Consider the following 57,237-nt stretch of genomic DNA (forward strand, 5'->3'; position numbering starts at 1 on the left):
CACGGGCGCGTGTGGCGTCCAGTTCGGCCTCGGTGATCAGTTCCCCCAGCCGTACGCCCAGCGGCCCTTCCAGGGCGTCCCTGAGCCGTTCCAGGGCCTCGACGGCCTCGGGGGTGAGCTTCTCCCCCGCCCAGCCCCACAGCAGCGTCCGCAGCTTGTTCTCGGCGTTGAAGGTGACGCCGTGATCGATTCCGTACAGCCGTCCCCCGGAGGTGGGCAGCAGGTGCCCGCCCTTGCGGTCCGCGTTGTTGATCACCGCGTCGAGGACGGCGAGCCGGCGCAGCCGTTCGTCGTCGGCGTGCACGAGCAGGGCGGTGCGCCCCTCGCCGACCTCGGCCAGGCCGACGGCCTTCCAGCCCTCGCCCGGCTCCTCGGCGTCGACGAGCGCGAGCAGCCCGGCGCCTCCGCCGATGCCTTCGTCGCTGTCGTCGCCGTCGGCGTCGTGGCCGCCGCCCGGTTCATCGTCCGGCGGCTCGATCCACAGCTGGCACATGCCCCGGCCGTACGGGCCGTCGCGCAGCACGGTGGTCGGGACGAGCCCCCAGCCGGTGGCCTCGGACACCTCGTAGGCCGCGACCTCCCGCTGGGCGAGGGTGCCGTCGGGGAAGTCCCACAGCGGCCGCTCGCCGGCGACCGGTTTGTAGACGCAGGACGCCTCGCGCCCCTCGTACGACACGTCGCAGAGCAGTACCGCGTTCGAGGCCTCACGGATGCGGCCGCGGACGGTCAGCTCACCCCGGGTGAGCAGGTCGGCCGTGGTCACGCCTCGCGGCGGTATCCGTTCTGGCGCGGACATACGTGTCCTTCCGGGTCGAGCGGGAGACTGCACAGCGGGCAGGGCGGCCGGCCGGCGTTGACGACTTCGAGGGCGCGTTTGGCGAAGGCGCGGGCCTGCGCGCCGGTGAGGCGGACGCGCAGCATCGGCGGCCCGTTCTCCTCGTCCTGGAGAAGCTCCTCCTCGGCGGCGGCGAGGTCCTCCTCGGAGTCGGCGTCCAGTTCCACGAGCGCCTGCGCCTCGACGATCATGCGCTGCTCGTCGCCGTCCCAGGCGAGGGCCATGGTGCCGACCCGGAACTCCTCCTCGACGGGCGTTTCGAGCGGGGCGGTGTCGGAGACCACCGTCGGGGCCATCACGGGGACGGGGGCGATGCCGCCGGTGCGCCGTACGACCTCGTCGAGAAGCTCGTCCATCCGTTCGGCGAGCGCCGCGACCTGCGTCTTCTCCAGGGCAACGCTGGTCACCCGGGGGCCGGAGGAGGCCTGCAGGAAGAAGGTACGGCGCCCTGGCAGCCCGACCGTACCGGCTACGAAACGGTCCGGCGGGTCGTAGAGGAACACCTGACGGGACACGTCCTGTCTCCATTGGATCGATCGACTGCTTCTGCGGTCACTTGCGTCTGCCGCTGACAACTGCTGCGCTGCTTCGACCGCATCACCCTACTGCGGCCGACGATCACGGTGCGCCCGCACCGCCCCCGACCGCGGCGTCGCCGCCGGACGGCTCCTCGCGTGGCGCCAGGGAGGCGAGATCACCGGTGTCCCCGAGGCGTACGAGAAATGGCCGCAGTCGTGTGTAACGGATCGCGGTGATGGAACACGGTTCTACGGAGATCCGCTGGAAGAGGTCCAGATGAAGACCGAGTGCGTCGGCCACGAGCGACTTGATGATGTCGCCGTGCGAGCACATGAGATAGACGGCGTCGCTGCCGTGATCGCGCTCCACGCGCGCGTTCCACTCCCGTACCGCCTCGGCGGCCCGGGTCTGCATCGCGCGCATGGACTCACCGCCCGGGAACGCGGCGGCGGAGGGGTGCGCCTGCACGACCTCCATCAGCGGCTCGCCCGACAGCTCGGCGAGCTTGCGCCCGGACCAGTCTCCGTAGTGGCACTCCCCGATGCGCTCGTCGGAGTGGGCCGTCAGGGCGGGACGGGCGTCGAGGAGCGGCTGAATCGTTTCCTGGCAGCGCTGGAGGGGGCTGCTGACTATTTCGGCGAGCGGCACTTCCGCGAGGCGTCCGGGCAGCGCCGCCGCCTGCGCGTTGCCGCGCTCGTCGAGGGCGACGCCGGGTGTCCATCCGGCGAGGAGTCCCGCGGTGTTGGCGGTGGAGCGTCCGTGCCGGACGAGGATCAAGGTGGGCATGCGGCCCAGCGTAGGCGCCCCATCAAGTGCGCCGGAGAATCAGTGACAGGAGAATTCGCTCTGTGATCGTGGACTGTGCCATCTACCGGGACGGGCACCGGACCGAGGGCCCGGAGGACCTGTCCGACTCGCTGGCCGCGGCACGTGCGTACGGGAACGCCTTCGTATGGATAGGGCTGCACGAGCCGACGGAGCAGGAGTTCGATCTCGTCACGGACGAGTTCGGGCTGCACGAGCTGGCCGTCGAGGACGCCCTCAAGGCGCATCAGCGCCCCAAGCTGGAGGTCTACGACGACTCGCTGTTCGCGGTCCTCAAGCCGGTGACGTACGAGCCGGACAGCGACACCGTGTCGTCCGGCGAGCTCATGATCTTCCTGGGCGACTCCTTCGTGGTGACCGTGCGGCACGGCGAGGGCTCGCCCCTGAAGTCGGTGCGCGGCCGGCTGGAGAAGGACCCGGAGATGATGCGTCTCGGTCCCACGGCGGTGCTCTACGCGATCGCCGACGCCACCGTCGACCACTACCTGGAGGTGGCGACCGAGCTGCAGACCGACCTGGAGGAGCTGGAGGCGGAGGTGTTCTCGCCGAACGACGGCGGCTCCCGGCACACCGCGTCCCGGATCTACACCTTCAAGCGGCAGATCCAGGAGTTCCGCAGGGCCACCGGGCCCCTGTCGGTCCCGTTGAACCGCCTGGCGGGCGCCGGTGTGGTCGGCCCCGCGGTGCCGTTCGTCGACGACAAGGCCCATCCGTTCTTCCGGGACGTCAACGACCATCTGACCCGCGTCAACGAGTCGGTGGAGTCCCTGGACCGGCTGGTCTCGGACGTCCTGTCGGCGCACCTGGCGCAGATGAGCGTGCGGCAGAACGACGACATGCGGAAGATCTCCTCGTGGGCGGCCATGGCCGCGGTCCCCACGATGATCGCGGGGATCTACGGCATGAACTTCGAGCACATGCCGGAGCTGCGCTGGCTCTGGGCCTACCCGGCGGTCATTTTGATCATGGTGGTCCTGGAGGTGCTGCTGTTCCGGCTCTTCAAGCGGCGGGGGTGGCTGTAGCGGGTCGCGGCCGGGGGCGCGGCCGGGCCTTCGACGGGCTCCACGCGCGCGTGACGCGTACGAGGCGCCACGCGCGCGTGGTGGACGGTCTCGGTGGGCGACGGTGGGCGGTGGCTGGTGGGCCGTCAGGCGTATCCGGGTGCCGCCGTCGCCGGTCCGCCCAGGGCGTCGCGCCGCTCCGGCATGGTCAGGGAGACCATCCGCCGCCAGCCGACCGTCCGCTCGTACGCGTACATGGCGCGGATGCCCGTGGCGAGCAGCGCCGCCTTGGGCCGGGACCAGCCGAGGACGCGTCCCATGTGGGCCATCACCGCGAGACTGACGTCCCGGTACACGCCGGCCTCGGCCAGCGCGCACTCGCGCAGTGTCCGCTGGATGGTCCGGCCGTGGCCCGCCCGGGCGAAGCGCAGCAGTTCCTCGTGGCAGTACGCGAGGTGGTTGTCCTCGTCGTCGGAGATCATCCGTACGGCCCTGCCGATCTCCGGATGGTCCCCGAAGTCCTTGCGGAGCATCACCATCTGGTCCGCGGCACGCTGCTCCGTGACCCTGCTGTGGGACAGGTAGGTGACGATGTCCCGCACGGTGAGCGGTTCGTCACGCTTGAGCTTGTCGTGCGTGAGGCCGATGCCGTTCTTCTCCAGGAGCATCGTGTAGTCGGTCTCGGGCGGGATCCCGACCGGCGTGAGACCTCGCTTCTTCATGAGGGCGTTGAAGATCCGGCCGTGCTTGTCCTCGTCCGCGCCGTGCCGGGTGATCTTGGGTGCGAGCGCGCGCTCGGCCTCCGGTACGAGGGCCGCGATCCGCGCGTTCTCCCAGCCTCCCTGTGTCTCCCCGCTGGCGGCGATGGAGCAGAAGAGCCGGAAGGACTCGTCGTTGTCGATGATCTCCTGGAAAAGACTCTTGGCCGAAAGCATGACTGCCACCTCCACGCGCGACTCCCACCTCCTGCGGGAGTCCGCAAAGAACGAGTCAAATGGGCAGCCAGAGGTGCGGCAACATCTGTGTCGGACAAATCCGCTGAACGGTGGACGCGAAGGCAATGCCGGGCGCGTAACCGAGCGGGCCGTCGCGCGTTGTTCTCCGTGACGGCCGTGGCGGGGAAGACCCCCCGAGCCCCCACCACGGCCGTAGAACTCTCCCGTCCCGCGGAACTCCCCGGTCCCGTCGAGCGTGGCTACGCGACTCCGGCCCGCTCCGCGGCGTCGGTACCGGCCCGCAGCGCGGCGATCCGCTCGTCCAGGGTGAAGCCCGCCGGGGCCAGCGTGAGCGTGGTGACACCCGCGGCCGCGTAGGCCTTCATACGGTCCGCGATGCGCTCCACGGAACCGAGCAGCGTGGTCTGGTCGATGAGCTGGTGCGGGATGGCCGCCGCCGCGCCCTCCTTGTCGCCGGCCAGGTACTTGTCCTGGATCTCGGCGGCCTCCTGCTCGTAGCCCATGCGCTGGGCGAGCTGGTTGTAGAAGTTCTGCTTGCGGCTGCCCATGCCGCCCACGTAGAGCGCGGTGTACGGGCGGAACATGTCGGCCAGCGCGGGCACGTCCTTGTCCTCGCCGAGCGCGAGCGGCACCGTCGGACAGACGTCGAAGCCGTCCATGGTCAGGCCGGCCTTCTCGCGGCCCGCGCGCAGGTGCCTGATCGCGGTGTCCTCCAGGTGGTCCGCGGACGGGAAGATCAGCAGGGCGCCGTCGGCGATCTCGCCGGTCTGCTCCAGGTTCTTCGGGCCGATCGCGGCGATGTAGAGCGGGATGTGCTCGCGCTCCGGGTGCACGGTCAGCTTGAGCGGCTTGCCCGGGCCGCCCGGCAGCGGCAGTGTCCAGTGCGCGCCCTCGTACGACAGGCGTTCGCGGGTCATCGCCTTGCGCACGATCTCGACGTACTCGCGGGTGCGGGCCAGCGGTTTGTCGAACTTGACGCCGTACCAGCCCTCGGAGACCTGCGGTCCCGAGACGCCGAGGCCGAGGCGGAAACGGCCGCCGGAGAGCGAGTCCAGGGTGGCCGCGGTCATCGCGGTCATCGTGGGCTGGCGTGCCGGGATCTGGAAGATGGCCGACCCGACGTCCATGCGCTCGGTCTGGGCGGCGACCCAGCTCAGCACGGTGGCCGCGTCCGATCCGTACGCCTCGGCGGCCCAGCAGACCGCGTACCCGAGGCGGTCGGCCTCCTTGGCCACGGCGAGGTTGTCCGCGTCCATTCCGGCACCCCAGTAGCCGAGGTTGATCCCGAGCTGCATGGCCGATTCCCCTTACTGATCAGTAACGTCCCTTGTCCGGCACCCTAGCGCGCTGCCGGGCCGAACGGCAGGGACAGCGTTGCGGATCATGTGACGAAGGTTGTCCACAGGCTTCCCACGCGTCGACCCGTGGCCAGTAATCTCAGCCCCCATGGAGCAGAGGCATCTCGGCCGTACCGGCCTGCGCGTGTCCCGCATCGGGCTCGGCACCCTCACCTGGGGCAGGGACACCGACGAACACGACGCCGCGGACCTGTTGAAGGCGTTCTGGGAGGCGGGCGGCACCCTCGTCGACACGGCCGACGTGTACGGGGACGGGGAGGCCGAGTATCTGCTCGGACAGCTCATGGACGCGCTGGTGCCCCGCCGGGACCTCGTCATATCCACCAAGGCGGGCAGCGTGCCCGACCCGGAACGGCGTTTTGACGGCTCGCGGGGACACCTGCTGTCCGCCCTCGACGCCTCGCTGGCCCGGCTCGGCACGGACCATGTGGACCTGTGGCAGGTCCACGCCTACGATCCGGGCGCGCCGCTGGAGGAGACCCTGCAGGCCCTCGACATCGCTGTCAGCAGCGGCCGGGCCCGGTACGCCGGGGTGTCCAACTTCTGCGGCTGGCAGCTCGCGAAGGCGGCGACCTGGCAGCTCGCGGCCCCCGGGACACGCACACGCCTGGCCAGTACGCAGATGGAGTACTCGCTGCTGCAGCGCGGTGTCGAGCGCGAGGTGCTGCCCGCCGCCCTGGACCTGGGCATCGGGCTCCTGCCGTCCTCCCCGCTGGGCCGGGGAGTCCTGACGGGCAAGTACCGGCACGCGACGCCCTCGGACTCACGGGGTGCCTCGGAGCAGCTGGCGGCGTTCGTCGCGCCGTATCTGGACGACGCGGCGAGCCGCGTCGTGGACGCGGTGGCGACGGCGGCGGACGGCCTGGCGGTGACGCCGCTGCAGGTGGCGCTCGCCTGGGTCCGTGACCGGCCCGGGGTGGCCGCCCCGATCATCGGCGCGCGCAACGCGCTGCAGCTCACGGCCGCGTTGTCAGTGGAGACCCTTAGTCTTCCTGACGAGATCTGCCGGGCGCTCGACGACGTGTCGGCGCCCGTGCACCACTATCCCGATCACAACTGGAGCACGCTGTGACCACGGAGCCGTCCGCCGCCGCGGAGAAGGACGAGCCGGGGACGCCGGACGCCGGTCCCGAGTCCGGGATGCCCGGCGCAGGGGATCAGCCCGGCACCGAGGGCCGCGGGGGCGCCTCGCCGGACACGGGTGAGGGGGGCGCGGCGGACGCGGCCGAGGGCTCCCCGGCGGACACCGCGGAGGGCTCTCCGGGCGGAGCCGGCCCTCTCGACGGGGACGCCGGCGCGGACGGTGGGGCCGCCGACAGCACCGCCGAGGGCACCGGTGGTCCCGGCGAGGGCGCCGCCGAGGGTGCGGTCCAGTTGTCCGAGGCCGAGGCCGAGCTGGCCGCGCAGCGGGAGCTGCGGGAGCGGATCGAGCGGCGGAAGGCGGAGAAGGAAGGGCCGGTCCTGGCCGGCACGGCACTGAGCGGAAAGGCCGCCGATCTCCTCGCGGCCGTCCGGGCGGTGGAGAGCGGCGAGAAGCCCTCGGCGAGCGTGTTCAGCGGGCCGGAGCCCACCCCGCGCAGGGTCGCGCAGGAGCCGGCGCGCCGCCCGCAACCCGTATCGTCCGGCGTCCCGGCGTCGATGGCCTCCGAGTCCGTCGAGGCGGTCCGTACCGTGCTCGCCCGGGGCGGCGCCCCGGAGGCGCTGGCGCCGCAGACCGCCGCCACCCTCGGCGAGGGAGCGGACGGGCAGCTGCGCGAGGACCCCTGGCAGCTGCTCCGTGTGGCGGGCGTGCGTCCCGAGCAGGCCGACGGGTTCGCCAGGGCCCTGCTCGGCGCGGAATGCGGTCCGGACGACGAACGGCGGGGCCGCGCGGTCACCGTGTGGCTCCTCGAACAGGCCGCGCTGGTGGGGCACACCGCCCTGGAGGCCGCGGCCCTGCACGCCGCGCTCGCGCAGCGCTCGGTGCCCGACCCGGACGCGGCCGTGCAGAGCGCGCTGGCCGAGGGCGACGCCCTGGTCTTCCAGGACGCGCTGGACGAGCCCGGCAGCACGCCACCGGCTCCCCGGCGGTCCGAGGAGGACGCCCAGGACGGTGCGGCGGGCGAGGACGGTGAGGAGGCCGAGGAGGCACGTCCGGTGCGCGTCCTCATCGGCCTGGAGCGGTACGCGCTCGCCGAGGAGAGCCTCGCCGACGGGCTGGCCCGGGTGGTCAACTCCCTGCCCAAGGAGGACGGCGCGGCCGCGGCCTGGGAGCCGGTCGCGACCGGCTCGGCCGCCGGGCTGATCCGGGCGGTCGCGGGCCACGGCCTGGTCCTGCACACCGGCGGCGAGGCGTCCCGCGCGGAGCCCGCGTCCCTGGTGGCGGCGGCCCTGTCCCTCGGCCTCAGGGTGTGCGCCGCCGCCCACCACCCGGACGGCCGCCGCCGCTTCGCCGCACTGCTCGCCGGCGCGGGCGCGCGGGAGACGCGGGACGCGGCCCCGGCCACGGAGCCGTCGCCCGCGGAGCCGTCGCCCACCGTGGTGGCCACCGTCGCCGGTCTGCTCTCCGGCGAGGAGGGCCCGGGGCGCGACCGCGACGGCATGCTCCGTACCGACCTCCTGGTGGTGCTGGACGCGCCGCAGCTCGACGTCGAGAGCGCGGCGATGCTCGCCGAGTCGCTGCCCGACGGGTCCCGGCTCGTGCTGAGCGGGGACCCCGGGGTGCTGTGGTCGGCGGGGCCCGGGCGGGTGTTCGCGGATCTGCTCGCCGCGCGGGTGTGCCCGCAGATCGCCTCGCGGACCCCGGATCCGGGTCCCGTCGGTGAACTGGTCTCGGGCATCGGCATCGGCGAGCTGAACCAGGTCGAGGCCCCCGGCAAGGAAGTGGTGATCATCCCGGTGCGTGACGCCGGGGAGGCGGTCCACCGCACCGTGCAGCTGGTCGCCGACTCGGTGCCGCGCGCGATCGGCATCCCCGCCGAGCAGACCCAGGTGATCACTCCGGGCCACGGCGGCGCGGCGGGCACGCGTGTCCTCAACGCGGCACTGAAGGAGCGGCTCAACCCGGGCCCCGGCCGCTTCGGCGGTTTCGACCCGGGCGACCGGGTCGCGTACTCCGCGACGCCGGGCCGTGCCGTCCTGGGCCAGGTGGTGACGGCCGACGCCGCCGGGCTGCACCTGGAGTGCGCGGGCGTCCCCGTCGTCGTACCGAAGGAGCGGGTGGAGCAGACCGTGCGGCACGGATGGGCGCTCACCGCCCATCAGGCCGTCGGGGTCCGCTGGCCCGCCGCGGTGGTGGTGCTGCCGGGCGACGCGGCGCAGGCGCTCTCCAGGCCCTGGGTCTACACGGCCTTCGGCCGCGCCGACCGACACCTCTCCGTGGTCCACGGCGTGGACCAGGCGCTGCCGCGCGCGGTGGCGGAGATCCCCGCGAAGCCCCGCACGACGAGGCTGCCGACCCTGATCACGGCCCAGATCCCCCCGTCGGCCTGAGCCCGCCCAGCTCCCCGAACGCGATGGTGGCGGTCACCGGGCCCTTGCGGGGCCGGTGACCGCCACCATCGGAGTGGAGCGGGCTGCCGGAGTGCGGCCGGGCCGTCAGCGATCCGCGTTGCGCGACCGCAGGTCCTCCGCCTCCGCCTCGTCGAGGGTGCCCTCCAGTTCCGGCTCGACGGTGTCCGTCACCTCGTCCTCGATGTCGTCGAGGTCGTCGATGCCGTCATCGGCGTCGTCGTCGAAGACCGCGCTGACGTCGAAACGGCACACCACCTGGTGGGTCTCGGCCTGCTCGAACGGGGCTTCCAGCCACTCACCCGCCTCGGCCGGCTCGTCCGAGGCGGTCACCCACAGCGTCGAGTCGCCCTCCTCCAGGCCGAACTCCTTGTGCCGGGAGGCGATCTCGTCGGGCTCGAACTCCCCGAAGAGGACACCGAGCGCGCCGTGCACGGTCCCGGACGCGGCGTCGAAGCCCGCCGTCACCGCCCCGGACTCCTCCACCGCCTCGACCCGCTGGGCCTGCGCCAGCAGCCGCTGCGGCTCCACCACCGCGTAGTCCCGGCGGATCAGCACGCTCAGCGCGTTGGGCTCCTCCGGCCCGGTGTACGGCGGCAGGGCGTCGTCGGAGCCAGGGATCTCGAAAGGGGTGACCTCGTCGTAGCGGTCGTAGAGAAGCTCGTCGTACTCCTCGGCGGCCGCCGCCAACTCGTTGAACGCCTCGTAGACGGCCGGGTCGTCCTCACCCGACCTGCGCTCGACCGCCGCCAGGTGGCGGTCGAGCGCGGTCTTGACCGCCTCGGCGGCGGCGCGTACCTCGGCAGCGGTGGGCTGCGCAGCATCAGACATAGTGCAGACGCTATCCGTACCGGGCCTCCGCACGCACAATAGATGCGATGCCGGAATACGAATTTGTCAACGTGTATGTGCCGCGCGGGGTCTCCCGCAAGGAAGCGGCACGCCTGCTGACGGACCACGCGGAGTACGGACACTGGGAGCTGGACCGCCTCAGCCTGCATACCGACGGCAGCCGCAGAGTGCGGCTGCGCCGACGGATCATCCGCCAGGTGCGGGCCACCTGGTGACGCGGGACGGCTGAAACGGAGTGGGCCCCGCACCTGCGGGACCCACTCCGTGCGACCTGATCGGGATCAGTCGCTCACGCCGAGGCGCGTGCCTTGCGGTAGAGCACGGCGCCCGCCAGCAGCGTGCCCGCGCCCACGGGCAGCGCGAGGCCGAGCGGCACGCCGGCGCCGGTCTGCGCGAGGTGCGCGGAACCGTCGGAACGGCCGGCGGCCTGGGCGCCCAAAGCGTTCGCGTCCGAGGCGTTCGCGTTGGCGTGCGAGGCGTTCGTATGCGAGCCGCCCTGGTTGCCGTTCCCCGACGTACCGGGCCGACCCGAACCGTCGGAACCGTCGGAACCGTCGGAGCCGTGGGAACCGTCCGAGTCGCCCGACCCCCCGGGCTTGCCCGGCCCTCCCGGCCCTCCCGGCGCGCCCTGATCGCCTGGGTGCCCCGGCTGTCCCGGCTTGCCCGGCGTGTGCGACCCCCCGTGCCCCGGAGACGTGGACCCGTGACCGCCGCCGCGACCGGTGTTCCCGCAGGCGTTGCCCGCGGCCGAGTTGCCGACCCCGGCGACGGAGACGCTGTTGCCGCAGACGTTCACCGGTACGTCCACCGGGACCTGCACATGGTTGCCGGAGCCCACTCCGGACGAGTCGCCGGTGTGCCCCCCGGCGTGCGATCCGGCTCCACCACCCGAGCCGCCGTGCCCGTGGTGACCGGAGCCCCTGCCCTTGCCGGCCCCCTTGTTGGAGCACTTGTTGCCGACGGCCGGGTTGAGCACGCCGACCACGTTCACGGTGTTGCCGCAGACGTTGACCGGCGCGTGCACCGGCGCCTGTACCGAGTTGCCGGAGAGTACGCCCGGGGAGCCCGAAGCGGTGCCGTGCGCCCCCGAGTCGGCGTGCGCGTAACCGCCGGTGGCCGCTAGGACACCGGTTGCCGCCGCCACCGTCATCAGGCCTTTGCGGGTGACCTGTCGCATAGCTTTTCCCTGCCCCTTATAAACCGTGTGGTGCGTGGTATTGCGGTATACGGAATGTCGGCGGCCCCGGAGCGCATGGCGCGCACTCCGGGGCCGCGGACTCGGACCCTCATGGCTTCAGACCTTCATGGAACGCAGGTCCTCATGAGGTGAGCACGACGTCAGGCGTTGAGCCCGGCGTCAGACGTTGGTGCAGGTGTTGCCGAAGGCGGGGTTCAGCAGCCCGATCACGGAGACCGTGTTGCCGCAGACGTTCACCGGGATGTGGATGGGCGCCTGGACGACGTTGCCCGAGAGCACGCCCGGGGAGCCGACAGCGGCACCCTGCGCACCGGCGTCGGCAACCGCAAGACCCGCACCGGCGAGAACGAGGCCACCCGTGGCAGCCGCAGCGGCGACGATCTTCTTGATCATTATTCCTCCTAGTAGGCAAATGTGATCCCAGCCGCGGATCACATCAGCAGTAACGAGGAGGGAGTAATAGGGCTACGAGCTTATGAGCGCATTCACTCTTCTCAGTCGGCTCCGTACGCGCTGGCGATTATTGGAGTGTCGTTTCAGCGGGTTATCTCAGGACGCTTCGATGAAACGGTCGAGCACCCGCACGCCGAACTTCAGGGCGTCGACCGGCACCCGCTCGTCGACGCCGTGGAACATCCCGGCGAAGTCCAGCTCCGGCGGGAGCTTCAGCGGGGCGAAGCCGAAGCAGCGGATGCCGAGGTCGTCGAAGGACTTGGCGTCCGTGCCGGCGGAGAGCATGTACGGGACGGCCCGCGCGATCGGGTCCTCGGCGATCAGGGCGGTCTGCATGGCGTCCACGAGGGCCCCGTCGAAGGTGGTCTCCAGGGCCTTGTCCGCGTGCACGTCCTCGCGCTTCACGTTCGGGCCGAGGATCCGGTCCAGGTCGGCGAGGAACTCCTCCTCGTAACCCGGCAGGTAGCGGGCGTCTACGTGGGCGGTGGCCTGGCCCGGGATGACGTTCACCTTGTAGCCCGCGCCCAGCTGGGTCGGGTTGGCGGTGTTCTGGAGCGAGGCTCCGATGAGCTTGGCGATGCCGCCGAGCTTGGCCAGCGTCGCGTCCATGTTTTCCGGGTCCAGCTCGGTGCCGAGGGCGTCGCCGAGCTCGTCCAGGAAGTGCCGCAGCGTCTTCGTCACGCGCACCGGGAACTTGTGCCGCCCGAGCCGCCCGACCGCCTCCGACAGCTCGGTGATCGCGTTGTCCTTGTGGATCATCGAGCCGTGCCCGGCGGTGCCGTCCACGGTGAGCTTCATCCAGTGCATGCCCTTCTGGGCGGTCTCCACCAGGTACAGCCGCAGGTTCTCGTTAACCGTGAACGAGAAGCCGCCGACCTCGCCGATCGCCTCCGTCACGCCCTCGAAGAGGTCGGGGTGCTTGGTGACGAGGTGCTTGGCGCCGAACTTGCCGCCCGCCTCCTCGTCGGCCAGGAAGGCCAGCACGAGGTCGCGGGGAGGCTTGCGGCCGCTGCGCACCCGCTCGCGTACGACCGCGAGGGTCATCGCGTCCATGTCCTTCATGTCGACCGCGCCACGGCCCCACACACAGCCGTCGGCGATCTCGCCGGAGAACGGGTGGTGGGTCCAGTCCTGGGCGTTCGCCGGTACGACGTCGGTGTGGCCGTGGATGAGCAGGCCGGGCCGCGAGCGGTCCTCGCCCTCGATCCTGACCACCGTGGAGGCGCGGCCCGTGTGCGACTCGAAGATCTGCGGTTCGAGACCCACCTCGGCGAGCTTCTCCGCGACGTACTCGGCGGCCTTGCGCTCACCCGGACCGGAGTGGTCGCCGTAGTTGCTGGTGTCGATGCGGATCAGCTCGCGGCAGAGGTCGACGACCTCGTCCTCACCCTTGATGCCCTTGGCCGTGTCCTGCTCGCTCACGTGCTTCCTCCCACTGTCACTCCTGGTGGTCACCCACGTCCTTCCCTCTCATCCTCTCTCCCCGGTCCTCCCCGCCCAAGGCCGGACCACGCCCGTCACACGCCGTTCACGCCCGCCGGCCGGCGATCCACGAGCGATCCACGGGCGATCGGCCGGTGATCGGGGGCTCTCCAAAGCCTGGTAATGTTTCCTTCGTCGCCGCGAGGGGAACCCCGCGCGACAGACACCTTGTCCGGGTGGCGGAATGGCAGACGCGCTAGCTTGAGGTGCTAGTGCCCTTTATCGGGCGTGGGGGTTCAAGTCCCCCCTCGGACACCAGCTGAGACCCCACTTCGCGTGGGGTCTTCTGCATTCCCGGTCCATGCCACGAGCAACCTCACGACCACCGCGTCAGCCCGTCCGTGCACTGGGCCGGCTCATAGGCCAGGGCCCCTGAGCGTGCGGCACGGATGCTCGCGTTTGCACTCGGCTATCTCTTCCGCCGTGGGCCCCCTCACCTCGTCGCCACACCCGGCGGGCCCTGCGCACTGATCGATGCTTGCGTCGCGAGATGTGCCGGCAGCCGCGGGTGCGTCCATGGTTCTTCCGTCGCGGGCTTCGGGTGTGCGGCAAGGAGACGCGGGCTGGTCGGCCCCGGGGCCGGGCAGGAACAGCTGGTGTTTCAGCGCACCGACCTCGACCCCGGTGATCTGACGCGTGGCCTCGCACAAGGCGTCGCGGAGTCCGCCGCGGTCATTGTCGGGAAGCGGAGCCATCGCCTTGACGCTTTCCTGTATCGCCGTGAGGTCGGGGGTCAGTGCTTTACGGCACGCGTCCGCGATCCGCGTGAGCGACGAATCGGGATCCGCCATTCGGAAAGCGCCGTGCAGCATTGCCGCGATACCGCCCGCGGTGTGGAATCCGGTCATTACCTGCGCGACGCCTGTGGCGAGCGTCAGAAGACCGTCGAACATCGAGCGCGGGGCCGCCAGGCCTGCGAGGTCGAGGTTGGTTTCGGACGGTGTGCCGGCAGCGGGTGGCACAGGCAACCGGTATCGCACGGCGGTAGGCCCGGACGACTCCGGAGCGAGCTGACAGGCCTCCGGGATCAACGCGCTGAGCAGCCTCAGCATGACCAAGAGGTGCCGCTGCTCCGGGCTCAGCGGGACGCGTGGACCAGTTGGACGGGGGTACGTCGCCGTCAGAGCCAGCGCCGCAGCGAGCGCCTCGTTGCGAGCGTGATTCTTCCGACTACCGTCCTCTTCTGTCCCCGTGTCGCTCGGCGGCAACTTCTCTTGCATTCGCCATATCTCGCTCATCAAGTGCCAGATGACCCACCTGCGCCCGTACTCTCGGGGATCCTTGGCGAATAGCAGCTCCATAAGACACCTACCGCCCCTTGCGTGACATCCCGACGACATTCCTTGAATGCAGTGTGAGGCCGTTGCATGCCATTGGCCAGGCCCCTTTGACACGCATCCGGTGAACCCTGTTCCTAGGTGGGTCACGTGTTTTATTTGATGTGCAGCAGCACGGCCCCCGTGGGATGCGGATGCGCCTCGCGCCTCGTCGCCGGTCCGGACGTCGTCCGGATCGAGGTGACGGGCACGCGCCCCGACGAGGGTCGGCGACAGTTCAGCAGCGTGTTTCCGTCCTGTGTGGGGTAGATCTCGTCAAGGTGACATAAGGCCATGTCAGCGAGGTGCGGGGCCGGTCCGAGGGGTCCGTACGGGCCCGTTCGCGTCGCTGTGGCGCGAGGCTGGGGCTAGCGTCGTACTAAAATTCCACGCTTGTTCGGAGCCGAGTGGAATATCCCCAGGCATACCTGCGGGCCCGCCTGCTCCCCCGGTGCATCCGGGTACGACATGTGAGGACCCGATGGCAGCCCTCCAGCATGGCCCCGCGTTCCAGTTGTCCGACGACGAAGTACGGGCCGAGTTCGGCGACCGGGCGCGTTTCTCCGCAGCCTCCGCACCTTCACCGCGCACGCTCGTCGACATCCTCGACGCCTCCGTTCGCGCGTACCCCGACGAGCCCGCCCTCGATGACGGCCGTCAGTCCCTCACCTACCGTGCCCTGGCCGTGGAGGTAGAGGCGTTGCGGCGGCGGTTGGGTGACGCGGGCGTCGGCCTCGGGGACCGTGTCGGCGTGCGTGTGCCGTCCGGCACCAATGAGCTGTACGTCGCCGTTCTCGCTGTTCTCGCCGCCGGGGCCGCCTATGTGCCGGTGGACGCCGAGGACCCCGACGAGCGGGCCGAGCTGGTCTTCGGGGAGGCGGATGTACGGGCCGTGGTGGGAGCCGGGCACGAGCTGACCGTCGAGGGGCGGAGTCAGGTGCCCGCCTCGCGGCCCGGGGTCGGGCACGACGCGTGGATCATCTTCACCTCCGGTTCGACCGGCAGGCCCAAGGGTGTGGCCGTCACACACCGCAGTGCCGCCGCCTTCGTGGACGCCGAGGCCGGTCTCTTCCTCACCGAGGACCCCGTCGGGCCCGGTGACCGGGTCATGGCCGGGCTCTCCGTCGCCTTCGACGCCTCCTGCGAGGAGATGTGGCTGGCATGGCGGTACGGAGCCTGTCTGGTGCCGGTACCGCGCTCCCAGGTGCGCAGCGGCGCCGACCTCGGGCCCTGGCTCGTCGAGCAGGAGATCACCGTCGTCTCCACCGTGCCCACGCTGGCCGCCCTGTGGGAGCCGGAGGCCCTCAACGAGGTACGGCTGCTGATCTTCGGCGGTGAGGCCTGCCCGCCCGAGCTGGTGCAGCGCCTGGTCACCGAGGGGCGTGAGGTGTGGAACACCTACGGGCCCACCGAGGCCACCGTCGTCGCCTGTGCCTCGCTCATGACCGGCGAGGAGCCGATCAGGATCGGGCTGCCGCTGGACGGCTGGGAGCTGGCCGTCGTCGACGAGGCGGGAAACCCCGTGCCCATGGGTGGCAGTGGGCAGCTCGTGATCGGGGGCGTGGGGCTCGCCCGTTATCTCGATCCCGAGAAGGACGCCGAAAAGTACGCCCCGCTCGAATCGCTCGGCTGGGAGCGCGCGTACCGCAGCGGTGACCTGGTCAAGGCGGAGCCGGAGGGGCTGATCTTCCTCGGGCGGGCCGATGAGCAGATCAAGCTCGGCGGGCGCCGGATCGAGCTGGGCGAGGTGGACACCGCGCTCCAGGGGCTGCCCGGCGTCGCGGGCGCCGCCGCCGCCGTACGGACCGCGCGCGGCGGGAACCAGCTCCTCGTCGGTTATGTCGTGCTCCAGGACGAGGTGCAGGAGCGTCTCCGGGAAGACGGAAGCCAGGACAGTGGCTGGGATCATGCGGCGGCCGTCACGCGGCTGCGCGCCGAGTTGCCCGCCGCCCTCGTCCCGCTGATCGCGCTCGTGCCCGAGCTGCCGACCCGTACGTCCGGCAAGGTCGACCGGGACGCGCTGCCCTGGCCGCTGGAGAACCTGGAGACCGGCGGACCCACCGAGCAGCTCTACGGGACCGAGGCGTGGCTCGCCGAGCAGTGGAGCGAGGTGCTGGGCATCCCGGTGGGTTCCGCCCGGGAGGACTTCTTCGCGATCGGCGGCGGGAGTCTCGCCGCCGCCCTGCTCACCACACGGCTGCGCACCCGCTACCCGAGCGCCGCCGTGCTCGACATCTACCAGCAGCCGGTCCTGCGGAAGCTGGCCCGGCATCTGGAGAAGTCCGCGCAGGGTGATGGTGCCGAGCGGCTGATCGCGCCGGTGCCGCTCCGGGCCAAGGTCGTGCAGCTGCTGGTGCTCATCCCGCTGTTCGCGCTGCTCGGACTGCGCTGGACCGTGGCGCTGACCGCGCTCGGCAACGCGCTGCACTGGTTCGGGGCGTACCCGTGGGCGCCGACCGCCTCCTGGTGGCTCGTCGGACCGCTGGCCGCCTTGCTCTTCAGCCCGCCCGGACGGCTCGCGATCGGGGCCGGCGGCGCACGGCTGCTGCTGAGGAACGTGACGCCGGGGCGGTATCCGCGCGGCGGGAGTGTGCACCTGCGGCTGTGGACGGCCGAGCGGCTCACCGAGTTCAGCGGGGCGACCTCACTGACCGGGTCCTGGCTGGAGCGGTACGCGCGGGCGCTGGGCGGCAAGGTCGGGCCCGACGTCGATCTGCACTCGCTGCCGCCCGTGACCGGTCTGCTGAAGCTCGGTCGTGGTGCCGCCGTGGAGTCCGAGGTCGATCTGTCGGGGCACTGGCTGGACGGCGACCGGTTGGAGATCGGCACGGTCAAGGTCGGCGCGCACGCCGTGGTCGGCACCCGCAGCATCCTCTTCCCCGGCGCCCGCGTCGGCAAGCGGGCCGAGGTGGCCCCCGGTTCCGCCGTCGTCGGGCACGTCCCGACCGGTCAGCGGTGGGCCGGCGCGCCCGCGGCCAAGCTCGGCAAGGCCAAGCGGGACTGGCCCAAGGAGCGCCCCCGCAAGGGCACGTACTGGCGGGTGATGTACGGGGCGGCCGGGTTCGCGCTGACGATGCTGCCGGTGGTCGCCGGGCTTGCCGCGCTGCTCGTGGTGGGCGCCTTCGTCGCGCCGGACGCCGGGCTCGTCGACGCGCTGCGGGGCGCCGCCGTGGCGCTGGTGCCGGCGACGCTCGCCTTCGGTCTCGCGTTCGCGCTGCTCCTGCTGATCGCCGTACGGCTGCTCAGCCTCGGGCTGCGGCCCGGTACGCATCCGACGCACAGCAGGATCGGCTGGCAGGCCTGGACGGGCACCCAGCTGATGGACCGCTCCCGGGAGACGCTGTTCCCGCTGTACGCGGGACTCGTCACGCCGGTGTGGCTGCGGCTGCTCGGGATGCGGATCGGGCGGGGCGCCGAGGTGTCGACGGTCCTCGCGCTGCCCAGCCTGACGACGGTCGGCGAGGGCGCGTTCCTGGCCGACGACACGCTGACCGCGCCGTACGAACTCGGCGGTGGCTGGATGCGGATCGGACGCGCCGAGATCGGGCGCCGGGCCTTCCTCGGGAACTCCGGGATGACCGGACCCGGCCGCTCGGTGCCGGACGGCGGTCTGGTCGGGGTGCTGTCCGCGACGCCGAAGAAGGCCAAGAAGGGCAGTTCCTACCTGGGGCTGCCGCCGGTCAGACTGCCCCGCTCCACGCGGGGCGGCGACCAGAGTCTGACGTACGACCCGCCCGTGCGGCTGCTGTGGGCGCGCGGGCTCGTCGAGCTGTGCCGGATGGTGCCCGTCTTCTGCTCGGCGGCGCTCGCCGTGCTGACGGTGGCGGCGCTGAGCGCGCTGGGGGCGTGGGCCTGGGCGCTCGCCGGGCTGGTGCTGCTGGGTGCCGGGGCCGCGGCGGGGCTGCTGTCCGTGGTCGCGAAGTGGCTGCTCGTGGGGCGTCACCGCGCCGGTGAGCACCCGCTGTGGAGCGGTTTCGTGTGGCGCAACGAGCTGGCCGACACCTTCGTCGAGGTCGTCGCCGTGCCGTGGTTGGCCGGGTCGGTGCCGGGTACTCCCGTCATGAACCTGTGGCTCCGCGGCCTCGGCGCCCATATCGGCAGGGGTGTGTGGGTGGAGAGCTACTGGCTGCCCGAGACGGACCTGGTGACGCTGGAGGACGCGGCGACGGTCAACCGCGGCTGTGTCCTGCAGACCCACCTCTTCCACGACCGGATCTTGAGGACGGATACTGTGGTCCTCCGTGAGGGCGCCACCCTGGGTCCGGGCGGAATCGTTCTGCCCGGCAGCACCGTCGGGGCGCGCAGCACACTGGGACCCGCGTCCCTCGTCATGGCGGCGGAATCCGTTCCTGACGACACCCGCTGGCTGGGCAATCCGATCGAGGCGTGGCGTTCCTAGGCGTGGCGTTCCCGGACGACGTGTTCCCGCGTCGCGTTCCTGGACGCGGCTCGTACGGCGCCCGGGAGGCGATGTCGGCATGCCGTACGAGCACAGCGCAGGGAGCAGATACTTCAGTGGTTCAGCAGACAGCGGGAGCGGATCCGTACTTCCCGGCGAACGGTGATCCCCGTTACCGGGTGCACCGGTACGAACTCGCCCTGGACTACCGTCCGGGACCCAACCGGCTGTCCGGCACCGCGCGCCTGAACGCCATAGCGGGCCGGTCGCCGCTCGCCGAGTTCCAGCTGAACCTCGCCGACTTCCGGATCGGACGGGTCCGGGTCGACGGGCGGGCCCAGCACTACACCCACCGGGGCGGCCGGCTGCGGATCCGCCCGGGTAAGGCGATCCGCGCCGGGGCCGCGTTCACCGTGGAGATCCACTGGTCGGGCAATCCCAAGCCGGTCCGCAGTCCGTGGGGCGGGATCGGCTGGGAGGAACTGGAGGACGGGGCGCTGGTGGCGAGCCAGCCGGTGGGGGCGCCGTCCTGGTACCCGTGCAACGACCGGCCCGCCGACAAGGCCTCGTACCAGATCGCCGTGACCACGCCGTCGGCGTACTCGGTGGTGGCGGGCGGGCGGCTGCTGACGCGTACGCCCAAGGCGTCCACGACCACGTGGGTGTACGAGCAGGCGGCGCCGACGTCCAGTTATCTGGTCGGGCTCTCCATCGGCAAGTACCAGACCGTGCTGCTCGGTGACCCGGGGCTCGGCGGGGTGCCGCAGTCGGGGCACATTCCGGCGCGGCTGCTCACCGAGTTCTCGCGGGACTTCGCGCGGCAGCCCGCGATGATGACGCTCTTCGAGGAGCTGTTCGGGCCTTATCCGTTCGGTGAGTACGCGGTCGTGGTCACCGAGGAGGAGCTCGATGTGCCCGTGGAGGCGCAGGGGCTCTCGCTGTTCGGAGCGAACCATGTGGACGGGGGGCGGGGGTCCGAGCGGCTGGTCGCGCACGAGTTGGCGCACCAGTGGTTCGGGAACAGTGTGAGCATCGCCGACTGGCGGCACATCTGGCTGAACGAGGGGTTCGCGAAGTACGCGGAGTGGTTGTGGTCCGAGCGGTCGGGTGGGCGTAGCGCGCAGGCCCTGGCCGGGATCGCGCATCGGGGGCTGGCCGGGAAGCCGCAGGATCTTCGGCTGGCCGATCCTGGGCGGAAGCTGATGTTCGACGACCGGCTCTATGAGCGGGGCGGGTTGGTGTTGCACGCCGTGCGGTGTGCGTTGGGGGATGAAGCGTTCTTCCGGATGTTGCGGGGGTGGGTTTCCGTGCATCGGGGTGGGGCTGTTACTACTGCCGCGTTTGTTGCGCATGTGGCTCGGTATGCGGCTGAGCCGTTGGATGAGCTGTTTGCCGCGTGGGTCTTCGAGGGGGCGTTGCCGGTGTTGCCCTCGCCGGGGGTGGCCATTCCTGAACGGCCCTCTTATCCGCCGAGCGGGGGGTAGCGGGGGCGGGATGGTGCGGGTCCGTTGTGGCTGGTCGCGCAGTTCCCCGCGCCCCTAGGAGGTGGGGGTGACGGTATTTGTGACGTGCGGGAGCGTCGTGGCTTGTCGCGCCGTTCCCCGCGCCCCTGAAAGGCGGGGGTGGCGGTATTTGTGACCTGCGGGAGCGTCGTGGCTTGTCGCGCCGTTCCCCGCGCCCCTGAAAGGCGGGGGTGGCGGTATTTGTGACCTGCGGGAGCGTCGTGGCTTGTTGCGGCGTTCCCCGCGCCCCTGAGGGGCGGGGGGTGGGCGGTGATTTGAGCTGCGGGAGCTTTGTGGTTGCGCGCGCCGTTTCTCGCGCCCCTTGTGGGGGCTAGCGGGGGACCTTTAGGGTGTCCCAGGTTTTCTTGCCTGGGATGCCGTCCGCGTCCTTGCCCTTGAAGCCTTGTTTCTGTTGCCAGGCCGCGTAGGACTTGCGGTCCGCTTCCGTCCAGTCGGGGCTCGGGCCGGATTCGTAGCGGCCGCAGCCCTCGGCCACCAGGCGGCGGCCCATCGCTGTGATGACGGCGGACTTCTGGCCTATGTGGAAGAAGGCGCTGCCCGGGAAGGGGACGTACGACGGTTTCGGGGGCGTCGTGGGGGGCTTGGGAGTGGTGGGTTTGCCCTTCAGGCGGGCCGCTATGCGGGTGCGCATGCTGTCCATCGTGAAGCCGCGCGGGTCGATCTTGCCGGGCTGCCACTCCTTGTGGCCGATCACGGACCGCTCGCTCCAGCCGTGGGCGCGGCAGATCGCGGCCGAGACCTTCTCGATGGCCTCCTTCTGGACCTCGGGCCACGGGTCCTTGCCGTTGCCGAGGTTGATGCACTCGAAGCCGTAGAAGTGACGGTTGCCGTCGGTGTCCGCCTCGTTGTCGGGCGGGAGACCGGTCTCGTTGACGACGGCTCTCAGGACGTCTCCGTCGCCCAGGCCCGCGTGGTTGGCGCGGCCGTTGCCGACCAGGTGGACATGGCCCTTCTTGTCGATGACCCCGTGACACAGGGGGCCGGGCAGGCTCGCATAGCCGTCGTAGCAGATGCGGACCGAGGCGGCGATGCCGGAGGTGACGGTGTGGTGGATCATCACACCGTTCATGGGGCCCCAGGCGCCCTTGCTGTTGCGGTTGTGGCTGCGCCAGTTGCGGATCTCGTGGACCGTCAGGCCCTCCGCGCGCAGGATCTCCAAGAGTTTGGACGCGGTCAGTGGCGTGGCCATGGGTTACTTGTCTCCTTGCGCGTCGGCGTCGGCGTCTGCGGCGTTCTCCGCCTCCGCGGTGGTCTGTGACCTGCCCCCCGACGGGTCGGCGGCCTCTGCCCGCTGTTCCTCCTCGCGGGCCCTGGTCTCCGCCGCGAGCGTCGCCTCGTCCGCCGCCGGGATGTCGGTGGCGAGAGGTGCGAAGGCGAGGCGCAGGTCCACCGCGCCCGCCTCGCCCTTGACCAGGGCCAGCGGCGCGAAGTGGCGGGCTATGCCGGTCGGGGGCTGGAGCAGGGGCCTGCGGGAGCCGTCGACCGGCCATTCGACGCCGCCGGTCGCGGTGCGGGCCGGCACGGTCCAGTGGTCGCCGGTGCGGTAGGCGCCGCCCTTGGCGAAGTACACCTCGATACCGTCCTCCAAGGGCAGCCACTCCCCCTCCGTGACAGGAACCGCGCCGCCCCGCGGGGTGGTCGTGCGGCCCTTGCGGCGCGGCCCCTCGTGGTGGTCCCAGCGGCGCAGGAACGGGTTCAGGTGCGGCAGCCGGCCGACGCCCGGCTCCGGCTCCGCCGACAGGCGTACGCGGCGGCCGGGGAGGTCCAGCTCCTCGACCCTCAGCAGGGGCAGGGGTTCGAGGCGGGAGGCGTACGCGGTGTCCGTGAACTCCACGCGGTCGCCCACGTCCAGGTCCAGCTTGTCGTCGTGGCCGAGGGACGCCAACTCCACCCAGGTGCCGTCCAGTTCGTCCACCGGGAAGACCACGGAACCGTTCTCGCGCGACCACTTGAACGACGCGTCCTTCGCCTCGCCGCCCGCGTGGATCTCGACTCGGTACAGCTGGTTCTCCGGGCCCCGGTAGCGCGCGTCCGGCTTGACCAGGCAGGGATCCTCGTCCGCGTGTCCGGGGCGCTCGGCGCGGGCCGCGAGGCGGGCCGAGGAGAGGGCCTGCCTGCCCGCCCAGCGGGTGAAGGCCTCGCGGACCGTCTCCCTCGACGGGTCGGGGGCCTCGATCTGCAGGTCGGCCAGCGCCAGGGGCAGGACCTGCCAGACGACCTTGGCGCGGGCGGCGGTGTCCGGCATCGCCGCGCCGAGCGCGACCTCGCGCAGCGTCGGGTCCTCGGCCGCGGTGACCGCGCGCTCCCAGACCTGCAGGTAGGCGACGAAGGGCGCCCGGGCGGGCGAGGGGAGCCGGTCGCCGGGCTTCTCCGGATCGCGGAAGCCGTCCGGCTGGTCCCAGTAGGTCCAGTGCGGGGCCGGCTGCGCGGTGTCCTGCCCGCCGGTGTCCGCGCTGTCCGCGCCGGCCGTGCCGTCCTCCGCGTCCTCGTCCGGTACCGGGACTCCGGCGGCCGGGCGGTCCGCGTCGCACAGGATGCCGTCGACGTAGTAGCGGCCACCGTGGATGTGGAGGGTGTCGATGTCGTGCTTGCCGCCGACGTACTCGATCCGGAAGCCGGCCGCGTCGCGCGGTCCGCCGTGCGGGCCGATGAGGTCGGTGGTGAGCGCGCGGGCCTGGTGGAGCTGGATCGCGGTCTGTTCGTTGGCGTCGGCGTCGAGCTGGACGCGGCCCTGCTGGACTATGACCGCCGAGTAGTGCCGCTCCGGGCGGAAGGTGGAGCGGGAGAGGTCTGCGTGCATGAAGGGGGTCCCCCTGGTCGGAAAGTACGGTTCACAAAGTCGTGGGGCGAAGAAGGGTGGGGCGGAGAGGGGTGGGGCGGGGCGCCGCGGTCGGGTCTACGTCACGAAGAAGATCCCGGCGTCCGTTCCCGCGGGCGTGTACTCCGCGAGCCGCGCCCGCAGGTTGTCCTCGCGCTGGGGCCGGTACAGGTCGTGGAAGGCGCCGATTTCGGCCCCGTCCTCCGCGCCGCGCCGGATCTCCTCCGCGACCCGGTCGGCCAACAGCCCGTACCAGGGCGTCCCGTAGCGCGTGGACGTGAACCGCGGGCGTACCCGGGAGGCCCGGCCGGGGCCCGCCAGGTCCGGCTGGCAGCGGTACCTGCGGGGCGTACGGGAGCCGGTGGGGACGTACGAGAAGCGCAGGCAGCCGATGCCGCGGCGGGCCACGTGGAGGCGGCCGGTGAAGAGCGAGTTCTCGGCGATGCGGACCGCGTGGGTGTGGATCTCGCCGATCACGGTCGTGCGGTGCAGGTGCAGGACGGCGTGGGCGTGCCGGCAGTCGGGGGCGGAGAGGGCCTCGCGGTCGTCGGCCGTGGCGTCCAGGACGCTGTCACGCAGGTGGATGTCGAGGGGCTCCTCGGAGACCTCGTCGCCGATGACCTCGATGGTGCCGAGGATGCTGTGCTCGATCTGGAGGCACGCGGTGGTGCGTTCCAGGACGATGCTCGGCTCCTCCGGCGAGTGGGGGTCGCACTCGGGCTCCAGGGACCAGCCGGGCACGAGGGTGCAGTGGCGTACGACGACGGCGCCCATCGGGCCGGTGACGTTGATGCCGCGGCCGGTGACGAGCAGCCCGTCGAGCACGATCCGGGGCCGCTCGCCGGGCGCGCAGTCGTCGGAGACGGCACGGATGTTCAGGGCGTCGGGGCGGTTGCTGTACCAGTCGAGCAGCCGGATCACCGGGCGGGTGCCGTCGGCGGCGCGCAGTTCCAGCCGGTCGCCCGGGTCGAGGTCGAAGTCCAGCTGCTCCTGGTAGGCGCCGCTGTGGGTGATCTCGATGATGCCCTCGGGGCCGCAGCGGCCCGCCCGGCGGTCGTGCTGCCAGGCCCGGTAGGCGTCCATGATCTGCCGGTGGGTCTGGCCGGGGCCGACCCGGAACACGGTGGCGTCCGGGCGGGGCTCGCGGTCGCGTACGTACTCGCCGCCGCCCAGGTCGGCGCCGGACGCGTGGTGGTAGTCGACCCAGACGCCCTTGCGGGGCGCGGTCCGTGCGCCGAAGGCGATCCGGCCGAGCTCCGGGTCGACCGCGACCTGGCCGCGCTTGGGGCGGTAGCGCCAGTCCGACAGGTCGGCGACCACGAGGTCGGCAGGCGGCACGGGCCGGTCCTCGCCGTCGCGCCGGATGACGAAGCTCTTGCCGGGGCCGTAGTGGTCGGCGAGGCGGTCGTGGAGGCGACGGCGGCGGATGAACGCCGGGACGTTGTCGATCTCCGCGATGTGGTGGGGCGAGGGCTCGGGGACCGGCTTGGTGACGAGCGGGGTGTCGTTGCCGAGGATGGAGAAGGTGTAGAGGTTGCGGGCCCGGTCGACGCAGTACGCGGGTGACGACGTCAGCGAGTGCGCCTTCAGCCGCCAGACGAACAGTCCGACGCCCGCCGGGGTCCAACCCCCTTGCCGGTGGCGGGAGTCGGCCCTGCGTACGTCGGCCGAGCGGGCCACCTCGCCGAAGGGGCCGCCCGCCAGGTCGAGCGCGGAGCCGTCCCTGAGGTCGGCGAGCCGTCCGCGGGCGCCGCGCCCCGCCGCATCGGTTCCGGCCTCGTACAGCTTCACGGGCTGCTGGTGGGAGAGGTGGCGGGAGAGTTCGACGGCGCGTGCGGGCCAGCCGGCCACGTTCTCGGAGAGTTCTTCGAGGAGGTGGAGGGTGCCCTTCCGCCGGCGGCCGGCGACCGTGGCGGCGACGTCGGCGCGGGGTGCGACGGCCTCGGTGAGCGCGGCCGAACTCCCGCCGCGCAGACCGGTGGTGAGGACTCTCTCGTACCCGGGCAGTGTGCGGTAGCCGACCAGGTCGCCGAGGTAGGGCAGCACCCAGGGGGCCGCCGTCTCGACGAACAGGTCCTCGTAGCCCTGCTCGACCCCTTCGCGTACGAGGTCGAGCTGTTCGGCCATGACGGCGAGCAGGGCGCGCAGGGGTTCGCCCTCCTGGGCGTCGCGCAGCCGGTGCCACTGGGGAAGCAGCTCGGCGAGTCCGTCCGGTTCCCTGGACATCAGTTGACCTCCGTCAGAATCAGGGTGTCCGCGGCCCTCGGCGACAGCAGGGCGAGCTGGGCGGGGCGGATACCGCGGAAGACGTACACCGAGCGGCCCTTCGCCAGGCGGCGGGTGTCGGTGATGTCGGGGTTGAGGCGCAGGAGTTCGGCGAGCGGGACGCCGTACCGGGCGCAGATCTCCGACAGCGTCTCGCCGTCCTTTCTTCGGACGGTGTGGGTCCTCTCGTCGTACGTGGCTCCGCGCGCCGGGACCGTCGCCTTCGGCAGGCCGGGGTTCGCGAGCAGCTTTGTCAGCTCCCCGGCGGTGGTGGAGGCGGGTACGCCGGTGAAGACGTCGACGTCCACGTAGTCGACACCGGGCACCCGGTGGGCCGTGGCCAGGATGTCGGAGAGACGGGCGGGCTGCCCCAACTCGCGCCCTTCGAAGCCCAGTTCGCGCAGGAGTGCTTGGCGCAGGCGGGGTTCGACGAGTTGCCAGGAGTGGTCGGGTGACACCTTCACCTTCGCGGACACGAGGAGGGCGACGAGTTCGCGGGCGTCCACGCGGACCGGGAGGTTCGGGTCGCCGTACTCGGTGAGCGCGGCGCGCAGGGACCGCAGGAGGGGCGAGTCGCCGCCGTCGCCGGCTCCCGTCCCGGCTCCGGCTCCCCCGATCGGTACGTCGTCCGTGCCGGCGACGGTCACGTGCAGCACGCGCCGCCGGCCGTCGAAGAGTTCGCGCGCGGCGGCCCGGCCGATGCCGGCCCGGGAGCGGGCGAAGTCCTCGTAGTCGGCCTCCGACACCAGCCGGTCGAGGGCCGAGACGGCGAGCGGGATCGTGCGGCGCGTCAGGGCGGGCCCGTCGGCGTCCGCTCCGCCGGTGGCCGGGCGCGGGTTGGTGACCGCGGAGACGCCCAGGGGCCGGGTGAGGGCCTGGGTGACGCGGCCCGCGGGAACGTTGGCGGCCCGGCCCGTGCCGAAGCGGTAGCGGGCGTGGATGTTCTCGTGGCCGCCGGGCAGGCGGGCGCCGTGGACGCCGTCGCCGAAGGTCACGGTGGTCCGGCCGTCGGCGGTGCTGCCGGTGATGTAGACGCGGTCGCGCGGGCCCCGTCCGGCGAGGCTGTCGACCTCGTGCCAGAGCACGCCGTCGGCCCTGATCTCCAGGACGGGGGTGGCGCCGAGCGGGTTGTCGTCGGCGAGCCAGGTGAGGGGCGACTGCCAGAGCGCGAACGTCTGGCTGGCCCGGTCCGGGTCGCCGCTGCCGATCGCCTCGTCGCGGGACTCACCGTGTGTCGCCTCGACCACGTTGCCGAGGATCCGCACGCCGGCACGGCGGTAGCGGTACGCGAGGTCCGCGGTGAGCGTCAGCTCGGTGTGGACGTGGTCGCCCGGGAGCCGCGGATCGATCGCGGACTCGGCGGCGGCGACGGTGACGACCTCGGTGGCCCGTACGGCGGTGGCGCCGGGCAGGTCGCTGCGCTCTCCTTCGACGATCAGGGTGCGGCCGGGCCGCAACCCGTCGTACAGCTCGGCGAGTTCGATCTCGTTGCCGTGCACGTCCTCGCCGAGCGGTTCGTCGGCGAGGCGCAGCGGTTCGCCCGCCGCGTGCACGGTGGTGTCGCGGATGTGCGAGAGCAGGACGTCGAACTCGTCCAGCCACGGGTCGGCCAGGACGAGTTCGGTGCCCCGGCCGGTGATGCCGTAGTTGGTGTACGCGGCCGTCCGCGCCGACACGACCTTCGTGGTGACGTACGCGAGGGCGGGATCTCCCGGAATGCCTCCCTCGGCCCCCTTGGCGGGGCGCTGGATCGCCACCCAGCTGCCGACCGTGATGCCGTCGCGCACCGAGTCCAGCTGGAGCAGACGGCGGTTGGCGGGCGCGGGTTTCGAGGCGATGACCACCTCGACGTTCGGGGCGGCGCTGCCCAGGGTGTACGTGAGGCTCACCTCGTACTCGCCGTGGGTGAACTGCTCCGGGACGCCGGGCCGGAGGGTGACCTGTTCGGTGGTGCCGTTGTGGACGCCCACCCGGACCAGGCCGTCCTCGTCGGGGCGCGACACGAACAGGGTGCGTTCGGGCAGGCCCGCACGGAACACGGCGGTGACGCCCGGCTCCTGGGAGTCGGTGGGCCGCCCGGTGGGCGGGTTCGGGTCGCGGTCCTGACCCGCGTGGGTGGACAGGTCCACCTCGCCCGTGCCGAGCCGGAAGGTGACCGGCACGGGGACGGGGAGGTTCTCCGCGCGCTGGTCGGAGCTGCTGCCCTCGACGTACTGGAACTCCGCCCGCACCGGGACCTTGCCCGCCGTGTCGAACACGACGCGCATGCTGACCAGGCCGGCGCCGGTGAGGGGCCAGTCCGCGGTGCGGATGACCCGGCCGCGGTCGTCCTGGACGGGTTTGAGCGGGGCCGTCGCGCCGAAGGGGGCGGTGGTCACGCGCAGGGCGAGCAGTTCCCGCAGGAGCGGTGGGGTGCCGGGGGCGGCGGCCGTGCGCCAGGCCGGATAGAGGCCGCTCAGGCCCGGGTCGAGGACCGAGAGCAGGCGGGCCGTGTCCGCGCCGGGGCGGCGGGTGCGGGTCGCTCGCGTGGTGGGCGCCGGTGCCTTGCCGCGGAGCGCGGGCAGGACGGCACCGAGGGCCTGGAAGGCGGCCTCGTGACGGCCGGTCGCCGACGCCGGCGCGCTCCGCGCCACTGCTGCCGCCGAGCCCGCCCCCTCCTCCGGAGGGACCGGCTGGGAGGGGGCCAACTCCAGCGCTCGCTCCGCCAGTTCGGCCAGTACGGCCTCCAGCTGTTCGAACCAGGCCGACACGTCCTCGTACGGTGTCGCGAGGACCTGGGCCTCGCCGAGGCGCGCGACGGGCTCGGCGAGGCGGGCCGCGAGGCTCTCGGGTGTGCCGATGCCGTCCAGGTCCGCGCGCAGCGGGGCGAGGACCTGGTCGTCGAGGTCGTCGATCAGGCGGCTGACCGGGCGCGGGTTGGGCACCTCGGGTGTGGGCGGTTCGTCGCCGGGCTCGCCGGGGGCCTGGGGCTCGGTGATCCAGCGCCGTACCTCGTCGACGAGTTCCCGGAAGGTGGGCGGGGCCGACCGGGGCAGCCCGATCGCGGTGATCTCGTCGTCCCGGTCGACGCGGACGCTCGCCACGGGCAGCAGCAGCCGCCGGGCACCCGCCTGTTCGCCGAAGACGAAGAGCAACTGGTCGCCCACGGCGAGGGAGTTGGCCGTGCCCTCGACGAACAGCGCGGACCGGCGCTCCAGGTCCTCGGGGGTGACGAGGGAGGGGCGGCGGCGCCGGACCTTCAGCTCGTTCCAGTCCCAGCGGGCCGTCAGGTCACGGCTCGTCTCGAAGGTCTGCGACTCCTCGTCGGCGGACGCTGGCACGCTGTGGCTGCGCGCGCCCCGCGGGATGACCACGGGCAGGGTCTCGGCGCGCGGATCCCGTTCGAGGCTGTACGCCAGATGGGTGGCGGCTGCGACGCCCGGACGCGGCCGGTGGCCGACCAGCCGGCCCAGCAGCACCAGGGAGCGGTGCTCGTCGGCCGTGCGTAGGTAGGCCTCGTCGGCGATCCGCTCGGAGTGGAAGGTGAGCAGGTCGCCCAGGACGGCGGTGGCGTCGAGCAGGCCGATCGCCGGGTCGTCCGGGGTGCGGACCGTCAGCCCTCGCAGCGCCGGGTACGCGGGTGAGGCGAGCCGGTCGAGCAGGGCGGCCAGGAAGGAGCCGTGGTCGCCCACGCGGTGGTCGAGGGCGGTGCGGCCGGGGGGATTGTGGAGCGGGGCGGGGGCGAGGCGCTCGTCGTGGCCACCACAGGCGCCGTCACCGGAACCACAGCCGCACCCGGTGCCGCCACCGGGCCCGTGTCCGTCGCCGCACGCTCCGCCGCAGGTGCAGTCGTCGCTCATCGGGCACCTCCGAGGGATATCGTCAGCCGGCCGTTCTCCGGTCGGTCGGGGTCGTTGTCACAGGTGGCGATCTCCAGCGGGCCGAGCCGCAGCACGCCGTCCTCCCTCTCTCCTCGGTCCTCGTGGAACTGCCTTCGCAGCCGGGTGACGTGGGCGCTCTCCACACCCGGCACCGCGGCCGCGACGGCGACCAGGCGGCTGAGCCGGACCGGTTCGCCGAAGGTGAGCGCGTCCGGGTGGAAGAAGCCGAGCCGCCCGCCGGGGAGGCGGCCCCGGCCCAGTACGCGGTACAGCTCGGCCAGGATCTGACCGTGCTGGTGGCCGGGGGTGGCGCAGACCCGCAGCGCGATGTCGAGCGGCACGGGCCGGGCGGCGCCGACGACGAGGTCGTGGCCGATGCGGCGGTACGCCTCCAGGGCCTGGGTCACCTCGGCGAGCAGGCCCGCGGAGGGTTCCCCGGTGCCGTACGCGTCCACGGCGATGTGGGCCTCCTGGCCGCTGCCGGTCCAGCGGAGCGCGGCGGCGGCCCGCTGGACGCCGGGCAGGGCGGCGGCGAGGGCCGCGTAGTCGTCCGCGGTGACGGCGCGCAGCCTGGTGCGGCGCAGGTCGAGCGGGGCCGACTGGCGTACCTGCTCGACCGGTTCGGGTTCCGTGCCTCCGGCGGCGGGCAGCGGGTTGCGTACGCCGGCCACGGGCGGTCGTTCGCAGTCGGCGGTGAGCACGAGGTGGTTGATGGCCTCCGCGCCCACGTTGCCCGCGGTGCCGCCGCCGAGCCGGTAGCGGAGTTCGAGGCGGGTGCCGGGGGTCGGCCTCGCGGCGTGCCGGCCGTCGCCGAAGCGGAGGGCGAGGCGTCCGTCGTCGCGCAGTTCGCCTACGAAGTGGCGGTCGCGCGGGGTGCTGTCGAGGAGGTCGCGGCGCGGCTCCCAGGTCGTGTCACCGTGACGGCTGTTGTGACCGTCACCGTGACGGCTGTTGTGGCCCTCGTGGCCGTCATGACCGCCGTGGCCTTGGTGGCCGCCGTGGCCTTGGTGCAGCTCGTGCAGTCGGACGGCGGGCAGGGCCTGGCGTGGGTCGTGCCGGAGTGCCGCCGAGGCGGGGCCCCGCAGGACCTGTTCGCCCGGGTGCAGTCCGTCCGCGTACGCGGGTCCCCAACTGTGGGCGATCTCCCAGGCGATGTGTCCGTCGAGGACAGTGCCCGCGCGGGCCCGTGCCGCGAGCACCTCGACGCGCTGAAGCTTGGCATGGAGCAACCGGTCGCTGCGGAAGAGGAGTTCGCGCAGGGCTCGGACCGGGTGGCGGCGCAGTTCGAGCCGCTCCAGGACCTTCAGGCCGTAGAGCACGGTGAGTTCGGCGATCTCCTGTTCGCCGAGCCCGTCGCGGTCACGGGCGCTGCGCCACAGTTCGGTGAGCCGCTGCTCCACGCGCCCCGGGATGGCGGCGATCCGCTCGGCCTGGCCGGTGGCGACGGCCCTGGGGTCGGGGAAGGGCACGGCCTGGGTCACGGGTGCGTGGCCGAGCACGGGCCGGAAGCGGGGTGCGATGCCCGGGTACACGGACTGGGCGAGCAGGGTCCGCAGCGCTGCGGCCTGGGCGTACGCCGTGCCCGGCACGACCCGCCCCTCGCTCCGGGTCCCGTTGCGGCCGGGGCGCCGTCCGGTCAGTTCCAGGCCGAGTCCGGCGCGTACGGTCGCGTCCTCGCCCATGACGGCGAACAGCTCGTGGAGGTCGTCGGGGGTCAGCGGATCACCGCACTCCGCCTTGTCCGTCAGGGAGTTGATGAGCCGAGCGGGGGCGTTGCGCTCGTCGCTTTCGGGGCAGCCGAAGGGCGGTGCGCCGCAGGAGCCGACGACGGCGGGACCGGGCGGTACGGTCACCGTCTCCGTCACGGTCACCGTCTCCGTCACGGTCTCCGCCTCCGTCTCCGTCTCCGTCTCCGGGAGGCTTTCGCCGCGCGGGTTCAGTGAGCGGCCGTGGTCGACGAGGACGACGTTGCCGCGGGCGACCGTCACGTCCTCCACCGGCGCGCAGCCGCGTCCGCCGCGCGTGGTGAGGCACAGCGGGAAGCGCAGCGCGTCCTGGGCGGCCCAGGTGACCTCCAGGACCGGCTGGTCCTCGATCCGGTCGACGGCGGGGGTGACGGAGGTCAGCCGGACCACCTGCCGGTGGGCGGGGTCGGCGTCGCCGGGAGTACCGGTGCGCGCCCCCTTCACCTCCTCAAGGGCCAGCAAGTCACCCGCACGCAGAGCGAGTTGACGTCCCTCGCAGGTCTCCGAGTCGCGCCACTCGTCGCGCAGGGTCACGGCCGTCGCACCCCTGGGCAGGGAGCGCACCTCGCCGCCCCAGGTCCACAGCCGGATCGCGTTGTGGGCGGACCGCAGCTCCAGCGGGTCGGCGGCCACGACCGGTTCGAAGACCTCCACGGACCCGCGCTCGTCGAGGTCGGCGAGGTCTCCGTCACCGATGACCGTGCCGGGCGCCGGACGGTCGTGCGGGTCGAGGGAGCGGACGTCGACGGAGGCGAAGCGGTACGTGCCCGGGGGCAGCGTGTGGTCGCCCTCGCTCTCCACGGTGACGTAGGCGCGCGCGTTGCAGCCGTCGTGCATCGCGTAGTCGATGAGCCGCACATGCCGGCGGACCGAGACCCGGCGGCGCGCGGTGTCGAGGTACGCCTCCGTGGCGACGGCGTCCTGCTGATAGCTGATCTGGTCACCGGTGTACGCGAGCATCTCGACGAGCGTCGTGCCCAGGTCGGCGGGGTTGCGCTCGATCCAGTCGGGGGTGGTGAGGGCGAGCCGGTCGAGGAGCAGCTTGCGGATGGTGTCGTAGTCGCGGGCGGTGTAGTCGACGACGGGCGCTTCGGGAAACGTCTGGACCGCGGAGGCCTCGTGCACGTTTTCGAACTCGCGGTCGTGCCCGTGCTCATGCCCGCGCTCATGCCCGAGCTCATGCCCGTGCTTGCAGTCGAAGGGGGTCGGGCAGTCGGGCCGGAAGACGAAGGAGGCGCTGTGGTAGCGCTGATCGAAGCCGCGGTACGGCTCGGTCCCGGGACGCCCGTACGGGTCGGTCTCCACCAGGGAGAGCCGGTAGCGGGAGGAGTCTCCGGCCCGGTCGAGGGTGACGTACAGCCGGTCGTCGAGTTCGGGGTCCTCCTCGCGCTCGACGCCGATGTCGACGACGGTGATGCCGGTGAGGCCGTCGACGCGCCGGCCGCCCTCGATGCGTACGTTCTCGGCGCACAGGCCGTGCGGGGCCTTGCCGAGGAAGGTGACGGTGAGGGTGAGCCCGTCGTCGCTCACCTCCACCGCGTCGACTCCGTTGAGCTGGGCGGCTCTCGCCTTCGCCCGCCGGGAGGCGGTCGCGGGCGGGGTCGGGGTCGGGGTCGTGTCTGAGGCCGGGGCCGTCATGCCGCGGCCCTCCCTTCGAAGACGTCGTCGCGGCGCGTCCCGGTGGAGCGCACGGCGTAGGAGAGGTGGACCCGGATCGTGTCGTCCTCGCCCACCACGTCCAGGGCCTCGATCTCGACGAGGTCGCCGAGCCAGCGCTGCAGGGAGGCCTGCACGGACAGTTCGAGAGTGCTGGTGAGTTCGGGACTGTTGGGCGCGAACACCAGGTCGAGCAGTCCGCAGCCGAAGTCGGGGCGCATCACCCGTTCGCCGGGGCTGGTGAACAGCACCTGTTCGATCAGGTCGCGTACGTGCTCGTCGTGGCGCGCGTGCGCGGTGCGGCCCCGGCGGTCGGCCCTGAAGGGGAACGCGATGTCGGTACGGGGGCGGGTGCGTGGGCTCATCGGACGGTCACCTTTCGCCGGTCGGCCTGGACGACGGGCGGCCCCTGCGGCACGAACGCGGCCGTGCAGCACTCGGCCGCGGAGATGTCGAGCAGGACGGGCGAGCCGCCGGCCGTCACCCCGGTGCTCCCGGCCGTCCAACGGACGGAGACACACGGCTCGGGCACCCCGTCGACGGTGTGCGGGCAGCCGGTGACGACGTACGCGTGTGCGGCCGTGGCGACGGGATGCCCGTCCATCAGCACGGTGGAGTCGGATGTGGTGGCGGTGGTGGCGCGCCCGCCGTGCGGGCAGCTGATCACGGCGCCTGCGCCGAGCAGGCCCCCGGACGCCCCTGTCGCTCTGGACACTTGATGGTTCCCCCGTCTTCCAGTCACTGTCGTTTCCCCACCGCTGTCGCTGTCGCCATCGCTGCCGCCTCGTCCTCGGCCATGGCTGTCGCTGTATCTGTATCTGTATCTGTATCTGTCGCTATCGCTGTCGCTATCGCTATCGCTTCGAGAGCACGGTCAACTGGCCCTCGTTGATGGTCACTTCCTTGCCGCGCAGTACGACCTCGGCGCCCGCGCCGGTCGCGATGACCACGGCGTCCTTGGTGATGCGGATGTACGCGCCGCCCTGGGCCTGGAGCAGGATTCCCTGCTCGGCGCCGGCGGTGTCGCTCAGCACGAGCTTGTGCGCCAGCCGCGTCTGCACGACGACCGGCTTGTTCGGCGAGGACGCCGCCAGTTCGCGGCGCGCGTCGGGCGGCAGTTCCTCGGCGGCGCCGTACCAGCACCCCGTCCAGATGGGAAAGCTGGGATCCCCCTGCTCGAACTCCATCCAGACGCCCGCGCCGGGCGCCGGCACCACGAACTGTCCCGACTCGGGGCCGGTGAAGGGCAGGCAGGGTAGCGCCCAGGTCGACGGCTCGTCGCCCAGGACGTCGGGGACCTCGGCCCTGACGCGCCCGATCCGCAACGGATCGTCGTTGTCCACCACCCGGCCGCGGAACTTGCCGAGGTAGCGATTACCGGTTGCCGCCATGCTGAACTGCTCCTGCTCTGTCGGGTGTTGCCGGACGTCTCGCTGTGCGTCAGGGCCTGACGTAGGCGCTGCGCGCCTCAAGCCCCTCCCGCGAGACGGTGAAGTTCTGCTGGTACGAGCCCGGCCGCAGGTTGTGCGTGACGGACTTGACGTAGTAGTCGCCGTCGTACGCCCGTCCCGCGCCGCGGACGCCGACCAGTTGGCGGGGCTGGAGGATGTAGCCGTGCCGGTTGACGTCGAGCGAGCCGGAACCCGAGATGACGTCGGCGGACACGGCGGCCCGGGCGAGCAGTTCGGCCTCGGCCTGTTCGCGCTGCTGCTTGGCGGTGCCGGTGAGGGTGCGGCGTTTGAGGGCTGGGGTGGGGCGTTTGCCGAGCGGCGGGCGCAGGGGGCTGATCGGCGGCTGCGGCAGGAGCGTGGACTGGCGGGTCCCCGGGTCCTGCCAGCGGGCCTGCGGCTCTTCCCGCGCCGTCCCGTCGTACGAGAACGTCAGCTGGTCGACGGTGGAGTTGTTGTCCATGTTGACGTTGAGGGCGTGCTGGCGGATGCCGAGGCGGATCTCGGGTCCCCAGCGGGCGGACGACCGGCCCGGGGTGGGGCCGGGCTCCAGGTAGAAGGTGTAGCCGTTGGCGCGGGCCAGCTCGGTGACGTACTGGAGGTCGGTGCCCGTCTGGTAGTGGACGCGCAGGTCCTGGTGCGGGGGCTGGCTCACCTTCTCCTTGTAGACATCGGGTCGGATGCCGTAGTCGGAGTAGCGGCGCAGGATCGCGAGGACGCGGTCGGAGGGCGGGAGGTTGGGGTAACGGTCGGTCCGCTCCTCCAGGTCCATCAGCAGCGACAGGTCCTCGCCGGTGACGGTGAGCGTGGAGTGGCCCGGCTGGTTGCTGGCGCCGACCTCCTGGCGCACGATCAGCCCGTCGAGGAGCACGTCGGCGGTGCCCTTGACGCTCACCGAGACGATGATCCGGGTCTTCGGGTCGAAGAAGCCCTCCGGGAGCAGGGCGCGGTTGATGATCCCGTTCTTGGTGAGGTCGAAGGCGAGCTGGAAGCCGCTGCGTTCGCCGGCGGTGGCGGTGATCTGGGCGGAGAGCAGCGCTTCGGTGACCTCGGCGGGGACGGGGCGGGTGAGTTTCGGTCCCATGCGGAGGGTGATGTGTACGGGGCCCTGGCCCACGGGGACGTCAAACACGCCGCTCCCCCCTGCCGCCGGGAAGCGGCACCTCGATGACCTTGCCGGCCTCGTCGGTCAGCTCCCGCGGGTCGAGTACGGGGTTGGCGTCGGCGATCTGCCACCACTGGGCGGGGTCGCCGAAGTAGCGCTGGGCGAGGAGGTCGGGGCGGTCGCCGCTGCTGACGGTGTGCGGACGGGTCTCGTCGTCGAGCAGGTCGAGCTGATCGAGCGGGGGCAGCAACCGGCGCTTGACGTACCGGACTTCGGTCCCGTCCGCCTGTCGGTGTACACCGATCTCGGCGTCGTGGTAGCGGCTGGAGCGGGGGTAGGGGTGGGCGCCCGGGATGGCGTCCAGTGCGTTCTCGTAGGGCTCGATGTCTGCCATGGCCGCTGCTCAGCCCCTTCCGCTCAGGGTGCCCGCGGTGCCTGTGCCGGTGCCGAAGCTGCCTGCGCCGGTGAGGCCGAGTCCGCCGAGGCTGCCGCGGCGGGCGGCTGCCGCGAGGCGTTCCTTCTGGGCGAGGTGGGCCATGTAGAAGTCGGCGCCCAGGTGCCCGGCTGGCAGGTCGCTGACGGTGAGGACCTTCAGCCCGATGCTGAGCGAGGCCCTGATCGGGTTGAGGTTCACGTCGAACGCCGACTCATTGATGGACAGTTCGGTGATCCGCACGGGCATGACACGCTTGCTGCCCCAGGTGAAGAGGGTCAACGGCATCTCGATCGGGCTGATTTCGATGGCCCCCTTCTGCGAGAGCTTGGTGGCGTCACGCAGCTGCTGGGTCGTGGGCTGCACCAGCATTTCGAGCGTGGCGAGTTGCGGGTGGATGCCGTCGGGCGCGGCGACCTCGAATTGATCGGTGGCATCGATCTCGGCGGTGAACTTCCAGGTCTCCTGGGCAGGCCCTTTCAGCCGCAGGGCCTCATTGCGGTCCCCGGACCCGCTCCCCCCACCGCCGGAGTCTCCGCTGCCTCCCGCGGACTGGGGCGAGAGGGAGCGTTCGAGGGTGTCCGGGTTGAACTGCAGCACGATGATCCGCTGGGGTGTCCCGCGGTCGGGGTCGACCACGACTATTCCTGAGCGGATGGGTTTGGGGATGTCGGCGTAGCGGGTCATCGGCGGGCCTCCAGGCGGGCGGCCAGGGGACCATAGTCATGATCCGGAAAAAGGGTGGGGAACAGTTCGAGCATCCTCTCCAGCCGCGCGACAGTTTCGCGGAAAACGATTCCCTGCAAAGAGATATCAGTGAACAGGTACTGCCAACCGAATACACCCTTGGTAAGCACCAGCGCGTCGAGGTACTCGCAGTAAGAGGAGTCCATCCTGATCAGGTCAGAGTCGCGCCCCGGAGCAGTACTCAGGCGCATGTCGTAGTACCACATCTCAAGCGGGTCGACGTCATCCTGAATCCGGATGGCGGCGAAGTGCCCTGTTCCCGCATGCTGCGGAAAATCGATCACCCGGAGCTGCGAAAAAATCTCCAGGTCCCATTCGCTCGCGGTCTCCGCCGTGAACTGTGGAGCCGGCAGCAGAATGGAATCATAGAGATCCCGAATTCTGAATTCTCCACCGAGTTCGGGAGAGCCTTCCCTGGCGCGCCAACGACACGAAAGTTCCGTAAACCAGATATTGCATTCACGCAGCGAGCTCCCCAGGGCCACATCCTTGAATTCCTGGAAGAAGGTGATGATGTCCGGGTTTTCGGCGGGCCTCTCCAGGATGGGACCCTTGTCGGAGAAGTCGACATCAAGGGCGTCGCACTCCAGGATCGCGTCGAGCGAGTTCACATGATTCTGTTCACTGAGTGACAGGGGGCGCACTACAACTCCGTTCTGGGCGAAAGGTCTGAATTCTAGAATGGGAGCGGGCTTCCGCTCCGGCGGATGTCCGCAAGCCGTTTCTCGAAGTCCGGGAAGTAGGATTTCGACCTTCCCCCCTTGGCCATTCTCGCCTGCTCGTAACGGAGGATCGCCGCGACAAGCTCACCCACGCTCCTGACCTCTCGCACATTCTCCAGCTGGAATTTCTCGATCGCCTTGTACACGAGATCCGCGAACTCCGCAGTGATGTGAAGCAGGTGCTTCAACTGTCCCCTGGTGGCACTGTTGACGGTGATTTTTGACGCGCTTCCCGGCTGAGGAGGCTTTTCAGGGGTCGCGTGCTGCTCATGTGCACCACCCTTTGAGGCGTCCATCGTGACCCACTTGCTGGTGTTCTTGTGTTTCTGGAGCTCATGCCTGCCCCACCTGGCCTGCAGATAGCTGGGGAATCCGGTGTACGGACCGGGATGGTAGTTCACGCGAATGCGATACCAGATGGCCCTCTTGTTCGGCGCCGGCTCGCTCACCCCCAGATATCCGTACGCATGCTTCTCGATCTCATCCTTGAACTTGGTGTTCACAGACGGCCCTCTGGCAGGGACGAGGTTCGAGCCCAATGCTGGCCCGCCCAGCTGGTCGGAGAGCAGGTGCATGCGGACCCACCAGTTCGAAGGGTCGGTATTGAGCCCGTGCAGGTTGAGGTGCCGGAAACCTTCCGGCTCGTTGCGAGGTGCGGTGTCCGCACTTGATCCGTGACTGTTGGCGTACGCCTTGGTGATGTACCGCGCCTCGAAGTCATGGGCGAGTTCGTTGTTGGAGAACGCGGGCACCGTCGTGGCGGGCAGATCGGGGTCGCTCATGACGTCCAAATAGTCCTTGACGTCACCCTGCAGATTGTTCTTTCCCCGGATCACCGGCCTGCTGGGATTGAGTGTCGCAATCACAACGAAGTTCGGATCACCGCCAGCCCTCACCAGGCGGGTCAGCCTGAAGTGCTCCCGAAGCACGTTCAGCAGTTCCTGATGCTGCTGGGGCGAGACGCCGTCATCAAGGCGGTCACCGAGGATCTTGCGGATGCGCGCAACGATCGCGTCGAGACGTCTCTTCTTGGCGTCGTCGGAAGTCTCTTCTTCCTTCCTCTTATCCCTCTTCTCGTCCTTGCTCTGCCTACTCTTGGGGCCACCGTCCTTGTCATGCTTCGGCTTCTTGGCGGCACCCTTGTCCGACTTTGGTCTGCCCGGGTCTTCCTTGTCGCCGTCCTTCGGCCTCTTGGCATCCTGGTCCTTGCGCGCGCCCGGCGCCTTGCCGTCCTTCTTCGATTCGCCGGGGGCTCCCTTGTCGGACTTGGGCCTGCCCGGGCCGTCCCTGTCCGTCATGGGGTCCCTCGTAGGCTTCTCGGGGGTACTGGGCCGGGCGGGGGTCTTGTCGTCGGCGGACTTCGATGGCGACGAGCCCTGGTCCTCCTTGGGCCTGCCCGGGGTGTCGGTCTTCGGGTGGGGGCTCGGGGCCGGTTCGGGCTTCGGCTTCGGGTGGGGGGCCGGTTGGGGTTTGGGCTTCGGGGACGGGGTCGGGCGGGTGTCCGGCTTCTCGTCCTCCTTGGTCTTCGGGCGGCCGTTCTTGTCCTTGCCGGTGGGCCTCTTGGTGTCGGCCGTGGGCTTCGCCGGGGCCGCGGGACCGGGCTTGGGGGTGTCCTTGGCCGAGCCTTGGGGCATGGGCTTTGCCGGGTCCGCGGTCCTCGGTTTCTTCGGAGCGGTGGCCGTCGGCCTGGTCGGAGCGGTGGCCGTCGGCCTGGTCGGGGTGGATGTCGCGCCGGGCCTCGGGCTTGCCGTGGACGGACGGGGCCTTCCGGTGTCGCCCCGGTCGTCCGAGCCCTGGCCCGCCGGGGCCCTGCCGTCGGCGCCGCTCGGCTTCTCCTTGCCCAGTTTCGCGGCCACTCCCTTCAGGCGGCGGCCGACCTTCGCCACGTACTTGCCGATGCCGCTCAGCAGCGCCTCGTAGGCGAGTTCCAGAAGTGCGACGATGCCTGCCGCGACCGCCTTCGCGAAGAGGACGCCCGCGCCTCCCTGGCGGACCGCTCGCAGCCAGGTGATGACCGCGCCGATCGCGCGCAGGATCTCACTGAGGGCGCCGATCGCCGTGCGGATGGCGTCGATGACCGCCATCGCCCAGCCCGCCCCGGGGATGAGCTTGGCGATGACCTTCGTGATGACGATCTCGCCGATGATGAAGGGGAGTTGCGGGACGATCGCGTCCCACGTCTCCTTGACGATCCGCTCCAGGGTGAAGCCACCCTTGATCAGTTTGTCGATCATCGCCCTCGGAATGCCGATGATCTCCTCGATCTTCGACTGGAACCACTGCTTCACCGCCGCTTGGACCTCGCGGAAGAGGTGGTTCTTCGCCCCGTCCACGGCCGAGTTCTTCGCGCCGCTCAGCCAGCCGCCCGGGTCGGAGAGGAAGTCGACAGCGATCATCATGAACTCGCCGAGCGCGCTGAGGAGTTTGGAGGCGTACTCCAGGACCGTCTTCACCGCAGCGATCACGGCCTTGACCACATCGAGAAGCATTTTCCGCAGAATGCTCAGGATGCTGCCCAGCAGTTTCCCGATGGCGTTCAGCAGATCCGTGACGATCTGCTTCAGCATTTTCGCCAGCCGGTTCACCAGGGCGATCGCCGCCGAGATGAGGTCGGTGATGAACTTCCGTATACGAGCGGCCAGTTCGATTATTCCGCGGACCAGCGCCTTGGCGAACTCGATCAGGTCGTCGATCAGGTTCTTGATCGCGTCGACTATGAACTTGCGCGCCTCGTTGATCCAGCGTTCGACCGTGGCCTTGAAGTTCTTGATGAAACCGATGACCGCGTCTCGTGCCGCTCTGATGACGCGGACGATCGCGTTCTTGATCTCGATGACCTTCTCTTTGAGCCAGTCGAAGGCCTTGCTGATCCAGTTGCCGGACTCGTTGACGCTGTCGTCGCGCTTCTTCTCGGCGTCCTGTTCCGCCTTGGTGTTCGCGTCCTGGATCTTCTTGTCGCCGTCGTCCTTCTCCTTGGCGACGTCGTCGTCTGTCTTCTTCTCCTTGTCCTGGACGTCCTTACGGACCTTGTCGTGCCGCTCGGTCTTCTTCGTACCGAGGTTCTTGAGCTCCTCGTCCTGCTCCTTGCGCCAGTCGGCACGCTGAGCGGTCACATCCCCCAGCGCCTTCTCGCGCTCGCCCGCCTGGCTCTCGGTGTTCGCCGCGACCTCGGCGTCCACCTTCTGCTTGTGCTTCGCCTGCGAGTCGCGGAAGTCCCGGTCCTTGGTCTGCCGCCCCTCGGACACGCCCTTCTGGCCGTCGCTGAACGCCGCTTTGAACTGCGGGCCCCGGTCGTGCTCCGCCACCTCGGAAGCCGCCTCGGGAGGTACGGCCCCGGTGGACGCGCCGCCCTGCGGCACTCCGCCCTTGCCGCCCTCGGCGCCGGGCACCTTCGCTCTCAGCTGCTCCTTGGGAGCATCGGGGTAGACCTGGTTCTCGCCCATCGGGCGGGCCGCGTCGTCACGGCCCGTCGTGACGGTCTCCTGACCCTTGGTGTCGACCGCGGCGCCCTGTTCGCCGGCCGCGCCCTCCGCCTCGCCCTGCAGTTCCACGCCTGGCGCGTTGCCCGCCTGGGCCTGCTTGAGCGCCTCGTCCTTCGTCGGCAGCCCGGCGAACTTGGCGGCCAGTTCCTGCGCGTCCACCTCGAAACCGAGCTTGTCCGCGATCCAGCCGATCCCGAAGCCCAGGGCCATCTTGAACGTGTCCCAGCCGCTCGGCTCCTCCGCCTTCTCGGCCTCGATCTGGCCCTCGGGCTCCTTGGCGCCCTTGACCTCGGCCTTCTCCTCCTCGGGCGCCTCGGACTTCTGCGCCGGGTCCTGGGAGTACTGGGCCGGTGCGTCGGCCTTCGGCTTGCCCTGGAGGGTCTGGGGAGCGCCGGCGGGCCGCTGCATCGAGGGCGGTGCGGCCGCGAGTGCCTTGTGCTCGTCGCCGACGGTCCGGTCCACCGAGCCGCCCACCCCGCCCATGGCCTCAAGTGCCCGGTGGGGCTTCAGGTTCGAGGCCGTGGACAGGCCTGCTTCCGGGGACACCTGCGAGAGGTTCGGGGCCGGGGCCGAGTCCTTCTTGTTGCCTTTGCCCCGGGCGGCCGGCACAGCGGCGCTGCCACCGCCTCCACCGCCACCGCCTCCACCGCCTCCGCGCGATCCCTTGGCGGCGGGCGCCGACCTGGCCGCCGTGGTCCGGGAGGCGGGGGCGGCGGCGGTCTGAGCAGGCTCGGACTCGGACTCGGGCGCGGACTGAGAGGTGGCCTGGGGCGCCTTCGTGGGTTCCGGAGTCGCGGGCGCGGGTGTCTGTGCCGCCGAAGATTCCGTCGCCCCGGTCCCGCCCCCGCTCCCGGACGTGTTGCCGGAGACATGGCTGTCCCGTGCGGGAGACGCGGCCCCCGACTCCGCCACCGACGCGCTCGACCCCGCCGAGGACCCCGAGGACCCCGCAGGCCCCGCAGACGCCGAAGTCGACGACGCCTGCTGACCCGTAACAGCAGCCGAGCCCCCGCCGGCCCCCGCGGCCGGAGCCGGACTCGCCTGCGGAGAGGCCTTCTCCTGTGCTCCGCCCGACTTCTCGCCCCCGGCAGGAGTGCCCTTCTCCTCCTTGGCGGCCGTCTCCCGTACTTCTCCACCGCTCTCGGCGCCGCCCTCGGACCGGCCCGGTGCCTGCTGCACCGCCGTCTGTGCGGCCACCGGTCCGGCCTTGGGATCGGCACCGCTCTTCGGGTCCCTCGCCGGCACGCCCGACACGGACGGCGGCACGGCGGCCTGCTCCACCGAGAGGCCGCCGAACCGGCTGTCGCCCGGACCGGACTCCAGGCCGGCCTCCACCGAGCTCACGTCGGCAGGCTCGGTGACGTCCTCGGAATCGGACTCGGACTCTGCTTCGGGCTCCGCCGCCGCATCCTCCGCATCCTCCGCGTCCTCGGCGTCCCGTTCCGCCTGCACCTTGTCGGCCCTGGTCACCGGGGGCGCGGGGAACGACGGGACAGCCGCGGCGGCGCCCGAGGACGGGGCGGACGCGTCCACGGTCGGTATGCCGGACAGATCGGGATCATGCTCCGGGATGAAGTCCTCGGGCTGGAGCTTGATGTCCCAAGCGCTCTTCTCCTCGCCGCCGACCTCGACCTCGGACCCGCTGCCGGAGCCGAAGGGGTCCTCGTCGGCCGTCTCCTCGGGGCCTTCGAGATCCTGGTTGCGTACGCCGTCGAGTCGGCTGAGCCGGGCGGGCAGCTGGGTGTCCTTGCCGGCCACCGTGGGCGAACCCGTCGGCTTCGGCTGCCCGGCCTTGTCCGCCGGCTTGGGGGGCCGGCCCGCCACGAGCGCGTCGACGGCGCCCGGACGGTTCTTGGCGGCGGACTCCTCCTCGCTCGCCGCCGGTGTGCCCCGCTCGTCCGCGGCCTCCTTGTCCCCCTTGTCCCCCTTGTCCTCGCTGTTCTCCTTCTGCGCCCCGCCGCTCCTGCCGTTCTGGTCTCCGGCCGCGGCCCTGTCCTCTTCTACTTCCTTCTTCTCCGCCCCGCCCTGCCCGTCGGAGCCCTCTGTCGTCTTCTCACCGGGCTGCCGCGCGCCGGGGGGCTGTGTCGCCTCGGACGAAGTCGGCGGCTGCCCCGCGGGCCTGCCGCCACCCGGCTCGGCACCGCTGTTCTCCGGTGTGGAGCCCGCCGCCCCCTCCGCGCCCGACGGCTCCTTCTCCGGCCCCGGCGCCTCCCCGGACCTCCCCTCCTCCGCCTGCTCCGCCTCGGCCGAACGCCGCTCGCTCTCCCTCCGAAGCCGCACTTCCTCGGCCGCATCGGCCTCGACCGCCGGGGTCTCGTACGAGTCGGGCTCCTCCGGGAGGTCTCCGTCGGCCTCGATCTCCTCGACCAGGTCGAGCACCCGGTCGTGCTCCGAGCCGAGCAGCCGGTCCTCCAGCCGGTCCAGCACACCGTCCAGCAACTCGGCCGGCAGTCGGGCGAGTTGGTGGCGCGTGCGCTTGGAGCGGTCCTCCGGGTCGCCGCGCAGTGAACGCACGACGGAGTTCGTCAGCCGGTCCACGAGGGTCGCCGGGTCGATCTGCTCCAACCGGTTGCGGTCGGCGTCCACGGTGGCGTACCGCAGCCAGCCGGGCGTGGCCTGCCCCGGCGCCATCTCAGGGGCGGACTCCTGCGCGGACTGCGCGGCGGCCGGACGTACGAGGTCCTGGGCGGCCGATTCCGCCTCCTGTTCGATCGCCTGCTGCGGAAGGCTCACCGCGCCGAGTTCGCGCCCGGCACGCAACGCGCCGAGGCCGTCCGGGTTCTGCACGGTGTGCAACAGCTCGTGGGTGAGCAGGCGCCTGCCGTCGGCCGTGCCGGGGCGATAGGCGCCCTCACGGAAGAAGACGTCCTGGCCGACCGCGACGGCCTCCGCGCCGAGCAGCTCGGTCAGCTGCCCGGCGTCCCGCCCGGTGTGCAGCCGTACGCGGCTGAGGTCGTGGCCGAGCTGTTCCTCCAGTTCCCGCCGTACGCCGACGTCGAGCGGCTGTCCCGCGCCGCTGACGATGTCCTTCGGCTCGGGTGCCCGGGCCTTGGCCGCGCGCTCCTTGCGCTTGCGGCGCCGCTGTTCGGCGGCCTGCTCCGAACGGGCGTCCTGGGTCGAGGAGTTGCCACTCACGGGGCCTGCACCTCCCCCTCGCCGGAGAGGCCCGCGTGCACGGCCCGTGCCAGCTCCTGGCCGAGCCGTCGCGCCGACAGGCCGGCGGGCAGCGGGGGCAGTCCGGACAGCGCGTCCAGGGTGACCGCGTCCCGCCCGGCGGCCAGCGGCACGCCGTGTTCCCGTACCAGCCGGGTCAGTTCGTGCTCGAAGGCTGCGGACACCCGGTCGGGGTCCACCCGGAAGCCGTCGAGGACGAGCTCACCGATGTCCACCCGGATCGCGTCCGGCTGCCGCCCCGCTTCGCTGAAGTGGCCCTTGCCCACGCCCCCGTTCACGTCGTTCACACCCATCCGCGGACCTCCCCGGGTGTGAGCGAGCGCTCCAGCTTCAGGTACTCGGTGCGGGCCGCCGCGAGCATGTGCCGCATCTGCAGTCGGTCGCCCTCCTCCGCGGCGAGGAAGGCGCCGGAGAGGGCGATGTTGCGGATCGAGCCGCCCGCGACGGTCAGTTGGGCCAGCAGCTCCGGCTCGATGCCCTTGACCGGGGTCTGCGGCGGCAGCACCCGGCGCCAGATCTCGGCGCGCTCGTGCTCGGCCGGGAACGGGAAGTCGACGACGAACCGGATCCGTCGCAGGAACGCCGTGTCCAGCGCCTTCTTCATGTTCGTGGTGAGGATCGCGAGACCCCGGTACGCCTCCATGCGCATGAGCAGGTAGCTGACTTCGAGGTTGGCGTACCGGTCGTGGCTGTCCTTGACCTCGCTGCGCTTGCCGAAGAGGGCGTCGGCCTCGTCGAAGAGGAGGAGCGCGCCCCCGCGTTCGGCGGCGTCGAAGACGCGGCGCAGGTTCTTCTCGGTCTCGCCGATGTACTTGCTGACCACCTGGGACAGGTCGATGACGAAGAGGTCCAGGCCCAGTTCCTTGGCCATGACCTCGGCCGCGAGGGTCTTGCCGGTGCCCGAGCCGCCCGCGAAGAGCGCGGTGACTCCGAGGCCCCGGCGCAGGGTCGCGGCGAAGCCCCACTCCTGGTGGACCGTTGCCCGCTGCCGTACGTGCGCGACGATCTCCCGCAGCACGCTCGTCTGCCGCTCGTGCAGCACCAGGTCGCCCCAGCCCGCGTCCGGCTCGATACGGCGGCCCAGTTCGTCCATGCCGATCCGGGCCTCGTTCAGCCCGGCCCGCCAGGCGAGGAGCGCGGGGTCCTGCTCGTCCTCGGCCGGCAGATCACGGCGTACGGCGGCCGCGGCGGACCGTACGACGTGGGGCGGCAGCTGGAACTGGGCCACCAGCGAGCGCAGTTCCCCCTCCCCGATGACGACGACGTCCTCGAACGCGTCCGTCCACAGGCCCAGTTGTTCCTCGTCGTCCAGGCTCGGCACCGTCACCCGTTCGCCGCGCGCCCGCTCGGACCGACGCGGGTCGGAGCTCGACACGACGACGGGTACGGCGGCCCCGGCGAGGAACGCGTCGGTCGCCGCGTGCTGGTCGCGGTCGAGTTCGCCCGCCTCCACGAGCAGGGCGGCGGGCAGCAGGATCGCCTCGCGCTGCCACAGCCGGGCCAGCAGGTCGCGGTCGCCGGGGGCGGTCGGGATGTCCTCGGCGTTCATCGCGTACAGGGCGAGCCCGGAGCGGGCCGCGGCGGCGGCGGCGATGTCGGCCCGACTGCGCAGGTCGCCGCCGACCACCTCGACGAGCAGCGGCGCGTCGGGCCGCGCGCCCGTCGTCCAGCCCGCGGCGACCCGGCTCGCGGCCAGCTCGTACGACGGCGGAAGCTCCTCGGGGACCGGCGCGCGGCGCAACTGGCCGTGCAGGCGCGCGTCCAGATAGGGCGAGCCGAGAAGGAAGTGCAGGACACGTTCGTCGAGCCGCAGCCGGGACAGGGTCAGAGGCAGGGGCAGGGTTTGACGCGAGTCGTCGGACGGCTCCACGATCCGCCAGCGGCGCAGGGGCGCGACCGGGGTCAGCGCGCTCCAGTGCGGCTCGGCGAGCGCGGCCAGGGCGAGCGAGAACGTGGGGTACGCGCGCTCCGGGTCCCCGCTCGCCGCAGCACAGCGGACGGCGGTCGTGGCGTCCAACTCGCAGGCGGCGGTGAGGAGTACGAGGTCCCGCTCGAACGGGGTGAGCCCGAAGCAGCCGACCAGCGCGTCGAGGGGCCCCGTCCCCGGACCCGCCGCACCGGCCGCACTCGCTGCACCGACCGGATGCCGTACGGAACCGCCGGCGCCGCCTTGACCGACATCTGCGCCGGCGTCTGCGCCGACATCTGCGTCGGCATCTGCACCGGCACCCGTGCCGGCCGATGGGCCCGCCGATGCCGCAGCCGCCTCGTTCGCACGGGACGCGCCGGACACGCGGGCCGCGTGCGCGTCGACGCGCGCGAGGACGCGCCCGATCTCCGAGGTCAGCGTCGGGCTGCCGCTCCCTGCGCTCTCCTCGCCCGGCTCGTGTCCGACCATGCCCTCACCTGCCCCCGTCGTCCGCATCCCGCCTCACCGCTCCGTGCGGCCGGGACCGCCGTCGGGGGTCGCGGAGTCCGTCGGGGTCACGGGCGCCGGGGCCGCGGGCGTCGTGCCCTTGGCCGCGCCGCGCGGGGACTTGCCCCCCTGGGACGCCTGGGTCGACTTGCCGGGCTGCGCCCCCTTGCGGGTACGGGTACGGGCCGGTGCCTTGGCCGCAGCCGTCACCGGCGCCTTCGCGGAGGTCGTCCCGGTCGCTGTCCCGGCCGATGCCTTGGCCGATGTCCCGGCCGGTTCCTTCGCGGCGGTGGCTTTGACGGGCGCGCTGCCGTTCGGCGCGCCGGACGCGTCGGCCGCCCCCGGCGCAACCGGCACATCGGACCCCCCGGGCACACCCGGCGCACCCGGCGCCCCGAACGGCAGCACCCGTACCGTCGACCGCTCCACCGGCTTCGCCGCCACCGGTGTCTCGCGGCCCTCGATCAGGACGAGCGCCGCCTGGTAGACCACCGAGAGCGTGTACGGGGTCTGGTGGAGCATCCCCCAGAGCTTCGAGGTCTCGTCGATGTCCATCACCGTGGGCGTGAACCGCACCCGCTGCGCCGACTCGGCGAGGTCACTGTCCGCCAAGTACGGCTTCTCCCCCGCCAGTTCGATGATGTCCAGCGGCAGGACGGGGATCTCGTGCAACGTGCGCACGACGGAGCCGATCAGCCGCTGGCCGACCAGTTGCGTCTCGTCGCCGTACGCGCTGATGAGGAAGTGCAGGTCCAGCGCCGCCGCCGCGCGCTTGAGCAGCGTGCCGTCGGAGGCGCGCGTGGGCAGGTCGGCGCCGCGCTGCGAGGTGTTCGGAGTGACCTGGTAGAGGAAGACCGTGACCGTGGGATCGGCGGGCGGGTCGGCCGACGGCTTGCGCGGCTCGACCTTGACGGCCACGTCGATCTCGGGCTGCAGGTTGGCCTCGATCAGCAGGGCGAGGGCCTGGGTGACGTGGGCGATGGCGAGTGCGTTGCTCATGGCGTCAGTTCCTCGGTCCCACTGGTCCGCTGCTCCCCTGGTCCACTGCTCGGCTGCTCCACTGCTCCGCCGGTCGGCTTGTCCGTCGACCAGTTGGTCCGTCGGTCGTCCGGCCCACCGATCGGCCCGCAGGTCGGCCCGCAGGTCGGTCCGCGGAACGGTCGTCCGTTCGTCGTGTCCCCGCGTGCTTCACTCGCGCCCCCTCGCCAAGTAGTCCGTCAGACTCACGGTCGCCGCCGGTCGGCCGGGGGCGGCGGGCCGACGGCTGCCGCCGGCCGGGGCCGCACCCGCCGCCGTCACTTCGAGGCGCCCGATCTGCACCTGGACCACCTGTTCGCCGCCACGCCCGGAGCGCCGGCCTGTGGCCTGCCGTACGGCGTCGCGGGCCGCCGCCGTTTCCGCGGCGCCGGGTCGCAGCGCGGCGGACCCGGCGGCGGGAGAAGCGACGCCCGTGCCCGAGGGGAGGGGCACGGACACCGCGCTCGGGGAGGAAGCCCGCTCAGGCTCGCCCCGTCGGGCGGAACGCCGCACGGAGTCGGCGACGGGCCGCGCCGCCGGTACGACCTCGGCGGCGGGCCGCAGCAACGGCACCTCGGGCAGGTCCCGCGACACGCGCCGGGGCGCCGGCGCCTCGGACACCGGCCGCCCGGCCTGTACGACGGTCCGCTCGCGCTCCGTACGGAGCTGGACCTCGCGCACGGTCGGGGCCGCCAAGTCCGGTTGCGACAGGCCCCGTTGGGGTGCGGTCGGCCACAGTGGTCCTGCCGTGTCCGGCTCGGGCGCGGTGGCGCGTACCGCCTCGGCCCGTTCGAAGGGGCCGGCCAGCCGCGGTCGCAGCCGCACCACGTCCGCGGGCGGCACGGCGGCCGGGGTGTGCCGGGCGAGCAGCCGGTCGAAGAAGTCGGGCGCCCTTGACACCCGCTCCTGCTCGGGGCGTCCGCCCAAGGGGTCAGACATCGGCACACAGCTCCAGGTAGTAGCGGCGCCGCAGCGGGCTCAGCGCCAGGATCTCCGGCTCGCTCCAGCCGTAGGCGGTGGCGAGCAGGTGGACGTCGAGGAGTACGTCGCGCGCCCAGGCGTCCAGTTCGGTCCACAGGTAGGAGGCGATGTCGAGTTCGGCGCGGGTGGCCGCTCCGCACTCGGGGCAGTTGACGTTGAGCGTGAGGTCGGCGCCCGGGTCGGCCTCCTGAGCCGCCTCGGCGAGCCGGCGCCGCACCGCCTCGGGCAGCGCGTCGGCGGACATGTCCGCTCCGTGGCGTACGGCCGAGACGACGCACCGCTCCAGCAGGGCCAGGCGGGGTTCCGGGTGCCGGGCCGCCGCCGTCAGGTCGGCGGCACTCGGCACCCGGAGTTCGATCTCCCAGCCGTCCTCGGCGACCCGCACCGAGGCCGGGGCGGGGCTGCCTGTCGACCGGGCCAGTTCCCGTGCGTCCAGGTCGAATTCCATGTCCTCGCCGCAGGCGGAACAGCCGAGACGGACCTGCATCCGTTCGCCGAACAGGGTCCGGCGCAGCGCGAAGAGGTCCGCCTCCCGCTCGCCCACCGGCAGCGCGGACAGCGTCTCGGCGCCGGTGTCCGGGCGGGCCGCCCGGTGCAGCAGCAGGGCGCGTCCGGACGGGGCCTGGACAAGCCCGGTCTCCCAGGTGGTGAGTAGTTCGGCCGCCCGAGTGATCGTCATGCCCGCCCCCCCGTTCCGTACTGGCCGTACCGGCCGCCGCTGCCCCAGCTGCCCCCGCAGCCCTTGCCGTCCCCGCAGCCCTTGCCGTCCCCGCTGTCGTGCGGGCTCCCGCCGGTCAGGCGGGGTTCAGGAACGAGGGCTCCTCCGGCTCGGGCACCTCGTAGTCCCGCTCCCAGCCCTCGCATTCGAGCTTCAGCGACTGGATGGCCACCGCGTTGGCGTTGGCGTCCAGTTCGCCGAGCACCTGGTACTCGCTGGGCCAGGTCCGGTAGAGCTTGTGCGAGACGGCCACCTGACCGGCCTCGTTGAGGACCTGGATCACGATGTCCTTGCGGAAGTCGGCGAGGGACACCTCGGAGCCGAGGCCCGCGCCGACCTGCCAGACCTTGTTGGCCCAGCGGTCGAACTCGGCGTCGTGCGTGACCCCGCGTTCCAGCGTGATGCCCTCGAACTCGGAGCGCCCCGGGGACTTGCGCGGGGAGCTGGGGTCGCCGCCGTGCCGGTGCTTGACGACCTCGGTGGTCCGCTTCAGTGGACTGATCTTGCTGATGCCCGCGACCGTACGACCGTCCCACAGCACGAGGAACTTGAAGTTCTTGTAGGGGTCGAAACGCTGGGCGTTGACAGTGAACTCAGCCATCGGTTTCCTTCACGTTCTCCCTCGCCGGCTTGTCGGTTCTAGAGCTCGAACTGCCCGGACGTCTGCTGGATCCTCACGACGACGAACTCGGCCGGTTTGACCGGTGCGATGCCGACCAGGACGTTGACCACGCCGTTCGCGATGTCCTCGTCCGTCGTGGTGTCGCGATCGCACTTGACGAAGTACGCCTCGCGCGGTGTGCCGCCCTTGAAGGCGCCCTGCCGGAAGAGCGTGTGCAGATACGAGGAGGCGCCGAGGCGGATCTGCTGCCACAGGTTCTCGTCGTTGGGCTCGAACACGACCCACTGCAGGCCGCGTTGCAGGCTCTCCTCGACATGCAGGGCGAGCCGTCGCACGGGCACGTACTTCCACTCGCTGTCGAGCGCGTCGGAGCCCTCCAGGGTGCGCGCGCCCCAGACGAGCGGGCCCACCATCGGCAGGGTGCGCAGGCAGTTGACGCCGAGCGGGTTGAGCAGTCCGCTCTCGCGGTCGGTGAGGTCGACCGTGAGCGAGTGGACGCCCGCGAGCCGTGCCTCGGTGCCGGCCGGCGCCTTCCACACACCGCGCTCGGCGTCCGTGCGCGCGTAGACCCCCGCGACCGCGCCCGACGGCGGGAAGGAACGCAGCCGTCCGGTGAGCGGGTCGGTGAGCTGAAGATGCGGGAAGTACAGGCCCGCGTGGTTGCCGCGGACGGTGTCGAAGGCGGCGAGTCCGGCGCGGGCGGTGTCCACGCTGACCCAGGTGCCGGGCGCGTCGACGAGCAGGAAGATCCGCCGCTCCTCGCAGAGCCGCTGGGCCGCGGAGACGACCGTGAGCGCGTCGTCGGTCGACTCGTACGCCGCGAGTTCCGGCAGGACGAGCAGATTGACGTCCGCGACCCCGCGCAGCGCCTGGAGGCCGGTCTTGCCGGCCTCGCTGCCGATGAGGTCGCGCGGGCCGGGTGCCTCGCCGTCCTCACCGTCCTCCAGCGGGAAGACGGGCGGGTTGACGGAGGCTTCGAGGCCCAGGTCGTTGGCGCACTCGCCGACGAACCTGACGACGTCCTCGGGGTCGGTGGAACCGGCGACGACCTGGAGGCGCCTGCCGAAGGCGGTGACCTCGGCGCCCGCGAAGGCGTGCCGCCCCGGTGCGTCGGGCAGCGCCCGCAGCTTGCGTTCGAGCAGCAGGGCCAACTCGGCCACGGTGGACGGGGATTCGCCGTCGAAGTCGGGGTCGTACAGCGTGAACTCGCGCTCGACGTCACCGATCTTGACGGTCAGGTCGACGGCGAGGTTCGGCAGTTCGTGCCCGAACGGCTTGGAGACGGTGCCGGACGGGTCGGGCCGGCCCTCGCCCACGGCCTCGACGCGGACGAGCCGCGACCCTGCGTTCATGACGGTCGGCGCGTACCGGCCGTGGGAGGTGTCCATGGACAGCCCGGTGAAGCTCTCCCGGGCCCGGCCCCTGGCGTCGTACACCCGCAGGTTGAAGGTCTCGTCCGGGCAGGACGTGTCGTGGTCGACGGCGACGCGCAGGCCGTTGCCCCACACGCCGGGTTCCTTGGCGTGCACGTCGAGGACCGCGCTCCCGCTGTGGCCCTCGGTGGACTCCAGGGTGACGCGGGCGGCCTTACCGCTGTTCGCTTTGGCGACCCGGACGATCACGGCGACCGTGCCGCCGTTGCCGAAGAACTGGTGCACCGCGTAGCCGACGGCGCTCCGCGAGCTCAGGCCCCCGAAACGGCGCTCGAACTCGGTGAAACTCGTGACACGCACCGGCTCGTTCAGCGGGCCGCGCCGGGTGTGCCCCACGAAGGCGGTCACCGAGGTGGTGACGGTCGATACGGTCCGTGCGCCGCTGGGAAGTTCTTCGACGTAGACGCCGGGATACGTCGGCCTGGCAGTGTTCACCGCGGTCATCGGCATTCCCCCTCCTCATCAGATCTCGGGCACCGGATGACATGCACCAAGAGGCGGCAGAGGGGGCGGTCACGTCCGGCGCACGCGGAGATCTCCGGTCGTGCGGAAGAAGGCACGCCGGTCCACGGCACCGCATCAGTCCCCCGTCAGTGCCCCGGCCGGACGGCCGTCCGGGGTCAAGCAGCTCGCTTGTGACTCCTGATGCTCAAGTGCTCGATCCACCGTGGTGGCTATGCAGTTGCGTATGCAAGGCGTGTTCACGCCACCCCTGAAGGAGATTCGATGAAGGGCACCGCGCACAGCTCGCACACGATGTACTCGTGTCGGGGCGCCTGATTCACGGATCCGCCACAGGCCGTGGTGCAGCAGAATGGAGCGCATGTCCCGACGCACCCCGCAGTCTCGCAACCAGCGCCGTTCCGCTCCCGCGCGCAACCCCTCCTGCCCTTGCGGTCTTGCGGAGACGTACGAGGAGTGCTGTGGCCGGTTTCACCGGGGTGAGGGTGCGGCGCCGACCGCCGAGGCCCTGATGCGCTCGCGCTACTGCGCGTTCGTCAGGCGCGACGAGGCATACCTGCTGCGCACCTGGCACCCCCGCACCCGCCCACCTCACCTGGACCTTGACCAGGCGACACGCTGGACAGGCCTGGAGATCCTCGCCACAACAGAGGGCACGCCCTTCCACGTCACCGGCACGGTGACCTTCAGAGCGACTTACGCCGGCGGCTCACTGCACGAACGAAGCCGCTTCGAGCGCGCGGAAGGCGCATGGGTATACGTGAACGGAGACGTGTCTTAGGGATGTCTCAGGGGCGCAGCCCCAGGGGCGCGGGGAACGGCGCAGCCTTTTGGCTTCGGCCCCAGGGGCGCGGGGAACGGCGCAGTCTTTCGCTGTGGGGGGCGCAGCCCCCAGGGGCGCGGGGAACGGCGCGACCAGCCGCGACGCACCCGCAGCCGACACCGAGTCGGGACATGTCAGCCCTCCGGGCTGAGAATGTCCAACTCCTGCAGCGCACCCAGCACGACCTCCCGCGTCAACGCCTCCGCCCGCACGGCGTCACCGGCCCGCACCGCCTCAGCGACCTGCACATGCAGGGTCACCGCCGCGGGATCGGGATCCTCGAACATCACCTGATGATGCGTACGCCCGGCCAGCACCTCGGCCACCACGTCCCCGAGCCGCGCGAACATCTCATTGCCGGAGGCGTTCAGCACGATCCGGTGGAAGGCGATGTCGTGGACGAGATACCCCTCCAGCTTGTGGCCGCGTGAGTGCGCCACCATGCCGAGCGCGCACTCGGTCAGCTCGGCACACTGCTCGGCCGTGGCGTGCTTCGCGGCCAGCCCCGCCGCGACGGGCTCCACGGCACAGCGCAGCACGGTCAGCGAGCGCAGCTGGCGCGGCCGGTCGGCGCCCGCCAGACGCCAGCGGATGACCTGCGGATCGTAGACATTCCACTCGTTCGCGGGACGGACGGTCACGCCGACCCGGCGGCGGGACTCCACGAGGTGCATCGACTCCAGGACGCGGACGGCCTCGCGCATCACCGAGCGTGACACCTCGAAACGCTGCGCCAGTTCGTCCGTGCGCAGAACGCTGCCCGGGGGGTACTCGCCCGCGGTGATCGAGGGACCGAGGCGTTCCAGTACATGGCCGTGCAGCCCCCGGCCCGGTGTGCTCATGGGTTCAGGGTACGAGGGAGAGAGCCAGAACAAAAAGTCAGACTTATACGTCACAGCCTCTTGAATTCATCTGACCTATGGGTTTCAGTGTCGTGACGGATGCGGCACCTGACATTCATCCGCCATCCGATGTCGAAGAAGACAGCGAGGCAGTTATGACTACCCCCCACGTCGTCGTGGTGATGGGCGTGGCAGGCACGGGCAAGACCACCATCGGGCCCCTGCTTGCGGACCGGCTCGGCGTTCCCTACGCCGAGGCCGACGACTTCCACCCCGAGGCCAACATCGCCAAGATGTCGGCCGGTACTCCGCTCACCGACGAGGACCGCCTGCCCTGGCTGGACGCCATCGGCGCCTGGGCCCACGGGCGGGCCGGACTCGGCGGCGTCGTCAGCTGCTCCGCGCTGAAGCGTGCTTACCGGGACCGGCTCAGGGCAGCCGCTCCCGACGTCGTCCTCCTTCACCTCACCGGTGACCGCGAACTCATCGAGGACCGGATGGCACACCGCGAGGGCCACTTCATGCCCACGGCGCTCCTCGACTCCCAGTTCGCCACCCTCCAGCCGCTCCAGGCGGACGAGACGGGTGTCGCCGTGGACGTCGTCGGCACCCCCGACGAGATCACCGAGCGAGCCGTGACCGCGCTGGACGGCCTCGCCCGCTGAAAGCCCCGCCCCCTGCGGGGCGCCCCTCCCCTCTCCCCTCCCATGCAAGGAAACGCACCGTGACCAGACTCAGCGTCGAGATGCTGGCAGCGGATCCCGTCGAGCCGATCACCTCGGCGGGCCATGCTCAGCTGGGCATCGCCGTACTGGCGGGCATCGCCGTCATCGTCCTGCTCATCACCAAGTTCAAACTGCACGCCTTCCTCGCGCTGACCATCGGGTCACTGGCGCTCGGCGCCTTCGCCGGGGCACCGCTCGACAAGGCGATCACCAGCTTCTCGGCCGGTCTCGGTTCGACCGTCGCCGGTGTGGGCGTGTTGATCGCGCTCGGCGCGATCCTCGGCAAGCTGCTCGCGGACTCCGGCGGCGCCGACCAGATCGTCGACACCATCCTCGCCAAGGCGGGCGGTCGCTCGATGCCCTGGGCGATGGTGCTGATCGCCTCGGTGATCGGGCTGCCGCTCTTCTTCGAGGTCGGCATCGTCCTGCTCATCCCGGTCGTCCTGATGGTGGCCAAGCGCGGCAACTACTCGCTGATGCGCATCGGCGTCCCGGCGCTCGCGGGCCTGTCCGTGATGCACGGGCTGATCCCGCCGCACCCCGGTCCGCTGGTCGCGATCGACGCCGTCGGGGCGAACCTCGGTGTCACCCTCGCCCTCGGCATCCTCGTCGCCGTCCCCACCGTGATCATCGCGGGGCCCGTCTTCTCGAAGTACGCGGCCCGCTGGGTGGACGTCCCGGCGCCGGAGAAGATGATCCCCCAGCGCGCCTCCGAGGACCTGGAGACGCGTCCCGGTTTCGGCGCCACCATCGCCACCGTGCTGCTGCCGGTCGTGCTGATGCTCGCCAAGGCGCTGGTGGACATCGTCGTCGACGACCCGACGCACATGGTCCAGCGGGTCTTCGACGTGATCGGTTCCCCGCTGATCGCCCTGCTCGCGGCCGTGATCGTCGCCATGTTCACACTCGGCCGCGCGGCCGGGTTCACCAAGGGCCGGATGTCCTCGACCGTCGAGAAGTCGCTCGCCCCCATCGCGGGCATCCTGCTGATCGTCGGCGCGGGCGGCGGCTTCAAGCAGACGCTGATCGACTGCGGGGTGGGCCAGATGATCCTGGACATCTCCAAGGACTGGTCGATCCCCGCGCTGCTGCTGGCCTGGCTGATCGCGGTGGCGATCCGGCTCGCGACCGGTTCCGCGACCGTCGCCACCATCTCGGCGGCCGGTCTGGTGGCTCCGCTGGCGGCCGACATGTCGACCACGCACACCGCGCTGCTCGTCCTCGCGATCGGAGCCGGTTCGCTGTTCTTCAGCCATGTGAACGACGCCGGGTTCTGGCTGGTCAAGGAGTACTTCGGCCTGAGCGTCGGCCAGACCATCAAGACCTGGTCGGTCATGGAGACCATCATCTCGGTGGTCGCCGGAGGCCTGGTGCTGCTGCTGTCGCTTGTGATCTAGCCGGGCACAGGAGCACGGCCCCGAGAAGTACCGCACGAAGGAGCAGTACGGCGATGACCCACCCCCTCTTCGACATCGGCGGCCGTACGGCGCTGGTCACCGGGTCCAGCCGGGGCATCGGCCTCGCGCTGGCCCGGGGCCTGGCGGAGGCCGGCTGCACGGTCGTGCTGAACGGCCGCGACACCGGACGCCTCACCGAGGCCGCGGCGCAGCTGCCCGGCCAGGTCCACACGGTCGCCTTCGACGTGACCGACGGTCCGTCGGTGGCCGCCGGGATCGCGGACGTCGAGGCGCGGGTGGGTCCGCTGGACATCCTCGTCAACAACGCCGGAATGCAACTGCGGTCCCCGCTCCTGGAGTTCACCGACTCCGACTGGCACCGCATTCTCGACACCAACCTGACCAGCGCGTTCCTGGTGGGCCGCGAGGCCGCCCGGGGCATGACCGCGCGCGGTCACGGCAAGATCGTCAACATCTGCTCCCTGCAGAGCGAGGTGGCACGGCCCGGCATCGCGCCGTACGCCGCCACCAAGGGCGCGCTGAAGATGCTCACCAAGGGCATGTGCGCCGACTGGGGCCCGCACGGGGTGCAGGTGAACGGCCTCGGCCCCGGCTACATCGAGACCGAACTCACCCAACCCCTCGTCGACGACCCGGAGTTCAGCGCCTGGGTCCGCCGCCGGACCCCGGCCGGCCGCTGGGGGCGTACGGAGGATCTGGTCGGCGGCGTGCTGTTCCTCGCCTCCCCTGCGGCGGACTTCGTCAGCGGCCAGATCCTCTACGTGGACGGCGGCATGACCAGCGTCCTGTGAAGAGACTCATCCGCAGAGACCGAAAGGGGCTCCCGTGCTCGGTTGCGTGATCCACGGCCGGGGCGACCTCCGGGTGGACGAACTCCCCACCCCCTCCCCCGGTCCGGGCGAGGCACTCGTCGCCGTGCGCTACGGCGGCGTGTGCGGGTCCGACCTCCACTACTGGCGGCACGGCGGGGTGGGCGACTTCCGGCTCCGCGAACCGATGGTCCTCGGCCACGAGATCGTGGGCACGGTCCTCGCGTACGGAGCCGGCGCCGACGGAACTCCCGCCCCGGGTACGGCTGTCGCGGTGCACCCCGCCACCCCGTGCGGAGTGTGCCCGGAGTGCACGGCCGGCCGCCGGAACGTGTGCCGTGACACCCGCTACCTCGGCAGCGCGGCCCGCACCCCTCACGTACAGGGCGGGTTCGCGGCACAAGTCGTGGTGCCCGCCGACCAGTTGAGATCACTGCCCGCGGATCTCCCGCTGCGGCGGGCCGCGCTGGCCGAACCGCTCTCGGTCGCCCTGCACGCGGTGCGCCGGGCCGGTGACGTGCGCGGGAAGCGCGTCCTGGTGACCGGCGCCGGCCCCATCGGCTGCCTGGTCGTCGCGGCGGCGAAGGCGGCGGGGGCCGCGCACGTGACGGCGACCGACCTGCTGCCGCGGGCACTGGAGTACGCGGTGGCCGCGGGCGCCGACTCCGCCGTACGCGCGGACGAGCCGTCCTCCCCCGGCCGGCCGGCCGAGGTGGACACGGCGGTCGAGGCGTCCGGGGTCGCGGCCGGTCTGGACACCTGTCTGCGCCTCGTACGGCGCGGCGGGGTCGTGGTCCAGCTCGGCATGCTCCCGCCCGGCCGGAGCGCCTTCCCCGGCAACCTGCTGGTCAGCCGGGAGATCGACCTCCGGGGAGCGTTCCGCTTCGACGAGGAGTTCGACGAAGCGCTCACGCTCCTGGCGAGGGAGCCACGCTTCGACCACTTGATCAGCGCGGTGATCCCCCTCACCGAAGCGACGTCAGCCTTCACCCTGGCGGCGAACAGAGCGGAGTCCTGCAAGGTACTGCTGGATTTCAGCCCCGAGAGCACCTCTTAGGGGCGCGGGGAACGGCGCAGTCCTGTCGCTTTCAGGGGCGCGGGGAACGGCGCGACCAGCCACCCACAACGCGCCACTTCCGATCACCCCAGGAACCGCACGAGCCCCCCAGAAGTCTCCCTCCACGCAAGTGATCACCATTCGCAGCGGAAGAGAGAGCCACCTTGCACAGCTCGATCCCCCACCCCAGCCGCCGAACCGCACTCTCCCTGGGCGCGGCCGCGACCGCGACCACCGTCCTGGCGAGCACCGC

44 protein-coding genes and 1 tRNA gene (2 of these 45 only partly in view) are annotated in these 57,237 nt (G+C 71.5%); 14 read left to right on the plus strand and 31 right to left on the minus strand.

Translation table 11 applies throughout. The features are described 5' to 3' along the window. From ACH4DZ_RS22465 to ACH4DZ_RS22475, 3 genes are all read right to left on the minus strand, one after another. On the minus strand, positions 1-796 hold the 5' portion of the coding sequence (locus tag ACH4DZ_RS22465) for an SCO1664 family protein (RefSeq protein WP_398289027.1). The gene continues 77 nt to the left of window position 1, outside the view; 796 of the gene's 873 nt are visible here — the first part of the coding sequence; it begins with the start codon at positions 794-796; the stop codon falls past the left edge of the window. Continuing rightward, positions 760-1,350, minus strand: a complete 591-nt coding sequence (locus ACH4DZ_RS22470; RefSeq protein WP_398289028.1) for a DUF3090 domain-containing protein — start codon at positions 1,348-1,350, stop codon at positions 760-762. The genes ACH4DZ_RS22465 and ACH4DZ_RS22470 overlap by 37 nt, the downstream gene beginning before the upstream one ends. Before the next feature lie 103 nt (positions 1,351-1,453). Further along, complete coding sequence (locus ACH4DZ_RS22475; protein ID WP_398289029.1) at positions 1,454-2,140, minus strand: histidine phosphatase family protein; 687 nt, start codon at positions 2,138-2,140, stop codon at positions 1,454-1,456. A gap of 62 nt (positions 2,141-2,202) precedes the next feature. Here ACH4DZ_RS22475 and corA point away from each other — a divergent pair, with 62 nt between their 5' ends. After that, positions 2,203-3,201 carry a magnesium/cobalt transporter CorA gene (corA, locus tag ACH4DZ_RS22480; RefSeq protein WP_398289030.1) on the plus strand — a complete coding sequence of 333 codons (999 nt, stop codon included), beginning with the start codon at positions 2,203-2,205 and terminating at the stop codon, positions 3,199-3,201. 125 nt (positions 3,202-3,326) lie between these two features. Here the strand turns inward: corA and ACH4DZ_RS22485 are convergent, their stop codons facing one another. Beyond that, positions 3,327-4,115: a ferritin-like domain-containing protein gene (locus tag ACH4DZ_RS22485; protein WP_398289031.1), complete on the minus strand. Its 789-nt coding sequence runs from the start codon at positions 4,113-4,115 to the stop codon at positions 3,327-3,329. A 260-nt stretch (positions 4,116-4,375) separates the two neighbouring features. Continuing rightward, positions 4,376-5,431 (minus strand): LLM class F420-dependent oxidoreductase, encoded by a 1,056-nt coding sequence (locus ACH4DZ_RS22490; RefSeq protein ID WP_398289032.1) that lies wholly within the window; start codon positions 5,429-5,431, stop codon positions 4,376-4,378. A gap of 151 nt (positions 5,432-5,582) precedes the next feature. On the opposite strand from ACH4DZ_RS22490, the gene ACH4DZ_RS22495 reads away from it, so the two are divergent. Further along, positions 5,583-6,566, plus strand: a complete 984-nt coding sequence (locus ACH4DZ_RS22495; RefSeq protein WP_398289033.1) for an aldo/keto reductase — start codon at positions 5,583-5,585, stop codon at positions 6,564-6,566. Then, on the plus strand, positions 6,563-8,965 hold the full coding sequence (locus tag ACH4DZ_RS22500; protein ID WP_398289034.1) for a helix-hairpin-helix domain-containing protein: 2,403 nt from the start codon (positions 6,563-6,565) through the stop codon (positions 8,963-8,965). The genes ACH4DZ_RS22495 and ACH4DZ_RS22500 overlap by 4 nt, the downstream gene beginning before the upstream one ends. Positions 8,966-9,070: 105 nt before the next feature. Here the strand turns inward: ACH4DZ_RS22500 and ACH4DZ_RS22505 are convergent, their stop codons facing one another. Beyond that, positions 9,071-9,814 (minus strand): hypothetical protein, encoded by a 744-nt coding sequence (locus ACH4DZ_RS22505; RefSeq protein WP_398289035.1) that lies wholly within the window; start codon positions 9,812-9,814, stop codon positions 9,071-9,073. 47 nt (positions 9,815-9,861) lie between these two features. On the opposite strand from ACH4DZ_RS22505, the gene ACH4DZ_RS22510 reads away from it, so the two are divergent. Beyond that, entirely contained in the window at positions 9,862-10,050 is a 189-nt protein-coding gene (locus tag ACH4DZ_RS22510) for a DUF5703 family protein (protein ID WP_107021061.1), read from the plus strand. A gap of 74 nt (positions 10,051-10,124) precedes the next feature. Here the strand turns inward: ACH4DZ_RS22510 and ACH4DZ_RS22515 are convergent, their stop codons facing one another. The 3 genes from ACH4DZ_RS22515 to ACH4DZ_RS22525 form a co-directional block, all read right to left on the minus strand. Further along, on the minus strand, positions 10,125-11,012 hold the full coding sequence (locus ACH4DZ_RS22515) for a chaplin (RefSeq protein WP_398289036.1): 888 nt from the start codon (positions 11,010-11,012) through the stop codon (positions 10,125-10,127). A gap of 180 nt (positions 11,013-11,192) precedes the next feature. Then, complete coding sequence (gene chpH / locus ACH4DZ_RS22520; RefSeq protein WP_107021063.1) at positions 11,193-11,426, minus strand: chaplin ChpH; 234 nt, start codon at positions 11,424-11,426, stop codon at positions 11,193-11,195. Between the two features lie 156 nt (positions 11,427-11,582). Next, positions 11,583-12,908 carry a M20/M25/M40 family metallo-hydrolase gene (locus ACH4DZ_RS22525; RefSeq protein ID WP_398289037.1) on the minus strand — a complete coding sequence of 442 codons (1,326 nt, stop codon included), beginning with the start codon at positions 12,906-12,908 and terminating at the stop codon, positions 11,583-11,585. Positions 12,909-13,138: 230 nt separating this feature from the next. Between ACH4DZ_RS22525 and ACH4DZ_RS22530 the strand changes: the two genes are divergently transcribed. Further along, a tRNA-Leu gene (locus ACH4DZ_RS22530) sits at positions 13,139-13,226 on the plus strand. A gap of 98 nt (positions 13,227-13,324) precedes the next feature. Here ACH4DZ_RS22530 and ACH4DZ_RS22535 read toward each other — a convergent pair. Further along, complete coding sequence (locus ACH4DZ_RS22535; RefSeq protein WP_398289038.1) at positions 13,325-14,020, minus strand: hypothetical protein; 696 nt, start codon at positions 14,018-14,020, stop codon at positions 13,325-13,327. A gap of 295 nt (positions 14,021-14,315) precedes the next feature. Between ACH4DZ_RS22535 and ACH4DZ_RS22540 the strand changes: the two genes are divergently transcribed. The 3 genes from ACH4DZ_RS22540 (at position 14,316) to ACH4DZ_RS22550 (ending at position 20,167) form a co-directional block, all read left to right on the plus strand. Next, positions 14,316-14,408: a CxxxxCH/CxxCH domain-containing protein gene (locus tag ACH4DZ_RS22540; protein WP_398289039.1), complete on the plus strand. Its 93-nt coding sequence runs from the start codon at positions 14,316-14,318 to the stop codon at positions 14,406-14,408. A 357-nt stretch (positions 14,409-14,765) separates the two neighbouring features. Continuing rightward, a complete protein-coding gene (locus tag ACH4DZ_RS22545) occupies positions 14,766-18,683 on the plus strand; it encodes a Pls/PosA family non-ribosomal peptide synthetase (RefSeq protein WP_398289040.1) in 3,918 nt (1,305 codons plus the stop codon). A 71-nt stretch (positions 18,684-18,754) separates the two neighbouring features. After that, positions 18,755-20,167 carry a M1 family metallopeptidase gene (locus ACH4DZ_RS22550; protein ID WP_398289226.1) on the plus strand — a complete coding sequence of 471 codons (1,413 nt, stop codon included), beginning with the start codon at positions 18,755-18,757 and terminating at the stop codon, positions 20,165-20,167. A gap of 349 nt (positions 20,168-20,516) precedes the next feature. Here the strand turns inward: ACH4DZ_RS22550 and ACH4DZ_RS22555 are convergent, their stop codons facing one another. From ACH4DZ_RS22555 to ACH4DZ_RS22650, 20 genes are all read right to left on the minus strand, one after another. After that, positions 20,517-21,395: a peptidoglycan-binding protein gene (locus tag ACH4DZ_RS22555; RefSeq protein WP_398289041.1), complete on the minus strand. Its 879-nt coding sequence runs from the start codon at positions 21,393-21,395 to the stop codon at positions 20,517-20,519. A gap of 3 nt (positions 21,396-21,398) precedes the next feature. Further along, positions 21,399-23,006, minus strand: a complete 1,608-nt coding sequence (locus ACH4DZ_RS22560) for a DUF6519 domain-containing protein (protein ID WP_398289042.1) — start codon at positions 23,004-23,006, stop codon at positions 21,399-21,401. 96 nt (positions 23,007-23,102) lie between these two features. Continuing rightward, positions 23,103-25,250: a hypothetical protein gene (locus ACH4DZ_RS22565; protein ID WP_398289043.1), complete on the minus strand. Its 2,148-nt coding sequence runs from the start codon at positions 25,248-25,250 to the stop codon at positions 23,103-23,105. Continuing rightward, positions 25,250-29,128, minus strand: a complete 3,879-nt coding sequence (locus ACH4DZ_RS22570) for a putative baseplate assembly protein (RefSeq protein WP_398289044.1) — start codon at positions 29,126-29,128, stop codon at positions 25,250-25,252. The genes ACH4DZ_RS22565 and ACH4DZ_RS22570 overlap by 1 nt, the downstream gene beginning before the upstream one ends. Continuing rightward, positions 29,125-32,532, minus strand: a complete 3,408-nt coding sequence (locus ACH4DZ_RS22575; RefSeq protein WP_398289045.1) for a putative baseplate assembly protein — start codon at positions 32,530-32,532, stop codon at positions 29,125-29,127. The genes ACH4DZ_RS22570 and ACH4DZ_RS22575 overlap by 4 nt, the downstream gene beginning before the upstream one ends. After that, positions 32,529-32,915: a GPW/gp25 family protein gene (locus tag ACH4DZ_RS22580; protein ID WP_398289046.1), complete on the minus strand. Its 387-nt coding sequence runs from the start codon at positions 32,913-32,915 to the stop codon at positions 32,529-32,531. Before ACH4DZ_RS22580 ends, ACH4DZ_RS22575 begins: the two co-directional genes overlap by 4 nt. After that, complete coding sequence (locus tag ACH4DZ_RS22585; RefSeq protein WP_398289047.1) at positions 32,912-33,265, minus strand: hypothetical protein; 354 nt, start codon at positions 33,263-33,265, stop codon at positions 32,912-32,914. The genes ACH4DZ_RS22580 and ACH4DZ_RS22585 overlap by 4 nt, the downstream gene beginning before the upstream one ends. A 139-nt stretch (positions 33,266-33,404) precedes the next feature. Beyond that, positions 33,405-33,941, minus strand: coding sequence for a phage baseplate assembly protein V (locus ACH4DZ_RS22590; protein WP_398289048.1), 537 nt, complete (start codon positions 33,939-33,941; stop codon positions 33,405-33,407). 49 nt (positions 33,942-33,990) lie between these two features. Continuing rightward, entirely contained in the window at positions 33,991-35,130 is a 1,140-nt protein-coding gene (locus tag ACH4DZ_RS22595; RefSeq protein WP_398289049.1) for a hypothetical protein, read from the minus strand. Next, a complete protein-coding gene (locus tag ACH4DZ_RS22600; RefSeq protein ID WP_398289050.1) occupies positions 35,123-35,497 on the minus strand; it encodes a hypothetical protein in 375 nt (124 codons plus the stop codon). Before ACH4DZ_RS22600 ends, ACH4DZ_RS22595 begins: the two co-directional genes overlap by 8 nt. 9 nt (positions 35,498-35,506) lie before the next feature. Then, complete coding sequence (locus ACH4DZ_RS22605; protein WP_398289051.1) at positions 35,507-36,223, minus strand: hypothetical protein; 717 nt, start codon at positions 36,221-36,223, stop codon at positions 35,507-35,509. Beyond that, positions 36,220-36,894, minus strand: a complete 675-nt coding sequence (locus ACH4DZ_RS22610) for a hypothetical protein (RefSeq protein WP_398289052.1) — start codon at positions 36,892-36,894, stop codon at positions 36,220-36,222. Before ACH4DZ_RS22610 ends, ACH4DZ_RS22605 begins: the two co-directional genes overlap by 4 nt. Before the next feature lie 65 nt (positions 36,895-36,959). After that, positions 36,960-43,622, minus strand: a complete 6,663-nt coding sequence (locus ACH4DZ_RS22615) for a DUF4157 domain-containing protein (RefSeq protein ID WP_398289054.1) — start codon at positions 43,620-43,622, stop codon at positions 36,960-36,962. Continuing rightward, on the minus strand, positions 43,619-43,954 hold the full coding sequence (locus tag ACH4DZ_RS22620; RefSeq protein ID WP_398289055.1) for a hypothetical protein: 336 nt from the start codon (positions 43,952-43,954) through the stop codon (positions 43,619-43,621). The genes ACH4DZ_RS22615 and ACH4DZ_RS22620 overlap by 4 nt, the downstream gene beginning before the upstream one ends. After that, positions 43,945-46,059 carry an ATP-binding protein gene (locus ACH4DZ_RS22625; protein WP_398289056.1) on the minus strand — a complete coding sequence of 705 codons (2,115 nt, stop codon included), beginning with the start codon at positions 46,057-46,059 and terminating at the stop codon, positions 43,945-43,947. Before ACH4DZ_RS22625 ends, ACH4DZ_RS22620 begins: the two co-directional genes overlap by 10 nt. 33 nt (positions 46,060-46,092) lie before the next feature. Then, a complete protein-coding gene (locus ACH4DZ_RS22630) occupies positions 46,093-47,076 on the minus strand; it encodes a Pvc16 family protein (RefSeq protein WP_398289057.1) in 984 nt (327 codons plus the stop codon). Positions 47,077-47,265: 189 nt separating this feature from the next. After that, the gene (locus ACH4DZ_RS22635) at positions 47,266-48,033 is read right to left on the minus strand and encodes a hypothetical protein (protein WP_398289058.1); all 768 of its coding nucleotides are present in this window, start codon (positions 48,031-48,033) and stop codon (positions 47,266-47,268) included. Next, positions 48,026-48,754 carry a hypothetical protein gene (locus tag ACH4DZ_RS22640; RefSeq protein WP_398289059.1) on the minus strand — a complete coding sequence of 243 codons (729 nt, stop codon included), beginning with the start codon at positions 48,752-48,754 and terminating at the stop codon, positions 48,026-48,028. The genes ACH4DZ_RS22635 and ACH4DZ_RS22640 overlap by 8 nt, the downstream gene beginning before the upstream one ends. Positions 48,755-48,869: 115 nt before the next feature. Beyond that, positions 48,870-49,394, minus strand: coding sequence for a phage tail protein (locus ACH4DZ_RS22645; RefSeq protein ID WP_398289060.1), 525 nt, complete (start codon positions 49,392-49,394; stop codon positions 48,870-48,872). A gap of 38 nt (positions 49,395-49,432) precedes the next feature. Next, positions 49,433-51,298, minus strand: coding sequence for a phage tail sheath family protein (locus ACH4DZ_RS22650; protein ID WP_398289061.1), 1,866 nt, complete (start codon positions 51,296-51,298; stop codon positions 49,433-49,435). A 373-nt stretch (positions 51,299-51,671) separates the two neighbouring features. Here ACH4DZ_RS22650 and ACH4DZ_RS22655 point away from each other — a divergent pair, with 373 nt between their 5' ends. Further along, the gene (locus ACH4DZ_RS22655) at positions 51,672-52,091 is read left to right on the plus strand and encodes a YchJ family protein (protein WP_398289063.1); all 420 of its coding nucleotides are present in this window, start codon (positions 51,672-51,674) and stop codon (positions 52,089-52,091) included. Positions 52,092-52,267: 176 nt separating this feature from the next. Here ACH4DZ_RS22655 and ACH4DZ_RS22660 read toward each other — a convergent pair whose 3' ends face one another. Beyond that, positions 52,268-52,975 carry a FadR/GntR family transcriptional regulator gene (locus ACH4DZ_RS22660; RefSeq protein WP_398289064.1) on the minus strand — a complete coding sequence of 236 codons (708 nt, stop codon included), beginning with the start codon at positions 52,973-52,975 and terminating at the stop codon, positions 52,268-52,270. Between the two features lie 155 nt (positions 52,976-53,130). Here ACH4DZ_RS22660 and ACH4DZ_RS22665 point away from each other — a divergent pair, with 155 nt between their 5' ends. The 5 genes from ACH4DZ_RS22665 to bla all read left to right on the plus strand — a co-directional run. Next, positions 53,131-53,640 carry a gluconokinase gene (locus ACH4DZ_RS22665; RefSeq protein ID WP_398289065.1) on the plus strand — a complete coding sequence of 170 codons (510 nt, stop codon included), beginning with the start codon at positions 53,131-53,133 and terminating at the stop codon, positions 53,638-53,640. Positions 53,641-53,699: 59 nt separating this feature from the next. After that, positions 53,700-55,097, plus strand: a complete 1,398-nt coding sequence (locus ACH4DZ_RS22670) for a gluconate:H+ symporter (protein WP_398289067.1) — start codon at positions 53,700-53,702, stop codon at positions 55,095-55,097. Between the two features lie 53 nt (positions 55,098-55,150). Next, entirely contained in the window at positions 55,151-55,909 is a 759-nt protein-coding gene (locus ACH4DZ_RS22675) for an SDR family oxidoreductase (protein ID WP_398289068.1), read from the plus strand. A 34-nt stretch (positions 55,910-55,943) separates the two neighbouring features. Next, a complete protein-coding gene (locus ACH4DZ_RS22680; RefSeq protein ID WP_398289069.1) occupies positions 55,944-56,984 on the plus strand; it encodes an L-idonate 5-dehydrogenase in 1,041 nt (346 codons plus the stop codon). 164 nt (positions 56,985-57,148) lie between these two features. After that, on the plus strand, positions 57,149-57,237 hold the beginning of the coding sequence (gene bla / locus ACH4DZ_RS22685) for a class A beta-lactamase (protein WP_398289070.1). It continues 844 nt past the right edge of the window; only the first 89 of its 933 coding nucleotides appear in the window; the start codon lies at positions 57,149-57,151; its stop codon lies off the right edge, out of view.

Source organism: Streptomyces sp. NPDC017991 (assembly GCF_044328075.1).
Taxonomy (GTDB): Bacteria; Actinomycetota; Actinomycetes; order Streptomycetales; family Streptomycetaceae; genus Streptomyces.

Excerpts from the sequence above, each read along its gene's own strand:
- ACH4DZ_RS22475 (WP_398289029.1), bottom strand. The coding sequence starts at position 2,140 with ATGCCCACCTTGATCCTCGTCCGGCACGGACGCTCCACCGCCAACACC.
- ACH4DZ_RS22485 (WP_398289031.1), bottom strand. The coding sequence starts at position 4,115 with ATGCTTTCGGCCAAGAGTCTTTTCCAGGAGATCATCGACAACGACGAG.
- ACH4DZ_RS22490 (WP_398289032.1), bottom strand. The coding sequence starts at position 5,431 with ATGCAGCTCGGGATCAACCTCGGCTACTGGGGTGCCGGAATGGACGCG.
- ACH4DZ_RS22495 (WP_398289033.1), top strand. The coding sequence starts at position 5,583 with ATGGAGCAGAGGCATCTCGGCCGTACCGGCCTGCGCGTGTCCCGCATC.
- ACH4DZ_RS22505 (WP_398289035.1), bottom strand. The coding sequence starts at position 9,814 with ATGTCTGATGCTGCGCAGCCCACCGCTGCCGAGGTACGCGCCGCCGCC.
- ACH4DZ_RS22510 (WP_107021061.1), top strand. The coding sequence starts at position 9,862 with ATGCCGGAATACGAATTTGTCAACGTGTATGTGCCGCGCGGGGTCTCC.
- ACH4DZ_RS22515 (WP_398289036.1), bottom strand. The coding sequence starts at position 11,012 with ATGCGACAGGTCACCCGCAAAGGCCTGATGACGGTGGCGGCGGCAACC.
- chpH (WP_107021063.1), bottom strand. The coding sequence starts at position 11,426 with ATGATCAAGAAGATCGTCGCCGCTGCGGCTGCCACGGGTGGCCTCGTT.
- ACH4DZ_RS22535 (WP_398289038.1), bottom strand. The coding sequence starts at position 14,020 with ATGCTGAGGCTGCTCAGCGCGTTGATCCCGGAGGCCTGTCAGCTCGCT.
- ACH4DZ_RS22540 (WP_398289039.1), top strand. The coding sequence starts at position 14,316 with ATGCAGTGTGAGGCCGTTGCATGCCATTGGCCAGGCCCCTTTGACACG.
- ACH4DZ_RS22545 (WP_398289040.1), top strand. The coding sequence starts at position 14,766 with ATGGCAGCCCTCCAGCATGGCCCCGCGTTCCAGTTGTCCGACGACGAA.
- ACH4DZ_RS22550 (WP_398289226.1), top strand. The coding sequence starts at position 18,755 with ATGTCGGCATGCCGTACGAGCACAGCGCAGGGAGCAGATACTTCAGTG.
- ACH4DZ_RS22555 (WP_398289041.1), bottom strand. The coding sequence starts at position 21,395 with ATGGCCACGCCACTGACCGCGTCCAAACTCTTGGAGATCCTGCGCGCG.
- ACH4DZ_RS22560 (WP_398289042.1), bottom strand. The coding sequence starts at position 23,006 with ATGCACGCAGACCTCTCCCGCTCCACCTTCCGCCCGGAGCGGCACTAC.
- ACH4DZ_RS22565 (WP_398289043.1), bottom strand. The coding sequence starts at position 25,250 with ATGTCCAGGGAACCGGACGGACTCGCCGAGCTGCTTCCCCAGTGGCAC.
- ACH4DZ_RS22570 (WP_398289044.1), bottom strand. The coding sequence starts at position 29,128 with ATGAGCGACGACTGCACCTGCGGCGGAGCGTGCGGCGACGGACACGGG.
- ACH4DZ_RS22575 (WP_398289045.1), bottom strand. The coding sequence starts at position 32,532 with ATGACGGCCCCGGCCTCAGACACGACCCCGACCCCGACCCCGCCCGCG.
- ACH4DZ_RS22580 (WP_398289046.1), bottom strand. The coding sequence starts at position 32,915 with ATGAGCCCACGCACCCGCCCCCGTACCGACATCGCGTTCCCCTTCAGG.
- ACH4DZ_RS22590 (WP_398289048.1), bottom strand. The coding sequence starts at position 33,941 with ATGGCGGCAACCGGTAATCGCTACCTCGGCAAGTTCCGCGGCCGGGTG.
- ACH4DZ_RS22600 (WP_398289050.1), bottom strand. The coding sequence starts at position 35,497 with ATGGCAGACATCGAGCCCTACGAGAACGCACTGGACGCCATCCCGGGC.
- ACH4DZ_RS22605 (WP_398289051.1), bottom strand. The coding sequence starts at position 36,223 with ATGACCCGCTACGCCGACATCCCCAAACCCATCCGCTCAGGAATAGTC.
- ACH4DZ_RS22620 (WP_398289055.1), bottom strand. The coding sequence starts at position 43,954 with ATGGGTGTGAACGACGTGAACGGGGGCGTGGGCAAGGGCCACTTCAGC.
- ACH4DZ_RS22625 (WP_398289056.1), bottom strand. The coding sequence starts at position 46,059 with ATGGTCGGACACGAGCCGGGCGAGGAGAGCGCAGGGAGCGGCAGCCCG.
- ACH4DZ_RS22630 (WP_398289057.1), bottom strand. The coding sequence starts at position 47,076 with ATGAGCAACGCACTCGCCATCGCCCACGTCACCCAGGCCCTCGCCCTG.
- ACH4DZ_RS22635 (WP_398289058.1), bottom strand. The coding sequence starts at position 48,033 with ATGTCTGACCCCTTGGGCGGACGCCCCGAGCAGGAGCGGGTGTCAAGG.
- ACH4DZ_RS22640 (WP_398289059.1), bottom strand. The coding sequence starts at position 48,754 with ATGACGATCACTCGGGCGGCCGAACTACTCACCACCTGGGAGACCGGG.
- ACH4DZ_RS22645 (WP_398289060.1), bottom strand. The coding sequence starts at position 49,394 with ATGGCTGAGTTCACTGTCAACGCCCAGCGTTTCGACCCCTACAAGAAC.
- ACH4DZ_RS22650 (WP_398289061.1), bottom strand. The coding sequence starts at position 51,298 with ATGCCGATGACCGCGGTGAACACTGCCAGGCCGACGTATCCCGGCGTC.
- ACH4DZ_RS22655 (WP_398289063.1), top strand. The coding sequence starts at position 51,672 with ATGTCCCGACGCACCCCGCAGTCTCGCAACCAGCGCCGTTCCGCTCCC.
- ACH4DZ_RS22660 (WP_398289064.1), bottom strand. The coding sequence starts at position 52,975 with ATGAGCACACCGGGCCGGGGGCTGCACGGCCATGTACTGGAACGCCTC.
- ACH4DZ_RS22665 (WP_398289065.1), top strand. The coding sequence starts at position 53,131 with ATGACTACCCCCCACGTCGTCGTGGTGATGGGCGTGGCAGGCACGGGC.
- ACH4DZ_RS22675 (WP_398289068.1), top strand. The coding sequence starts at position 55,151 with ATGACCCACCCCCTCTTCGACATCGGCGGCCGTACGGCGCTGGTCACC.